Source organism: Arthrospira sp. PCC 9901, from assembly GCF_059013425.1.
In genome coordinates this window covers 5,493,603-5,551,273 of sequence record NZ_CP102296.1, presented here as the reverse complement: position 1 = coordinate 5,551,273, position 57,671 = coordinate 5,493,603, and the positions used below count along the sequence as shown (strand labels likewise).

General features: G+C 44.3%; 47 protein-coding genes, 1 tRNA gene and 2 pseudogenes (2 of these 50 cut by a window edge). 23 read left to right on the top strand and 27 right to left on the bottom strand.

Features of this window, described 5'->3' with window-relative positions; genetic code table 11:
• Window positions 1-173 carry the 5' end (the start) of a serine/threonine-protein kinase gene (locus NLZ44_RS24495; protein WP_228116360.1) on the bottom strand. The gene continues 928 nt to the left of window position 1, outside the view, so only the first 173 of its 1,101 coding nucleotides appear in the window; its start codon is at window positions 171-173; the stop codon falls past the left edge of the window.
• Window positions 174-202: 29 nt separating this feature from the next.
• Here NLZ44_RS24495 and NLZ44_RS24490 point away from each other — a divergent pair, with 29 nt between their 5' ends.
• The 3 genes from NLZ44_RS24490 to NLZ44_RS24480 all read left to right on the top strand — a co-directional run bounded on the left by NLZ44_RS24490 (window position 203) and on the right by NLZ44_RS24480 (window position 4,265).
• Window positions 203-790 carry a COP23 domain-containing protein gene (locus NLZ44_RS24490; RefSeq protein WP_493751470.1) on the top strand — a complete coding sequence of 196 codons (588 nt, stop codon included), beginning with the start codon at window positions 203-205 and terminating at the stop codon, window positions 788-790.
• A gap of 43 nt (window positions 791-833) precedes the next feature.
• Window positions 834-3,323: a WD40 domain-containing protein gene (locus NLZ44_RS24485; RefSeq protein WP_493751469.1), complete on the top strand. Its 2,490-nt coding sequence runs from the start codon at window positions 834-836 to the stop codon at window positions 3,321-3,323.
• A gap of 183 nt (window positions 3,324-3,506) precedes the next feature.
• On the top strand, window positions 3,507-4,265 hold the full coding sequence (locus NLZ44_RS24480) for a Uma2 family endonuclease (RefSeq protein ID WP_493751468.1): 759 nt from the start codon (window positions 3,507-3,509) through the stop codon (window positions 4,263-4,265).
• Here the strand turns inward: NLZ44_RS24480 and NLZ44_RS24475 are convergent.
• From NLZ44_RS24475 to NLZ44_RS24460, 4 genes are all read right to left on the bottom strand, one after another.
• Window positions 4,233-4,583, bottom strand: a complete 351-nt coding sequence (locus NLZ44_RS24475) for a hypothetical protein (protein WP_493751467.1) — start codon at window positions 4,581-4,583, stop codon at window positions 4,233-4,235. The two genes, NLZ44_RS24480 and NLZ44_RS24475, sit on opposite strands and share 33 nt — an antisense overlap.
• A 47-nt stretch (window positions 4,584-4,630) precedes the next feature.
• Window positions 4,631-4,960, bottom strand: coding sequence for a hypothetical protein (locus tag NLZ44_RS24470; RefSeq protein ID WP_493751466.1), 330 nt, complete (start codon window positions 4,958-4,960; stop codon window positions 4,631-4,633).
• 49 nt (window positions 4,961-5,009) lie between these two features.
• A complete protein-coding gene (locus NLZ44_RS24465) occupies window positions 5,010-5,177 on the bottom strand; it encodes a hypothetical protein (RefSeq protein ID WP_493751465.1) in 168 nt (55 codons plus the stop codon).
• A gap of 152 nt (window positions 5,178-5,329) precedes the next feature.
• The gene (locus NLZ44_RS24460) at window positions 5,330-6,184 is read right to left on the bottom strand and encodes a LysR family transcriptional regulator (protein WP_493751464.1); all 855 of its coding nucleotides are present in this window, start codon (window positions 6,182-6,184) and stop codon (window positions 5,330-5,332) included.
• A gap of 152 nt (window positions 6,185-6,336) precedes the next feature.
• Between NLZ44_RS24460 and NLZ44_RS24455 the strand changes: the two genes are divergently transcribed.
• Together NLZ44_RS24455 and NLZ44_RS24450 are read left to right on the top strand one after the other, a co-directional pair.
• Window positions 6,337-6,822: a hypothetical protein gene (locus tag NLZ44_RS24455; protein ID WP_006624821.1), complete on the top strand. Its 486-nt coding sequence runs from the start codon at window positions 6,337-6,339 to the stop codon at window positions 6,820-6,822.
• Between the two features lie 354 nt (window positions 6,823-7,176).
• Window positions 7,177-8,769: a hypothetical protein gene (locus NLZ44_RS24450; RefSeq protein ID WP_493751463.1), complete on the top strand. Its 1,593-nt coding sequence runs from the start codon at window positions 7,177-7,179 to the stop codon at window positions 8,767-8,769.
• Window positions 8,770-9,071: 302 nt separating this feature from the next.
• Here the strand turns inward: NLZ44_RS24450 and NLZ44_RS24445 are convergent, their stop codons facing one another.
• The 3 genes from NLZ44_RS24445 to NLZ44_RS24435 form a co-directional block, all read right to left on the bottom strand.
• Entirely contained in the window at window positions 9,072-10,607 is a 1,536-nt protein-coding gene (locus NLZ44_RS24445) for an alanine/glycine:cation symporter family protein (protein ID WP_493751462.1), read from the bottom strand.
• Window positions 10,608-10,698: 91 nt separating this feature from the next.
• Window positions 10,699-11,007, bottom strand: coding sequence for a DUF3593 domain-containing protein (locus tag NLZ44_RS24440; RefSeq protein WP_006668178.1), 309 nt, complete (start codon window positions 11,005-11,007; stop codon window positions 10,699-10,701).
• 12 nt (window positions 11,008-11,019) lie between these two features.
• Entirely contained in the window at window positions 11,020-11,325 is a 306-nt protein-coding gene (locus tag NLZ44_RS24435; RefSeq protein WP_006668179.1) for a DUF2499 domain-containing protein, read from the bottom strand.
• Between the two features lie 65 nt (window positions 11,326-11,390).
• On the opposite strand from NLZ44_RS24435, the gene NLZ44_RS24430 reads away from it, so the two are divergent.
• Window positions 11,391-16,514: an nSTAND1 domain-containing NTPase gene (locus NLZ44_RS24430; RefSeq protein ID WP_493751461.1), complete on the top strand. Its 5,124-nt coding sequence runs from the start codon at window positions 11,391-11,393 to the stop codon at window positions 16,512-16,514.
• Between the two features lie 247 nt (window positions 16,515-16,761).
• On the opposite strand, the gene NLZ44_RS24425 is transcribed toward NLZ44_RS24430, so the two are convergent.
• Both NLZ44_RS24425 and NLZ44_RS24420 read right to left on the bottom strand, forming a co-directional pair.
• Window positions 16,762-17,355 carry a 4Fe-4S single cluster domain-containing protein gene (locus NLZ44_RS24425; RefSeq protein WP_315640730.1) on the bottom strand — a complete coding sequence of 198 codons (594 nt, stop codon included), beginning with the start codon at window positions 17,353-17,355 and terminating at the stop codon, window positions 16,762-16,764.
• A complete protein-coding gene (locus NLZ44_RS24420) occupies window positions 17,352-18,365 on the bottom strand; it encodes a hypothetical protein (RefSeq protein ID WP_493751460.1) in 1,014 nt (337 codons plus the stop codon). The genes NLZ44_RS24425 and NLZ44_RS24420 overlap by 4 nt, the downstream gene beginning before the upstream one ends.
• Before the next feature lie 233 nt (window positions 18,366-18,598).
• Between NLZ44_RS24420 and NLZ44_RS24415 the strand changes: the two genes are divergently transcribed.
• The 3 genes from NLZ44_RS24415 (at window position 18,599) to NLZ44_RS24405 (ending at window position 23,477) form a co-directional block, all read left to right on the top strand.
• A complete protein-coding gene (locus NLZ44_RS24415; protein ID WP_493751459.1) occupies window positions 18,599-20,107 on the top strand; it encodes a hypothetical protein in 1,509 nt (502 codons plus the stop codon).
• A 73-nt stretch (window positions 20,108-20,180) separates the two neighbouring features.
• The gene (locus NLZ44_RS24410) at window positions 20,181-22,712 is read left to right on the top strand and encodes an AAA family ATPase (RefSeq protein ID WP_493751458.1); all 2,532 of its coding nucleotides are present in this window, start codon (window positions 20,181-20,183) and stop codon (window positions 22,710-22,712) included.
• Window positions 22,713-22,856: 144 nt separating this feature from the next.
• Complete coding sequence (locus tag NLZ44_RS24405) at window positions 22,857-23,477, top strand: Uma2 family endonuclease (RefSeq protein WP_493751457.1); 621 nt, start codon at window positions 22,857-22,859, stop codon at window positions 23,475-23,477.
• Window positions 23,478-23,491: 14 nt separating this feature from the next.
• Here the strand turns inward: NLZ44_RS24405 and NLZ44_RS24400 are convergent, their stop codons facing one another.
• Together NLZ44_RS24400 and NLZ44_RS24395 are read right to left on the bottom strand one after the other, a co-directional pair.
• A complete protein-coding gene (locus NLZ44_RS24400; RefSeq protein WP_008053753.1) occupies window positions 23,492-23,812 on the bottom strand; it encodes a XisI protein in 321 nt (106 codons plus the stop codon).
• The gene (locus tag NLZ44_RS24395) at window positions 23,800-24,246 is read right to left on the bottom strand and encodes a XisH family protein (RefSeq protein WP_008053751.1); all 447 of its coding nucleotides are present in this window, start codon (window positions 24,244-24,246) and stop codon (window positions 23,800-23,802) included. Before NLZ44_RS24395 ends, NLZ44_RS24400 begins: the two co-directional genes overlap by 13 nt.
• 265 nt (window positions 24,247-24,511) lie before the next feature.
• Here NLZ44_RS24395 and NLZ44_RS24390 point away from each other — a divergent pair, with 265 nt between their 5' ends.
• From NLZ44_RS24390 to NLZ44_RS24380, 3 genes are all read left to right on the top strand, one after another.
• Entirely contained in the window at window positions 24,512-24,703 is a 192-nt protein-coding gene (locus tag NLZ44_RS24390) for a hypothetical protein (RefSeq protein WP_008053242.1), read from the top strand.
• 9 nt (window positions 24,704-24,712) lie between these two features.
• Complete coding sequence (locus tag NLZ44_RS24385; protein ID WP_493751456.1) at window positions 24,713-25,618, top strand: GUN4 domain-containing protein; 906 nt, start codon at window positions 24,713-24,715, stop codon at window positions 25,616-25,618.
• A gap of 279 nt (window positions 25,619-25,897) precedes the next feature.
• Window positions 25,898-26,224: a hypothetical protein gene (locus tag NLZ44_RS24380; protein ID WP_493751085.1), complete on the top strand. Its 327-nt coding sequence runs from the start codon at window positions 25,898-25,900 to the stop codon at window positions 26,222-26,224.
• Here the strand turns inward: NLZ44_RS24380 and NLZ44_RS24375 are convergent.
• The 3 genes and pseudogenes from NLZ44_RS24375 to NLZ44_RS24365 all read right to left on the bottom strand — a co-directional run bounded on the left by NLZ44_RS24375 (window position 26,184) and on the right by NLZ44_RS24365 (window position 28,613).
• Window positions 26,184-27,334: pseudogene (locus tag NLZ44_RS24375) on the bottom strand (IS630 family transposase). The gene NLZ44_RS24380 and the pseudogene NLZ44_RS24375 overlap by 41 nt on opposite strands.
• Before the next feature lie 94 nt (window positions 27,335-27,428).
• Window positions 27,429-27,674 (bottom strand): hypothetical protein, encoded by a 246-nt coding sequence (locus NLZ44_RS24370; protein WP_493751455.1) that lies wholly within the window; start codon window positions 27,672-27,674, stop codon window positions 27,429-27,431.
• Between the two features lie 159 nt (window positions 27,675-27,833).
• Window positions 27,834-28,613 (bottom strand): hypothetical protein, encoded by a 780-nt coding sequence (locus tag NLZ44_RS24365; RefSeq protein WP_493751454.1) that lies wholly within the window; start codon window positions 28,611-28,613, stop codon window positions 27,834-27,836.
• A 321-nt stretch (window positions 28,614-28,934) separates the two neighbouring features.
• Here NLZ44_RS24365 and NLZ44_RS24360 point away from each other — a divergent pair, with 321 nt between their 5' ends.
• On the top strand, window positions 28,935-29,174 hold the full coding sequence (locus tag NLZ44_RS24360; protein WP_493751453.1) for a hypothetical protein: 240 nt from the start codon (window positions 28,935-28,937) through the stop codon (window positions 29,172-29,174).
• Window positions 29,175-29,884: 710 nt separating this feature from the next.
• Here NLZ44_RS24360 and NLZ44_RS24355 read toward each other — a convergent pair.
• A tRNA-Leu gene (locus NLZ44_RS24355) sits at window positions 29,885-29,965 on the bottom strand.
• A 171-nt stretch (window positions 29,966-30,136) separates the two neighbouring features.
• On the opposite strand from NLZ44_RS24355, the gene accC reads away from it, so the two are divergent.
• Window positions 30,137-31,498, top strand: coding sequence for an acetyl-CoA carboxylase biotin carboxylase subunit (accC, locus tag NLZ44_RS24350; protein WP_493751452.1), 1,362 nt, complete (start codon window positions 30,137-30,139; stop codon window positions 31,496-31,498).
• Here the strand turns inward: accC and NLZ44_RS24345 are convergent.
• Entirely contained in the window at window positions 31,495-31,779 is a 285-nt protein-coding gene (locus NLZ44_RS24345; protein ID WP_006624885.1) for a YggT family protein, read from the bottom strand. The genes accC and NLZ44_RS24345 overlap by 4 nt on opposite strands.
• Window positions 31,780-32,139: 360 nt before the next feature.
• Here NLZ44_RS24345 and psbX point away from each other — a divergent pair, with 360 nt between their 5' ends.
• Both psbX and NLZ44_RS24335 read left to right on the top strand, forming a co-directional pair.
• The gene (gene psbX, locus NLZ44_RS24340) at window positions 32,140-32,262 is read left to right on the top strand and encodes a photosystem II reaction center X protein (RefSeq protein WP_071829353.1); all 123 of its coding nucleotides are present in this window, start codon (window positions 32,140-32,142) and stop codon (window positions 32,260-32,262) included.
• Between the two features lie 274 nt (window positions 32,263-32,536).
• Window positions 32,537-32,928: pseudogene (locus NLZ44_RS24335) on the top strand (zinc ribbon domain-containing protein); the annotation flags it as partial.
• Between the two features lie 113 nt (window positions 32,929-33,041).
• Here the strand turns inward: NLZ44_RS24335 and NLZ44_RS24330 are convergent.
• Window positions 33,042-33,494 (bottom strand): hypothetical protein, encoded by a 453-nt coding sequence (locus NLZ44_RS24330; protein ID WP_493751451.1) that lies wholly within the window; start codon window positions 33,492-33,494, stop codon window positions 33,042-33,044.
• A 434-nt stretch (window positions 33,495-33,928) separates the two neighbouring features.
• Between NLZ44_RS24330 and NLZ44_RS24325 the strand changes: the two genes are divergently transcribed.
• Window positions 33,929-34,738, top strand: a complete 810-nt coding sequence (locus NLZ44_RS24325) for an SIMPL domain-containing protein (RefSeq protein WP_111894413.1) — start codon at window positions 33,929-33,931, stop codon at window positions 34,736-34,738.
• Window positions 34,739-34,754: 16 nt separating this feature from the next.
• Here NLZ44_RS24325 and NLZ44_RS24320 read toward each other — a convergent pair whose 3' ends face one another.
• The 6 genes from NLZ44_RS24320 to NLZ44_RS24295 all read right to left on the bottom strand — a co-directional run bounded on the left by NLZ44_RS24320 (window position 34,755) and on the right by NLZ44_RS24295 (window position 43,511).
• Window positions 34,755-35,423, bottom strand: coding sequence for an HAS-barrel domain-containing protein (locus tag NLZ44_RS24320; protein WP_493751450.1), 669 nt, complete (start codon window positions 35,421-35,423; stop codon window positions 34,755-34,757).
• Between the two features lie 206 nt (window positions 35,424-35,629).
• On the bottom strand, window positions 35,630-35,926 hold the full coding sequence (locus NLZ44_RS24315) for a DUF1830 domain-containing protein (RefSeq protein ID WP_493751449.1): 297 nt from the start codon (window positions 35,924-35,926) through the stop codon (window positions 35,630-35,632).
• A gap of 154 nt (window positions 35,927-36,080) precedes the next feature.
• Window positions 36,081-37,766, bottom strand: coding sequence for an iron uptake porin (locus NLZ44_RS24310; protein ID WP_493751448.1), 1,686 nt, complete (start codon window positions 37,764-37,766; stop codon window positions 36,081-36,083).
• A gap of 70 nt (window positions 37,767-37,836) precedes the next feature.
• A complete protein-coding gene (locus tag NLZ44_RS24305) occupies window positions 37,837-38,274 on the bottom strand; it encodes a DUF4079 domain-containing protein (protein ID WP_111894231.1) in 438 nt (145 codons plus the stop codon).
• Between the two features lie 13 nt (window positions 38,275-38,287).
• On the bottom strand, window positions 38,288-41,791 hold the full coding sequence (locus NLZ44_RS24300) for a WD40 domain-containing protein (protein WP_493751447.1): 3,504 nt from the start codon (window positions 41,789-41,791) through the stop codon (window positions 38,288-38,290).
• A 49-nt stretch (window positions 41,792-41,840) separates the two neighbouring features.
• Window positions 41,841-43,511, bottom strand: a complete 1,671-nt coding sequence (locus tag NLZ44_RS24295; protein ID WP_493751446.1) for an AAA-like domain-containing protein — start codon at window positions 43,509-43,511, stop codon at window positions 41,841-41,843.
• A 184-nt stretch (window positions 43,512-43,695) separates the two neighbouring features.
• Here NLZ44_RS24295 and NLZ44_RS24290 point away from each other — a divergent pair, with 184 nt between their 5' ends.
• From NLZ44_RS24290 to NLZ44_RS24280, 3 genes are all read left to right on the top strand, one after another.
• Window positions 43,696-47,712: a GAF domain-containing protein gene (locus tag NLZ44_RS24290; RefSeq protein WP_493751445.1), complete on the top strand. Its 4,017-nt coding sequence runs from the start codon at window positions 43,696-43,698 to the stop codon at window positions 47,710-47,712.
• Window positions 47,705-48,841 (top strand): sensor histidine kinase, encoded by a 1,137-nt coding sequence (locus NLZ44_RS24285; RefSeq protein ID WP_493751444.1) that lies wholly within the window; start codon window positions 47,705-47,707, stop codon window positions 48,839-48,841. The genes NLZ44_RS24290 and NLZ44_RS24285 overlap by 8 nt, the downstream gene beginning before the upstream one ends.
• A 530-nt stretch (window positions 48,842-49,371) precedes the next feature.
• Window positions 49,372-51,330 (top strand): diguanylate cyclase domain-containing protein, encoded by a 1,959-nt coding sequence (locus NLZ44_RS24280; RefSeq protein ID WP_493751443.1) that lies wholly within the window; start codon window positions 49,372-49,374, stop codon window positions 51,328-51,330.
• Here the strand turns inward: NLZ44_RS24280 and NLZ44_RS24275 are convergent.
• The 3 genes from NLZ44_RS24275 to NLZ44_RS24265 form a co-directional block, all read right to left on the bottom strand.
• Entirely contained in the window at window positions 51,311-52,405 is a 1,095-nt protein-coding gene (locus NLZ44_RS24275; RefSeq protein WP_493751442.1) for a tetratricopeptide repeat protein, read from the bottom strand. The two genes, NLZ44_RS24280 and NLZ44_RS24275, sit on opposite strands and share 20 nt — an antisense overlap.
• Before the next feature lie 78 nt (window positions 52,406-52,483).
• Entirely contained in the window at window positions 52,484-53,458 is a 975-nt protein-coding gene (locus NLZ44_RS24270) for a heme o synthase (RefSeq protein ID WP_006624865.1), read from the bottom strand.
• Window positions 53,459-53,544: 86 nt separating this feature from the next.
• A complete protein-coding gene (locus tag NLZ44_RS24265; RefSeq protein ID WP_006624864.1) occupies window positions 53,545-54,480 on the bottom strand; it encodes a COX15/CtaA family protein in 936 nt (311 codons plus the stop codon).
• A gap of 114 nt (window positions 54,481-54,594) precedes the next feature.
• Here NLZ44_RS24265 and NLZ44_RS24260 point away from each other — a divergent pair, with 114 nt between their 5' ends.
• The 3 genes from NLZ44_RS24260 to NLZ44_RS24250 form a co-directional block, all read left to right on the top strand.
• Window positions 54,595-55,632 (top strand): cytochrome c oxidase subunit II, encoded by a 1,038-nt coding sequence (locus tag NLZ44_RS24260; RefSeq protein WP_493751441.1) that lies wholly within the window; start codon window positions 54,595-54,597, stop codon window positions 55,630-55,632.
• A gap of 67 nt (window positions 55,633-55,699) precedes the next feature.
• Window positions 55,700-57,457 carry a cytochrome c oxidase subunit I gene (gene ctaD / locus NLZ44_RS24255; protein ID WP_493751440.1) on the top strand — a complete coding sequence of 586 codons (1,758 nt, stop codon included), beginning with the start codon at window positions 55,700-55,702 and terminating at the stop codon, window positions 57,455-57,457.
• A gap of 84 nt (window positions 57,458-57,541) precedes the next feature.
• Window positions 57,542-57,671, top strand: partial view of a cytochrome c oxidase subunit 3 gene (locus NLZ44_RS24250; protein WP_493751439.1) — the 5' portion only. It continues 497 nt past the right edge of the window; only the first 130 of its 627 coding nucleotides appear in the window; its start codon is at window positions 57,542-57,544; its stop codon lies beyond the right edge, outside the window.

Sequence of the window (57,671 nt, the reverse complement as noted above, 5' to 3'; positions counted from 1 at the left end):
GTTTCGCCAAAGCCACCTTTACCCAACGAAGATTCGATCTGGTAGCGTCCGCCAAGCAGTTGTCCGACTTGCATAATTTGGGGGATAATGTTTTTGGGGGAATGGGATTTTAATTGAATTTTGGTATAATGAAAGCAGGTAGAGGGTAGAAGGTTTAATTGCCTCTTAGTCAATATTCTACTCAACTTACAGGAGTCAGGATATGATCAAACTTCAATACTTCGTGCTAATGCTAGTCCTTGCCGTTTTGGCTGGGTTTGGTGTCGGGGCTATTTTTAATCCTGGGTCTTCCACTACTGCTGCTGATCCTACAACCAATCCGGCGATCGATGAACAAACCACATTCAAATGCGTTCACGGAAGCAGCGGTTGGTCAACCGTAGCCGAGAGAGGGAATGCCGTTTCTAAAACGCCCATGATTACTTGGAATAGTGAAGAATTTGGGGATAACTGGACTCCCCAAGATCGCTGTCACCAAGTTTCTGAGCGACTAACCCGGGCGGTGACCAATAATGGGGGGCAGTTATTGGGATTAGACTTAACCCATGGCAGAGTGAACCAGCTAACGGTGATTTGCGTAGTCAATTCCCGGCAGCAGACCTGCAGGGAGAATAATCTGCTGTTTACTCTCAGCCAGAAAAATGCCCCCACCCCCAGAGCTACAATAGCAAGGATAATCGACTTTAGCCAGGGGCAGGATGTGTCGCCCATAGATGAGTCCGATTATCCCCAGTATTTTACCCTGAAAAGTTGGGTAGATAGGCATTTACCCCATAGCAGTGGGTTTTAGGGTGGTTCACAAAGGGGGAGTGCTTAACCCAATGGAGATTATCATGCCCAAATTATCGCAGAAATCCGGTTTGTTGGTGGTGGCAGTGCTGGCGGTGGCTCTTGGTGTGGGGGGCTGTGGTCGGCTGTCGTCCGAGAATGTGGCGAAAAAAGCCCGGGAAGTCACGGTGATGGTCGATGGCTGTGCGGCGGGTTCGGGAATGATTTATCGCCGTCAGGGCAATACTTATTATGTGCTGATCGCTCATCATGTCGTCAGGAATGCTCAGGATACTTGTTTGATTATCACTCCTGACGGTATCCGCCATCGGGCTAATCGGGAAGTGACTGTCCCCCTGGCTGATGTGGATTTGGCGGTGTTGACTTTTACCAGCGAGAATGACTACAAGCTGGCGAGGTGGGGAAACTCTGACCGGGTGGTGGTAGGGCAAACGGTCTATGTAGCAGGCGCTCCGGTGGCTACTCAGGCGGTGCCTCGACGCACGGTGATTATCTCGGATGGGAAAATTATCGGGAAAGTCTCTCAGCCGAATGAGGGTTATAGCTTCATTTACAACAATAACACTCAACCAGGTATGAGCGGCGGGCCGGTATTCAATGACCGAGGACGAGTGATTGGGGTTCATGGTAGAGGCGAAAAAACTGGGCGGAATTTGGCGATTCCCATTGCCACATTTTTGGAGGGACCTCAATCGGCGATCGCACAAGGGGGGCAGATTGTTGAAAGTCCTCCTCAAATACAGGAGGCAGCAAACCTGCGCGGCGATTTCACCCTCCCCGCATTACAACAACAAGGAATGATCAAGCGACTGGGACAGGGAGGAGTAAGACAAGTAATTCCCCTCAACCAGGAGTTAATGGTGGTCATTGCAGGTGGTGGGGCAAGTTTATTTAATCTCGCCACTGGGGAAGCGGTCTGGGAAATTGATTGTCCGGCTTTGGGTGGGGCGGTCAGTGCAGATGGGCAGTTATTGGCATTGCGTAGCAACAAAGATATTTATCTATGGGATTTAAGCACTGGGCAGTTGTTGCGCCAACTCACCGGACATACAAGGGATGTGAGAAGCGTCAGCTTCAGTCCAGATGGTCAAACCCTGGCTTCTGGGAGTGGGGATAACACAGTGCGACTGTGGGATGTGGCTACCGGACGGGAACTGCGCCAACTCACCGGACATACAGACTGGGTGTGGAGCGTCAGCTTCAGTCCAGATGGTCAAACCCTGGCTTCTGGGAGTGGGGATAACACAGTGCGACTGTGGGATGTGGCTACCGGACGGGAACTGCGCCAACTCACCGGACATACAGAGAGTGTGTGGAGCGTCAGGTTGAGTCCAGATGGTCAAACCCTGGCTTCTGGGAGTTGGGATAAAACAGTGCGACTGTGGGATGTGGCTACCGGACGGGAACTGCGCCAACTCACCGGACATACAAACAGGGTGGAAAGCGTCAGCTTCAGTCCCGATGGTCAAACCCTCGCTTCTGGGAGTGATGATAACACAGTGCGACTGTGGGATGTGGCTACCGGACGGGAACTGCGCCAACTCACCGGACATACAAACAGGGTGGAAAGCGTCAGCTTCAGTCCCGATGGTCAAACCCTGGCTTCTGGGAGTGGGGATAACACAGTGCGACTGTGGGATGTGGCTACCGGACAGCCACTGCGCCAACTCACCGGACATACAAGCTGGGTGGAAAGCGTCAGCTTCAGTCCAGATGGTCAAACCCTGGCTTCTGGGAGTCATGATAACACAGTGCGACTGTGGGATGTGGCTACCGGACGGCCACTGCGCCAACTCACTGGACATACAGACTGGGTGTTAAGCGTCAGGTTCAGTCCAGATGGTCAAACCCTGGCTTCTGGGAGTTATGATAACACAGTGCGACTGTGGGATGTGGCTACCGGACAGCCACTGCGCCAACTCACCGGACATACAGACTGGGTGTTAAGCGTCAGGTTCAGTCCCGATGGTCAAACCTTGGCTTCTGGGAGTGATGATAACACAGTGCGACTGTGGGATGTGGCTACCGGACGGGAACTGCGCCAACTCACCGGACATACAAACAGTGTGAATAGCGTCAGGTTCAGTCCAGATGGTCAAACCCTGGCTTCTGGGAGTTGGGATAACACAGTGCGACTGTGGGATGTGGCTACCGGACGGGAACTGCGCCAACTCACCGGAGATACAAACTGGGTGAGAAGCGTCAGCTTCAGTCCAGATGGTCAAACCCTGGCTTCTGGGAGTTATGATAACATCGTGCGACTGTGGGATGTGGCTACCGGACGGGAACTGCGCCAACTCACCGGACATACAAGCAGTGTGAATAGCGTCAGCTTCAGTTCAGATGGTCAAACCCTGGCTTCTGGGAGTTGGGATAACACAGTGCGACTGTGGGATGTGGCTACCGGACGGGAACTGCGCCAACTCACCGGACATACAAGCACTGTGTATAGCGTCAGCTTCAGTCCTGATGGTCAAACCCTGGCTTCTGGGAGTGATGATGGGGTGGTGCGGTTGTGGAGGGTAGGGTTTTAGTGGAGTTGCTCGGGTTTCACCCAACATTTGTTGCTCGGGTTTCACCCAACAATGGTGGTGTTGGGTTCCGTACCTCCACCCAACCTACTTAACTATTGACGAAAAAATCAGCTAAAATGTGAGCCAACTATAGACACCGACTCAATGGTGTATTCCAGTTCAATAATTGAGAGGTCTAATTTTATGGTAACTACCCCTCAACCCACACAACCCACAAAGGTCATCTACCCTGATTCTGATGGAAATCCCATGGCTGAAAATACCCGCCAGTTTCGCTGGATTGTAGTCATTAAAGAGAATTTGGAGATTCTGTTTGATGATGATCCGAATGTGTTTATAGCGGGAGATTTGCTCTGGTATCCCATGGAAGGCAATAATAAACTGCGACAAGCACCTGATGCAATGGTGGTGTTCGGGCGACCAAAAGGCGATCGCGGTTCCTATAAACAATGGGAAGAAGGGAACATCCCTCCCCAAGTGGTGTTTGAAATTCTCTCCCCAGGAAATCGTCTCAAGGAGATGGTCAAAAAACAGCAGTTTTACGATCGCTATGGGGTGGAAGAATATTATATCTTTGACCCAGACCGTTTTGATTTTCATGGGTGGATACGCAATCAAACGGGTTCCCTGGAACTGATTGAGCAGGCGGAAAACTGGACGAGTCCCCGGTTAGGGATTCGCTTTGAACTGATTGAGGAGCAGTTCACCATCTATCGTCCTGATGGTCAGCGATTTCTCACCCCCACAGAGTTAGCCAAACTCGCCGAACAGCAGCGTCAGGAAGCCCAACAGCAGCGTCAGGAAGCCCAACAGCAGCGTCAGGAGGCTGAACAACAGCGTCAGGAAGCCGAACAACAGCGTCAGCGGGCGGAGTTAGCGGAAACGCGGCTGCGGGAATTGGAGGCTCGCTTACAGCAACTGGAAGGCGATCGCTCTTGGTAGGTTGGGTGAAACCCAACATTCGTAGGTTGGGTGAAACTCGGTGAAACCCAGCATAACCGAGAGATGGTGGTGTTGGGTTCCGTGACCTCCACCCAACCTACTTAAATAAGCGATCGCTCTTGGTAGCTCTTGGTAGGTTGGGTGAAACCCAACATTCGTAGGTTGGGTGAAACTCGGTGAAACCCAATATAACGGAGAGATGGTGGTGTTGGGTTCCGTACCTCCACCCAACCTACTTAACTGGAAGGCGATCGCTCTTGGTAGGTTGGGTGAAACCCAACATTCGTAGGTTGGGTGAAACTCGGTGAAACCCAGCATAACCGAGAGATGGTGGTGTTGGGTTCCGTGACCTCCACCCAACCTACTTAAATAAGCGATCGCTCTTGGTAGGTTGGGTGAAACCCAACATTCGTAGGTTGGGTGAAACTCGGTGAAACCCAATATAACGGAGAGATGGTGGTGTTGGGTTCCGTACCTCCACCCAACCTACTTAACTGGAAGGCGATCGCTCTTGGTAGGTTGGGTGAAACCCAACATTCGTAGGTTGGGTGAAACTCGGTGAAACCCAGCATAACCGAGAGATGGTGGTGTTGGGTTCCGTGACCTCCACCCAACCTACTTAAATAAGCGATCGCTCTTGGTAGGTTGGGTGAAACCCAACATTCGTAGGTTGGGTGAAACTCGGTGAAACCCAATATAACGGAGAGATGGTGGTGTTGGGTTCCGTACCTCCACCCAACCTACTTAACTGGAAGGCGATCGCTCTTGGTAGGTTGGGTGAAACCCAACATTCGTAGGTTGGGTGAAACTCGGTGAAACCCAATATAACGGAGAGATGGTGGTGTTGGGTTCCGTACCTCCACCCAACCTACTTAACTGGAAGGCGATCGCTCTTTGTTGCTCGGGTTTCACCCAACATTTGTAGGTGTGCTGAAACGAGGGTGAAACCCAACATAACTTAACTATGGTGGGGTTGTGTTTGGTTACCTCCACCCAACCTACTTAACTTAAGAGAGTGGTCAATCATTGGGGGGATACAGATCACCGACCAATTGAGCAGGTCTCTAACGTAATACATCGAGGAAGGCGAAAACCGCCGGAGGATGCAGACCATTACTAAGAATAGCCGCGCCGATCGCCCTTTCTAATGGTACTGGAAGCGATCGCACTTTCACCGACTTAGGAATAGGTAGCGCCGCCAACCGGGGCAGAATTGCGGCCCCTAAACCTTGAGCCACCATACTAACAATAGTAGAATCTTCCTTAATCTCATAGGCAATTTTTAGGGTCTGTCCCCACCTAGCCCAATGTTCTCGCACCGCCGAAGTACACTCAGCATAATTATACAATATAAAAGCATGAGACGACAACTCTTCCCAGGTTAAATTTTGGGGAATTGGTTGCTTAGAATTGGGCAATAACACCACATACTCATCTCGGGCAATTTCCCAAGTATCAAACTCTTCCGATCGCGGTAAAGGAACTAAACCAATATCCACCTGACCCGTCCGCAAAGCCTGTTCCACCCCCACCGGATCAGTCTCGGTAATTTTCACCTCTACATTAGGAAAACGACTGCGAAACTCAGCCACTTTCGACGGCAAAATATGGGTAGCCGCACTGCGAAAAGAAGCCACCCGCACCTTAGACCCCTGTAACCCCTTTTCCAAATTCACCTCGTGGTCGATAGTCTCCCGCAGTTCCAGGATTTTCTGGGCGTGACCTAGGACTTTTTCACCAATGGGGGTTAAATGCGCTCCAAAGCGCCCCCTACACAATAGGGGAATCCCTAACTCATTTTCTAAAGATGCGATCGCCCTACTCACCGAGGATTGGGAAATATTCAAATCCAGCGCCGCCTCAGAAAAGCTACCCTTGGCGACCACAGCAATTAACACCCGCACATGAAACAAATTCATAATAATTAACCGAACCTTGGGAAACCATCGCCATTAACAATCATCCATCCAGTTTACGCATGGAAATTATGCTTAATGAGTTTTGCATGATACCGAATCAGATCATTAAGCTATGGGAGAACTGAAAAATTTAATCGCTACTCTAATCATTTATGTTCGAGTTACTGCCCTTCCATAAGTTCCGTGATACCCCTAGCGTGCGTTTTTTTGATATCACCATCCCCAACTCTAATGCTAGGGATCTGGTTTTTCATGAAGGACCAGCCACCAGTCCCAACAACACGGAGGATGGCCACTGGCAGTTCTATCTACACCCCAACCAGGAAGATAACCTACTGGCTGTTTCCGGGGGTCGTACTTTCTATCTAGTTAATTTCGCTTGGGAATGTCCCTATCATATTGTCCGACTAGATGCTAATCGACACATTTTGCGGATTCCCCCAGGAACCTTCCATCGGTCAGTATCCGACCCCGAAGGTTCCCTAGTCTTGAATCAAGCTATCCGTACCCACAGGGCTACTGTCGAAAGCGAGTTCCGAGTATATAATAGCGCCGAAATTTCCCGCCTGTATAGAGTGACTTCTGATAAGGCTCGCCCACCCATCTTACACGGCTTTGAACGCCTCCGCGTCGCTTGATTAATCATCCATCATCTGGGGGAGAGTTCCCAACCATCCGGGACTCTCCCAGATTATGTTAACTTTTGTAACAAAAAGTTAAGAAATGTTACAAAAAATTTTTTTTGTGGGGGGTAGCTTGATTTTTGGATAAGTTTCTGCTACAATTTTAGATAATGGGAATAGTGAAAATTTTAGAAAAACTGGCTATAAACCAATTATATATTTTACTTACAGGATATCACAATTGAGCAGTGTTTGTCAACCCCCCAAAATATCCGGGGAGAGGGAGGCGTGATAGAATTAGTTATTGATTATTCATGATGGATTACTTCGAGTTAGAATGTGGTTTCATATTAATTCAGCCACCCCAAAGTGAGTAGAGATATATTTGCGATCGAAGCCCTAGGGCAAATTCCTAAAATTCTCACCTTGCTAGATCGGAACCCCCACAGTCCGACCTATGGATGTTTTGACCGAAACTTCTGGCATTATAAAATTATTGACTTCCCCAGTGGCATGGCCCAGGAGTTGGTCTGGCCCCTGGCTTTAGCCTACGAAGTCAATGTTCCCGATAATTCCTACTACCAACACCCCGCTATCAAGGAATGGGTACAAGCGGGGATAGCTTTTGCCGCCCGCAGCGCCCACGCAGACGGTTCTAGTGATGACTATTTCCCCTATGAAAGGGCGGCGGGGGCTTCTGCGTTCTCTTTGCTGGCTTGCGTGGAAAGTTATCGGCTATTGGGGTTAGTTGATTATGAGGCGCTGAGGTTTTTTGAACGACGGGCGAACTGGTTGGCTAACCACTACGAAAGTGGTCAACTGGCGAACCATGAAGCGTTAATTATCCTAGCCCTGGAAAGGTTGGGAAACCTGCTGCAAAGTTCTAAATGGCGGCGGATACAAGCGACGAGACTCGATCGCCTTTTAAGTTGGCAAACTGAAGAAGGATGGTTTCGGGAGTATGAGGGTTGCGACCCCGGATATCATACTCTCACCCTTTCCTGTTTGGCAGAATTTGACCGCCTTAAACCTGATGAACGGGTGAAAAATGCGATCGCCAAAGGTGTAGAATTAGCGTCCCATTTCATCCACCCTGATGGCACTTATGGCGGGGAATATGGCAGCCGCAACACTTATAATTTCTTTCCCCACGGTTTTGAGTTAGCGGGTAAATGGCTACCAGAAGCCCTGCGGATTAATGACCAGTTTTTACAGGGTCTAAAAAATGGCTTGATTCCCTGCTATGCTGATGATCATATTATTGGGCATCATGGCTGGAATTATTTGCTGGCTTGGCAAGATTTCGTGAGCGATCGACCTCAACCACTGCCCCGGGATGTCGCTAGTATTTGGTTACAAGAAGCCCAAATTTTAATCAAACGTCGTCCGGGAGTTGAGTTGTATATGGGATTAAATAAAGGCGGGGTTTTCAAGATATTTAGGAACAATAAATTAGTCATTTCAGACACTCAAATATCCTTGCAAATTCGCCAGGGCAAAAAGTTAAAAAATGCCGTCAGTCACCTAATCGGACCTTACCAGGTGACAGTGGGACAGGATGAAATCACTATCGAAGGACAGTTAGGATGGGCTAAACAAACCCAAATGTCACCCTTAAAATTAATCCTGTTGCGGGTAGTAATGTTAACTTTTGGGCGGTTTTTTCCCAACTTAATTCGGAAAATGCTGCAAAAAATGTTAATAACAGGCAAGCAGGATGCACCGTTTCACTTTCGGCGAAAATTACTCTGGCAAGATAATCAATGGCTGGTGACAGATGAAATTACCGCCTCTTCTTGGCAGGGTGTAATTAGTGCAGGAATTGGGGCTTCCCAAACCTCTATTTATGTGGTCATGAGTCGCACATTTCAACCGGGACAACTACAACCATGGTTAGATTTAACTGGGGAAATTAAGAAACTTACACCGGGTAAAACACTGAGGGTAGAACGCACTTTTTAGGGGGCTTTCTGTGATCAATTAATTATCGGGTGGGGCGGGTTTATTAATATTCGGGTGGGGATGGAGAATTGACGGCGGTGGGGCGGGTTTATTAATATTCGGGTGGGGATGGAGAATTGACGGCGGTGGGGCGGGTTTATTAATATTCGGGTGGGGATGGAGAATTGACGGCGGTGGGGCGGGTTTATTAATATTCGGGTGGGGATGGAGAATTGACGGCGGTGGGGCGGGTTTATTAATATTCGGGTGGGGATGGAGAATTGACGGCGGAACCCGCCCCTACAATTATTAATTATTAATTATTAATTATATCGTGCCATATAATCTTTTAAGTCTCTGGCGACTTGGGGACAGAGGAAATAAACCCCCAACAGGTTAGGGAATGCCATTCCCAATAACATTCCATCGCTAAAATCAATGACGGGACCAGGGGCGACTATGGCTCCCAGAAAAGTGGCCATTAGGAAGAGGATTTTATAGATAATTAAACCCTGCCCCCCGGTGAGATAATCCCAGCAGCGTTCACCATAATAACTCCAGGATATCATAGTAGAAAAAGCAAAGAAAAAAACAGCGATCGCCAAAATTATGGGGAACCAAGTAATGGAACTGCCAAAAGCGGCGGCGGTCAATTCTGCCCCGGCTCCGGTAGCGCGTAATTGCTCATATTCGGGATTATTATATACCCCAGTAATTACAATAACTAAAGCAGTCATATTACAAACTACAATAGTATCAATAAAAGGCTCTAAGAGGGCGACAATACCTTCTCGGATAGGTTCATCAGTGCGGGCGGCGGAATGAGCGATCGCGGCTGAACCTAACCCCGCTTCATTAGAAAAAGCCGACCGTCTAAACCCTTGAATAATCACGCCCAAAATACCGCCTTCAATCGCTTCTGGCTGAAAGGCTTGGGAAATAATTGTCCAAAAAGCACCAGGAATAGCGGTAAAATTGGTAAGTAAAATAAACAGAGATGCAGTTACATATAAAATACACATCAAAGGGACAATTGTACCAGCGACTTGACCAATGCGGCGGACTCCGCCAATAATGACCAAGCCGACTAATGTTGCTAAAACTGCTCCATATAACCAATTAGGTACAAAGGGAAACACCCGGGAAACCGCGCCAAAGGACTGGTTAGCTTGGAACATATTTGCACCACCCAAGGCGGCGAAAATACAGAAAAAGGAAAAAGCGATCGCCAAAACCCGTCCGAAAATCGGATAATTAATCCTTTTTAAACCTTCTGATAGATAGCGCATCGGGCCACCAGAAATAGTGCCATCTGGGTTAACGACGCGATATTTTTGACCGAGGGTACATTCAACAAACTTACTACTCATTCCCAAAAAGCCACCGACAGTCATCCAGAAGACCGCGCCGGGTCCTCCGACACTAACAGCAATAGCTACGCCGGCAATATTTCCTAAGCCGACAGTAGCGGACAGAGCAGTTGCTAAGGCTTGAAAATGGGAGACTTCCCCGGAATCATTAGGATCATCATATTTTCCCCGCACCACGTCTACAGCGTGTCGGAAGGCGCGGATATTGATAAATCCCATGCGGAAGGTAAAGAAAATTCCCCCAACAATTAGCCATAAAACAATTAGGGGAATTCCCATGTCAATCCCAAAGAGATATTTAAATAGATACCCGGTCCCTGCATCCCAGAATAGGACACCAAATATAACATTGTTGACAAACCAGGCGAAACCATCATTAATAGCCTCAAAGACTGTTTGGCTGCGGCTTTCATCCTGAGCCCAAGCGATGGTAGGAATCAACAAAAACAGTAGGGTATATAGCCAAACCCGTTTTTTAGTTATCCTCATAAATGGTAATGGTTCACAAGACTGGGATGGATACTGAGAGAGTTTTGGGAAGTGAGGGAACAGACCGGAGGGGACTCCTGGGTGGGAACTGTTAACTAGCTTGGGAGTCTTTATCTGAAATTTTGTTAGCGATCGCCTGTCCAAATCCTAATACAATCAGGATATTGGATAGAGTCAAAAACAACTCAGCCCCCCCATGTAGCCAATCAATATTAGCTAAAGATTCGCTGTAGGCGACCTGAGCATAAATAGCGGCGGGAATGGTGACCGCCACAAATACCAAAGTTCCGTAAAATCCGATCAGGGCTAGTAGTGGGGTTATTCCTGAACGGGTAAGGAACCAGAGGAAACCGAGATAAGGAAACAAAGACAGAACAAATAGAGTATCTTTAGAGAACATGGTTAGTAGTTTTTAAGTTTCAAGTGATTTGGAAGTTCGCCAAAGCCACCAGGCGGCAATACACAAGGTAAAATTACCTGTAACGGTCATAGCAGCTTGTAGGGTTACCAGCCATTCTAGGTTTGGGGAGTTATCAAAATAATGCCAGGTACAAGCACACATAGCACTGATCAAGGCTGGTAACATAGCATAAGATAAACCCCACCAGGCTCGATTTTCGGTAATTACGCCGTAACTCCAGATTAGCAAAATGGCAACTATCCATTCAATCACGCTAGAAATATGAATGAGCCAGGTGGGAATTGATAAAGCGTGCATAAGCAAATTGTAAATGAATTTCCCAAATTGTCGATAATCATCCTAAGTTTACAGGTAACAGAGAAATGAGTGTGCATCCGATTAAAGATACGATCGCTCTGAATGAGACCCAACTTAATACATTAAGCAGAACCCTGAGATTATCTGAGGGACAGTTTACTCTGTTGTTGGTGCGTTGTAACTATACCAATTTGCGATCGTCAATGGTACAACAACTGCGGCAGAAATTTCCTTTACCCATTCGCGAGTTATATCTTCAGCCATCAATACAGAACTTGTATGGTGCTATTCAAGGGGAATTAGGTCAGGGGGAAGAACCAGCGGCGCTTATGGTCTACGGCTTGGAGTCTGTGAACAGTCTTGATGAAGTCTTAGACGCGACCAATTTTGCGAGGGAGTCTTTTCGGAACTTGGAATTTCCCCTAGTGTTATGGGTTGATGACAAAACCTGGCAAAGAATGAACCGCCGCGCTCAGGATTTTACCAGTTGGGCGACTACTTATGAATTTGTCTTAGGAACTCAAGAGTTATTGGAATTTTTGGAGGCTAAAACCCAAAGGGTCTTTGGGGAAGTTCAGAAATTTGGGTCGCTGCAATTTGTCCCCAATACCAAGATTTTGGGGACGGGTTCTCGGTCAGAAATAGAGTTGGCTTATCAAGACTTAAAACAAAGATTAACTAAGTTACCCACCGAATTGGAAGGGAGTTTACAATTCTTATTTGCTCGTTATTGTTATGCAAAATATGACATAAATTTAGCTATCCAAAAGTATCAGAAAAGTCTGAATTTGTGGCGGAAAAGTTCCCATAAACCTCCTAATCTTCACCCTGATTTAACTCATTTGGAATGGCAAGGATTGATATTATTTCATATAGGATTATGCGAAATTTATCAAGCTGATCAAAATCGTTATGGTACAGGTAAAAAAGAATGGGAACGAGCCAAACAACATCTACAGCAATCTGTTCAAAGGTTTGAAATTGCTCAACGCCAGGATTTAGTGGCTAAGTTTATTAATAAATTAGGGGAGGTTCTCAGTCAATTAGAACAGTGGGATGAGTTATGGGAATTGGCGATCGCCTCTCGGAAACTCCATCAATCTCCTGGTGAATTCAATCAGATTTTATTGGCTCAGGATTATGGATTTTTAGCAGAAGTTTCTCTGCATCGTTCTCAGTGGAATTATAGTAAAGAATTGGCTGAGGTGGCTTTAGATGTATTGATGCGGGCTAATGTTTCGGAGGCGATCGACTCTTCAATTTGTAATCAGCATCAGGGTCGTTTTCTGTGGCTATTAGCTGAATCTTTAGAAAAATTGAGTCAGCCGACTGTGGCAATTCAAAAATTAGAATGGGCGAAAAAAGCGACGATCGCCCAATATAATCCCCGGTTATATCTGGCTATTTTAGAGACTTTAAAGAGGCTATATTTTGACCTGGGAAATTACCGAGAATCTTTTGAGATTAAGGGAGAATATCGCCGCAAATCTAGCACTTTTGGCTATACGGCATTTATTGGCGCTGGTCGCTTGCAGATTCGCGAACGAGCCATTAATCTTAGTTTAACAGATGCTGATTATGGCTATTGTGCGGATGAAATCCAGACTTCTGGACGGGAAAAAGATATCGAAAATCTCCTGGCTCGCATGGCGAGTCCTCAGCATAAACTCACGGTTATTTATGGGCAATCAGGAGTTGGTAAAAGTTCCTTATTACGAGCAGGTTTAGTTCCTTCTCTGCAAGTTAAGCCTATCGAAGCGCGTCAAGTAGTACCTGTGGTTATTCGCAACTATAAGGCTTATATCAGAGAACTAGATCGGCAACTATCTGGTCTTCAAGAATCAGAAATAGAACCAGAAACCGATGTTGGGTTTCACCCAACCTACCTGGCTGCAAAGGCTGTTAATAGCGGTTATCCTGAATTAACTAAAGCTGACGAAGGGGAGCAAAAATTTCTGATTAACCACATTTTAGAAACCTTGACACACCATTCAGTTAATCATCGGTTAACTGTGCTAATATTTGACCAATTTGAGGAGTTATTTTTTGTTTTAAATAAAAGCGATCGCCAGATATTTTTTCAATTATTACAGCAAGTTTTTAAAATCCCCTTTGTCAAAGTTATCTTATCCCTGCGAGAAGATTATCTGCATCATTTATTAGAGGCTTCTCGTCTGACTAACTTCGAGGAAATTGGCAACGATATTTTAAGTAAAGATATCCTATTTTATGTAGGCAACTTTAGCCGGGAAGAAGCATATAATGTGATTAAGAGTCTGACAGATAGTTCCCGGTTTTATTTAGAAGATGCTCTAATTAAAGCATTAGTCAATGATTTATCCACCGAATTAGAAGAAGTGCGACCCATTGAAATGCAAGTAGTGGGAGCGCAACTGCAAACCGAAAATATCACCACATTAGCAGAATATCAAAAACGCGGACCCATGCAAAAGCTGGTCGAACGTTTTTTGGAAGTGACCATAAAAGACTGTGGCGCGGAAAATGAGACGATCGCCAGACTAATGCTATACCTATTAACAGATGAAAATGACACCCGACCCCTAAGAACCCGTGCGGAACTTTCCGAAGAATTAAAAGACCGACTTAAATTATCATCAGTTACCGTTGAACTCGACTTGATTTTAGATATCTTTGAACAATCAGGCTTAGTGTTCCGAGTAGTAGAATATGATAGCGAATTTTATCAACTTGTCCATGATTATCTCGCGGGTTTTATTCGTCAACAACATCGCTTAGATCGCGATGCGGAGTTTGAACAACTCCAAGAAGAAAATGAGCAGATGCGACGGGAAAGAGAGTTAAATCAACGACTACAAGAAGCTCAAGCCAAACAACATGAAGCGGAGGAAAAATTAAAGCGACAACGCAGAAACTGGAGGATGATTGGCGCGGGGGTCTGTCTTTTTGTGTTGGCTATTGGCGTTTGGGAAGTGCAAAAATGGCAGCGCAATTCTGCCGATCGCCTCGCTGCGTTAAAATCCGTAGAACGCGCCTTGAGACTATCTGACCAAAACAATCAAATCGAAATTTTACTAACAACTTTAAGACTCAGTAAAGACATTGAAGAAACCAACCCCACCGAACAACAAAAACTTGAGGTAACATCTGGTTTACGGGAAGTTATATCTAATATTCAAGAAAAAAACCGCCTACAGGGACATACTAGCAGTGTTCTGGGGGTGGCGGTTAGTCCTGATGGGAATTTAATTGCTACAGCCAGTAATGATCATACGGCTAAGGTCTGGCGTATTGATGGTTTATGGTTACAGGACTTACCCCATCAAAATAGTGTCACCAGTATTAGCTTTAGTGAAGATAGTAAATTTCTGGGGACTACTACCGCCGATAATCAAGTCACAATTTGGGTCTGGGATGAACAACAAGAAAAATTCCAATATCTGCATAACTTAGTAGGTCATGAAGCCTTAGTTACCCGTGTTAAATTTAGTCCCCAAGGAGATTTAATCGCTACCTCTAGTAATGACAATACTATTCGCCTGTGGCGACCTGATGGGACGATGATTCGTGTCTTAGAAGGTCACACCGATAGAGTGTTAGATGTAGAGTTTAATTCCGATGGAGAAAAATTAGCTAGTGCGGGTAAAGATAAAACTGTCCGACTCTGGAACCGCGAAGGAGACCTCTTAGCCACTTTGACCGGACACTGTGAAGGTATTGCTTCGGACTCTTTTGATTACTGCAATATTCATGATGTCAGTTTTAACCCCAAAAATGATAACATTCTGGTTTCCGGTAGTAGCGATCGCACTCTCAAAATTTGGGATTTGGAACAACAACGGGAAATCCGCACCCTAAAAGGACATAATGAGGAAGTTTTGACAGTCTTATTTAGTCCAGACGGGGAAGTAATTGCTAGTGGAAGTCGTGATGATACGGTGAAAATTTGGGGGTTCCCAGATGGGAGTTTATTAAATACTTTAGTAGGTCATCAAAATGATGTCTGGTCTGTAGCATTTACCCCTGATAGTAAGACGATTGTTTCCGCTAGTGCAGATACTAGCGTTAAACTCTGGAGTCGCAGCTATACACCAGAGGCGAAAAGGGTAATTCCAGCCAGTGATGCAGCTATTTGGAGCCTCAGCTTTACTCCCGACAGCCTGGGAATAGCTACAGCGGGTAATGATAGCTTAGTCAAAATGTGGGATCTTAACCAAGATGATCAGACCGCTTTATCCTGGGAACTAGAAGGTTTAGGACAGCCTAGGGATCTCAATTGGGTTACTGTCAGTCCTCAAAAAGATCAGCCTCTGGTCGCCACGGGAGGCGCGGATAATACTATCAAATTATGGACTACCGATGGTGAAGCGATCGCCACTCTCACCGGTCACACTGAACCAGTCAACGCCATTGCATTTAATCCTAATCAAAATATCTTGGCTTCCGCTAGTTCTGATAAAAACGTGATGATCTGGGATGACGATGGTCAATTAATTCAAACTCTGAGAATTCCCGCTTTTCCTAATGATGGTATTGTCAGCGATATCAAGTTTAACGCTGATGGTACTATCTTGGCGGTAGCTATCGGTAATGAAATGGCTATCAGGGCAACCGATGAACTCTATGGGGTGGTATTATGGCGTAAACAAGGAGATAGTTGGATTTCCTATCCCAGTATCCCCTATAATGAAAGTGTTAATAGTATCGCTTTTTCTCCTGAATTGGGAACACTGGCGATCGCATCTGGTAAAAATGTTAAACTATGGTCTCGTAATGGTACTCCTAGACCTGATTCTTGTCCCATGACTGCTTTGGCTACGGTTCGCAGTCTCAGCTTTAGTCCTGATGGTCAAATTTTAGCTACCGCCAGTGATGATAAAAAAATCCGATTATGGGCGGTTAAACGCGATCGCGATAAACTCTGGCCTGCTGATGGTTGTCATGGCATTGACAGCGTAATTGAACCCATTACTACCATTAATCATAATGTCTTTGTTAACCGCATTGCTTTTAGTCCTGATGGTCAAACTTTAGCGATCGCCAAAGACAATGGTAAATTAATCTTATGGAGTATGGATAACCTCAGTCTTGATAGTTTGATTAGTCGCAGTTGCACCTGGTTACATAATTATCTACAAACTAATCAAAATGTGCTACCCTCCGATCAGAAACTCTGTAACTTGACTTACCCCCAAATTACCCGCCGCTAAACTACCTCAATCTGTATGTTAACTTTTGTAACAAAAAGTTAAGAAATGTAAAAATTTTTTTGAGAGGGGATTGCTTTTTTGCTTGACTTCGGTTACAATTTTATATAATGGGAATCTAGACATTTTTTTATTTTAAGACAAATTTCCATTATGAAACCATACATTAATATCTTAGCATTAGTTTCCGGTGCTTGTCAACCCTCAGACCCAGGGCGGGCCGCAAAAAATTTTTTTTGTTTAGGAAATCCTAGAGTTTTACAGCCTGTTTAAAATCCTCCCTAAACCCGTGAGGCGGAACCCCAACCATTAACGCAGAATCATTGCGGATATGGAGTTCAACGTCCCGTTTTCTAGTGGTAAATAATGCCGATTGTGGGAGGTGGCGGGGGGTGAGAAAGTGAATATTTTGGTTAGATGAACCACGCCAGCCTTGGTTATCATTGAGGGAGGCGATATATTGTCCGTCAATGATAACATCAATTAATTCTAGTAGGGGGATGATATCGGCTTTGGTGCGAATTTCGTCCAGGGTAAATCCTGTATAACATATAATCGAAATATCCCGATGGTTTCGCAGGTGTTGAAACAGTTTTGTTAAAGCGATCGCCTGTAGCATAGGTTCGCCGCCAGAAACAGTGATACCGTCTAAATTTGGCTGAGATAAAATCAGATTTCCCAGTTTTTCCGGGTCAATTAATGTCGCTTGAGTTTGGGGTATCCACTCCGGGGAAATGCAGCCGGGACAGTTAAAGCTGCAACCTTGTACCCAGATGACAAAGCGGTTGCCGGGGCCGAGGGTGCGGGTGTGGGGGCAAATTTCAGCAATGTTTAAGAGAGTCATGAGGAAAAGTTAAGGGTGAGTTTTTGGTGTTTTTCGGCGTGGTGTTTTTGCAGGGTCGCCAATTGGCGATCGAGGTCTTCCAGTTGGGTTTTTATTTGTGCTAAAATCGGGTCAATTTCTCTGTGGTTGACCGGGAAATATTGGCAAAGTTGACGATCGCGATCGTAATGGTGGCTGAGGTCGTCCCGAATAGTGACGGCTTGTTTTTGGTATTGGTTACAGTCAGCGATCGCTTTTTTCAGTTCACCTTGTAGGCGGTCAAATTCCGCTTTTTCTTGTTGCAATTCTGCCAGGGTATCTGATAAAATATGGTTGAGTTTATCCCGTTCCGTTTGGGTAAGTGTTATCAATTCCGTGGCGATTTCCTTCGTCTCGATTTCCCGTTGATTTTGGCATCCTCGCAGTCTTTGAATTTCCGCTTCTAGGCGGGTTTGCTGTGCCGTGAGTTGGTCCTGTTGCTGTTGGAGGGTTTCCAGTTCTTGATATTGGGGTTGGAGGGTTTGCGATCGCTTTTCGATGTCTTGGCGTAGTTGGTCTAGGTCGGTATTTTGTAGTTCGGTTTCTATATGGTTTAATTGAGTCGCGAGGCTGTTTAATCGTGCCAATTCTGCCGCCGCCTCTTTTAACTTATTTTCCTGACTAAAAAGCTGATTAGCTGCCGCCAACAGTTCCGAAGTTTCTCCAGATATTTCCGCTAATTTGTGGGAGTTATTTTCCAGCTTTTCCGTCAGCTTGGGGGGGATATTTAGGGTGGAAAAATGGGGCTTCCAGGTATCCAGCAGAGAGAGTTGTTGGCTGAGTGTTTGGGAGAGAGCGATCGCCCAAGCGTCCAGAGTATCCGGGTCCGAATTAGCCAGGTTTTCCAACACTTCTGGGGGGTAGAGATTTCCCCATAATTCTAGGGCGATTTGCACCAGTTTAAAAGGTAGTTCAATATGATCATAATCCAACACATCCTGATCCGGCAATCTCTGGGCAATTTTAATTAAGGCTGCGATTTGTTCTTCCATAGTCAAGCATTCTCATAACTTGGGCGGTAGGCGAGTCCAGAAACTGATCAATTTTGCCAACCATTACCCCAAAGGGGAGGGAGACTTAAATCTGGCTGGGGTGAGACTCAAACAACCCCGTTGGCGGACGACCATAAAGTTAAGTAATTTTACGGTGTTCTATTTCCCCGAAAACCATTATACTACACAATAGGAATTAAAATCAACCATTACTAACAAAATAGGAGCCATCAATGAGTGGTGAAAAACGACGGTATATTCAGGTTGAGGATCAGGAGTTGCGGCGACTGCGGGAACAGGAGTCCAGGCTGCGATCGCTACAACAGGATCTCCCGGAAAGGTTAAACGCCGTTCAACAGCAAGCCCAGCGGGAGTTTCAGCAACGTCTCGCCCCCCTGGAACAGCGAACCCAACGCCAGCAACAAGAAATTAGCGGACTGCGAACCGGAATTAAAGACTTGGAAACCCAGACCAACCTACGACTACAAAATCAGCGGCGGGAATTTCAGCAGAGTATCCGAGAGTCGGAGTATCGTCAACAACAGCAATTACAACAGGAAGTCGGACGGCTAGAGTCTTCTATGCGGGAGGGCTTTACTCAGCAGCGACGGGAATATTTAGGATTGTTAAATAGTCAACGCCAGGAGTATCTGAATTTATTTGAACAACAGGACCAAAAATTTAGTCACCTGATAGCTGAGGAGCGACAAGCCAGACAACAAGGACAACAAATCCTTCAGCAACAGATTAATCAAGTAGTTGATAATTTGGAGGCAGAAAGTCAGCGGAAACAACAGTTAGCAGTTGATTATTTTGCCGATGTTGACCAGGTTTGGAAACAGATTGATCGCGATTATCAACACCAACGTTTTGCACCGGGTAAATTAGCCGATTTACGTCGGGATTTAGACCTGGCAAATAGCAATATTCAAGCGGGGGTTTTTGAAGCAGCGATCGCCACCTGTCAGCAAACCTATCTCAAACTAGGAGACCTGCGGCTGGAACTGGAACAAAAACAGCAGGAATGGCTATTTTATTATCAGGCGAGTTTAACTGATTTACGCAGTTTAATTACCGAGGTACAAACTCACCGGGAATGTGAAGTAGAAGTCGGACAGGGAAGTGATGCGGAAACCTTCAAATGTGAGGTTGACTACTGGACAAATGGGCGATTAAGCGAGTATGAAAACCAACTCAATCAGTTAGAATCGCAACTGGTGGAAGGGGAAGCAACCCTCACCACCGAACAGATTAAAAATATCGGCGAAAATATTAATCAATTGCAGCCTATTTTAGGGGAAATTATCGAACAGGCGAAACTCTCGATTTTAGGCTCTCAATTGCGGGTAGAAATTGCCGATCGCATTATCGAAACTCTCGAGAATATCGGTTATAGCCTGATTGATGATACCTACGAGGGAGAAGACCAACGCAACGCCTTTGTAGTTAAGGTGAAAAATGTGGCTGGGGATGAGGTCGTCACCGTGATTAGTCCTGAGTCAGAATTTGGGGCTAATTCGGTTTCAATTAATAGTTTTAGTGCGACTTTAATCGACGAACAAGCTACCAGCCAAAATGCAGAAGCGATTTTTCATATCTTGAATGAAGCTGGGGTTCAAGGTGTGGGTGATATAGAATGTAAAGAACAGGCGAACAGTCAATATCAGGATATTGATGCAGTCAAAACGCGAGTCAAAAAGCCATCTGTTCAGTCACCCCAGCCGAAACCTTCTGTTTCTTAACTCTCCATTTCTGACCCCTTCTCTCAAGGGTGGGGAGGGGTTAGAATAGATGTCATAATAATAGTATCAAATTATGGTTGAACGAATTACCGAGCAATTGAATCTCCAAACAGGCGATCGCTTTCTGGTTTTGTACGGAACCAATAGCGGAGATGGCTTTTGTACTGACGATTTATTATTGTCAGATATCGAACAGGTTTTGCATCGCTATTTACTAACCCAAGGATTTAATCGTATCGTGTTCTATTCGGGAGTGAATAAGCTGTATTTTCTCGATTCTCAATCACTCCAAAACGCCAGGGAACAGCCGACAACCTCGCCGCCACCTTCCCCGTCCGAAATGCGACCAAAAAGCGGCGGTCCTTTGGGGAAACGCCGTGGCTTATTGAGACGAGAAACCCCTCCCGAACCGGAACCCCAACCCTCAGCAAATCGCCGTCCTGTGATGTCTGATATTCCATGTATCGGCTATTTTGAACACTTCATGAAAGATACCCGCTATCAAAGTGCGATTATCTTTTCTGACGTGGAGGATTTGCGGATGTTTGAAAACCCCCGAGAACTGTTTGGGCGGATGGTCACTTGGGGAAGACTCCCCCCGACCAACCGCAATTTATGTGTGTTTATTTCCCACCATCATAGTTTACAACAGTTTCAAGATTTTTGCAACCATACAGGCTTTACTTATTTGGGAAATTGGCTGCAAAACATGAGCGATCGCCAATTTAATTTAGTGCGGGTGTCTACCCCCACCGAACCCGAGTTAGAAAGTCTGTGGGATTATTTTAGACTGGTTCACCAAAAACCGATAAATTGGAGCGATCGCCGCCGTTTAATCTCCGCTATGGCTGCCGAAAATCAACCCCTAAAGACATGGTATCATCGCTTTAATTCTGTCGCGGAATTATCCTTAAAAGTCGCCAAACAAAACCAGTGGTTATCGGGGGATGTCAGCGATATACCCGCCTTAAAACGCTTACATAACTTGGTAGGTTTACAGAATGTTAAAACCGCCATCAACCAAAAAATCCTGTCATTATCCAAAGCTCAACAACGGCAACAACAAGGCATCAACACCGACCCCCCTAGACTGCATTTAGTATTCAAAGGAAACCCCGGAACCGGGAAAACCACCGTCGCGAGATTAATGGGGGAAATTTATCGAGATTTAGGGTTATTGCGGCGGGGTCATGTAGTAGAAATTGGCGGGCGAGATTTGGTGGCGGGATATGTGGGACACACCGCAATTTTAACTAATAAAACAGTTGATCGCGCTTTAAATGGGGTATTGTTTATTGATGAGGCTTATACCCTCACTGAAGGGGGCGAAAATGACTGGGCAAGGGAGGCGATTAATACCCTGTTAAAACGCATGGAAGATGAACGGGGAAGGCTGGCGGTAATTGTAGCCGGATACCCCGAACTTATGGATAATTTTATCACATCTAACCCAGGTTTACAAAGTCGTTTTGCCACAGAAATTATTTTCGATGATTATCAACCCTCGGAATTATTAACCATTTTCCGTCAACAGGTACAACGGGTTAAAAGTGCGATCGCTCCCGATTTAGAACCGCGTCTGGAGAACTTGTTCACCCAGATTTATGATAACCGAGACCGCAATTTTGGCAACGCCAGAGAGGTGGAAAAGTTATTTAATCAAATAGATGATTGTCACAGCGATCGCGTAATGAAACAGGGTTTAAATCCCCTGACCGAACCCTTAAAAGTGGAGGATTTACCGCCACCCTATCGGGAACTCTCCCAACGGGGAACCGCCGACGCAGAGAACCTAGAAAAACTCCTCGCCGAATTAGAAAACTTGACCGGGTTAGACTCCGTTAAACAGGATATCAAACAATTAATTAACACCCAAGCCGCCAATCAAAAATTAGCCAGTTTAGGGATGTTAGCCAGTAATGAAATCGAAACCCGTCATTTATTATTTACTGGAAATCCCGGCACCGGAAAAACCACCGTCGCTCGTTTAATTGGCAAAATTTATCGAGCCTTGGGACTGTTAAAAAAGGGTCAATTTGTGGAAGCAGACCGCACCAAATTAGTCGGACAATATGTCGGACATACCGCCGAAAAAACCGCCCAGGTGATTGAATCCGCCGTGGATGGGGTATTATTTATTGATGAAGCCTACTCGTTATCTCGTGGGGGAGATAGCCGAGATTTTGGACAGGAGGCGATCGATACTTTGGTTCCCATGATGGAAAATTATCGCGATCGCCTGGTGGTAATTTTAGCGGGATATTCGCGGGAAATGGCAGAGTTTCTCGACAGCAACTCCGGCTTAAAATCTCGCATTGCCAAAAAAATCGATTTTCCCGATTATAACGGTGCCGAAATGCACAGTATTTTTCTGGGAATGTGTCGGGAAAGCGGGCGAATTTGTCCCGATGATGTATCCACGCGGGTCAGGTCAATTATGGATTTTGCCTATCAAAATAGGGGTCCAAATTTTGGCAATGGTCGCGATGTCCGCAATTTTTATGAACGGATGGTCAACAACTTAAAAAATCGCATCGTCCGGGACAACTTAAACGGGGAGGATATGATCACATTTACCTGTGAGGATATCTCCAGTTGGGAGTAGCGTTAATGAAATGTCAACACCATTGACCTACGAAGGAGTAGGGTGCGTTAATGAAATGTAACGCACCGTTGACCATTACAATGTTAATGAAATGTCAACACCGTTTATGCTCTCAATTGGCTGGCTACGAAGGAGGAATATTATATGATAATAACATCATCCCCAAAATTGACATTTGCTGATTTTTTAGAACAGTATCCCGACGGTTCAGGGAGGTATGAATTAGTTAATGGAGAATTGGTGAAAGTGGAACCAACCCGCGCCCATAAAAATATCGCTCGGTTTTTGGTTCGTCGTTTTGACCGGGAAAGTGAACGGCTGAATTTAGACTATATTATCGATAAAGATATCATCGTCAAAACCGTGACCCAGGAGGGGGAAGAAAGGGGGCGAAATCCTGATGTGGCGGTAGTGAAAGCTGAGGTTTGGAATCGCCACGTGCGGACTTATGGAGCCTTGACCGAACCCATTGAATTAGCCGTCGAGGTAGTTTCCACCAACTGGGAGGATGATTATATTGACAAGCGGGAGGAGTATCAGCGGTTGGGAATTGCAGAATATTGGATTGTGGATTATTTAGCGATCGCATCTCGTGCATTTTTAGGCAATCCCAAGCAGCCGCAGATTTTGGTTTATCGGTTGGTTGAAGGCGAGTATCAACTCCGGTCATTTTCCCGGAGCGATCGCATTTTTTCCCCCACTTTCCCAGAGTTGGAATTAACCGTCGATGAAGTATTGACAGCGAGTGGCATTCGTGAGTTATAATATAGAAAATCATATCATACCCGCCCCGCATTAGATTCTTCCAAGAACCCCAAAATAATGCGGTTTTCAGGAATGCCTTTTTCAATCAAATCTTGAGTAATTCCCGCTTCCATCCCATCATATTCAATCACAACTTTTCCTTCACGCAAAACAATATAGATGAGATTTCCTCGGACTCGTCTACCTCGATCCCAACCCACTTGCATCAGTGCATAATGTTCTTGTTGATCATCAAATACCGTATCCAATCGAATCTCGCCATGAGATGGACGCAGTTGTGCATATTCACAGATAACTTGTTTGACAATTTCGCGATCGTGAGTTATGGTATCCATTGTTTAACCTCCGCTTTTGTCACATCAACTACTAAGAGATTTAAAGGCAGTTTCTTAATCACCAGTTTACCAATTGTTTCACTGAAGATTGTCTCATATATGAGATCCGTAACACCCAGATAAATATGCCGTTCCGGATCTACTTCATTCAGTAATAGCCTATATAAACTATACTGTCCGATCGCTTGTTCTAAATCGGCGATCGCCGATAGTCCTCTAAATTCTTTGATTTCAATGGCAATACGGGTGCGATCGCGTCTGGCACCAATAATAGATCCTTTTGGCTGGGTCGGAAAATGCGATCGCCTCACACCCAGATCTACAAATAAAAATCGCTCACCGTAGGAAATAACATAAGGATCATCTGTAATTTCCCAACCATCTTTGATTATAGCTTGTTTGATAATATTATGAGTTGTATCTCTTCGAGGCATAATACCCTAATAGCTTGATGAACAGTCAAGCCAGTTAATTTTCAGTTTGAGTTGCTGTCAATTATTATAGCACCAATCCAGTCTTTCCCGGAGCGATCGCATTTTTTCACCCACTTTCCCAGAGTTGGAATTAACGGTCGATGAAGTATTGACAGCGAGTGGCATTCGCGAGTTATAATAGATCGAATAATGCCACCCACTATAGCTATACTTGTGATGAGTGTCACCATTCCACGGTTTCTACGTCTTATCGGGGTTGAGAATCATGGCGAAATGTCCTGTTTGTGAAACGGAATATACACCAAATGAGGTGGAAACCTGTTCCGTGTGTGGTTATGACCTGACACCCTATCCCCCTGTGATTGGTGGGATACCCTCCGGGTTTTTGGAGAAGGAGAAAAAACGCATTGCGGCAGCCAAGCGGGTTTGGCAATTGTCTCAGTCTCAGGTAGAATAGGCACAGTTGATGGTCTCTCAGTTACAGTCTTACGGAGATGAAATGACTCAGCCAATTGACGGTTTGACCCAATCTCAATCACGCCTAGAATCCCAGAGAAAAACGATCGCATCTCAACTCCAATCCCAGAGAAAAGCGATCGCATCTCAACTCCAATCCCAGAGAAAAGCGATCGCATCTCAACTAGAATCGCAGGTCAAAGCGATCGCATCTCAACTAGAATCGCAGGTCAAAGCGATCGCATCTCAACTAGAATCCCAGAGAAAAGCGATCGCATCTCAACTAGAATCGCAGGTCAAAGCGATCGCATCTCAATCCCAATCACTATCAAGGATAGAATTGCAGATAGAAGCGATCGCATCTCAACTAGAATCCCAATCGTCACAGATAGCAGCGATCGCATCTCAACTCGAGTCGATAACTGAAGCCGTGGCAGATACTCCCATCCTGTCTTCTTCTGGTTTTGATTATACCGAACTCGACAGATTATTGAAATCAGGTGAGTGGAAAGCAGCCGACCAAGAAACGACTAAGATGATGTTAGCGGTGGCGGGACAAACCCAACGGGGATATTTAGACGACGATGATATCAAAAACTTTCCCTGCGAGGATTTGCGAATCATCGATGGTCTTTGGGTCAAACACAGTAACGGACGCTTCGGGTTTAGTGTCCAGAAGGAAATTTACATCAATTGTGAAGGTAAGCCTGATGGACGCATTCCAGGTGATACAACAATCAAGGAACAGTTTTATGACAAGATAGGCTGGCTTAGGGATGGTTCGGTGATATCGTGGATGAATTGCACGTTTTCCCTTGCCGCACCAAGGGGTCATCTCCCCCGTCTGGGTCATCTCCCCCGTCTTTTTGAAGTTCGTATATTATTCTTATCTCGCGCGGAGACTTGTAAGCTTTAGTCCCGTAGGGTGCGTTAATCAAATGTAACGCACCGTTGACCATTACAATGTTAATCAAATGTCAACACCACTCCTACTCTCCATTGGCGGTGGGTTACGCACTCAACCCACCCTACGAAGGAGTAGGGTGCGTTAATGAAATGTAACGCACCGTTGACCATTCAAATGTTAATCAAATGTCAACACCACTCCTACTCTCCACTGGCGGTGGGTTACGCACTCAACCCACCCTACTGGACCGTTTCGGCTAATTTGCTGCTTTAGTATGCTCCACAAACAGTGACGCTCAAAAACTATCAGGCGATCGCCGAAAACGGACAGCACAAAACAGGCGATCGCGTCAAAAGGACGACACCAAACGGGCGATCGCCGAAAACGGACAGCACAAAACAGGCGATCGCGTCAAAAGGACGACACCAAACGGGCGATCGCCGAAAACGGACAGCACAAAACAGGCGATCGCGTCAAAAGGACGACACCAAACGGGCGATCGCCGAAAACGGACAGCAAGAAACAGGCGATCGCTCCCAACTAACTCTCAGAAAGTGTGGGGGAATTCTGGAGGTCAAGCCATTTCAAAAACCGGATAAAGATGTTTTAATTTGAGGCGGGCATCGCCGGTGGCAAATTTCCAGATTACCCGAGATGCGGTCTGATTTCGCTCTTTTTGCCAGGCTTCTATCTCCCGGTGCAGCGCTTCTTTGGTGGCGATCCTTCGGGCCAAACATTGCTTGGATCAAATACTCAGTTCAATTTCGGCGACATTTAACCAACTGCCATTCCGGGGTGTATGATAAATTTCCAGCCGCCGGGCCAAACGATGGGCTTCGGGAGCCGGAAAAGCCTCATAAAGTGAGGCGATGTTATGGGTATTCAGATTGTCACACACCAGCTTGACTTTTCGAGCATGAGGATAGTCTTCATCTAAAAGTTGACGCACTTCCTCAGCCCAATCTACCCTCGTCCGAGAGTCTCGGTTGCTGACCCGTCGCCAGCCCCGATTGGGATCGAAAAACATGAACAAAGCTTGCACCCCTTCACGGGTATAGTGATAGTCCTCTTTTTTGTCATGTCCGGGTTTCATGGCGACCGCCTCATAGAGATGTCCTCGGAGTTGGATTGAGGCTTCATCCATATTGATTAAAGGCTCCTCTTCACTGTGGACGCTACTGTAGAGGTCGAGAACGACTTCCATTTGAGCCACAAATCTGGCTAAATCTCGTTCGGGAATACAGAATCGTTGGGTTTTCCAAGGTCGCAATTGGTTTTTTTTAGAGTCCGCCACACGGTCGTACAGGAAATTTCGGTGACAATTTGCCGTTTTTTGAGTTCGGATGTTAACAGTCTGAGCGTCCACTGAGCTCTCCCAGATGGGGGGTCCGAACAACACAGGGCAATAATTTGAGCCTCGGTGGCTCCATCTACTTTGGGTGGAGTCGGTGGAGTTTTTCTCGGTTGCCGATTGAGAGCCACTTGTTCCCCTTTTTGAAGGAATCTTTGGCGAATCCGCCCCACTGTATTCTGATGGACTTGTAAAGCTTCTGCTATTTGTTGGTCTGTCCATTTTCTCGGAGCCATTTCTCCTTCATCAGACATCAGCAAAATACGAGCGTGTAGGATTTTTTTGGCGGGTGCATGACCATTTCGACTGATTTGTTCCAGATTTTCTCTCTGTTCGACCGTTAGATAGACTTGATCTCGCCGACCTCTTCCCATAATTGCAGTCCTCCGTCCTCGGTATCTATTACCCTATTTTAGCCGAAACAGTCCAGTAGGTAGAGTGATGATATTAACACCTACCCAATATCTATTAATCAACAAATAACTCAGTCGCTACCACGTCAATAGAACCGTCTGTAGGGTCTAAAACATCATCACTAGGGATTGACATGGAGACACTGATAAGACCTGTAGCCATGTTACGCGTGTAGCTTGTGATAACGGTTGCACCATTGGGATTATTTGCTGCGATAGATTGCATACGCTGGGTTTGCTCGATAAGTTCAAGTAGTTGATTTTCCATCGTGGTAGCATTTAGCAATTTGGGAGCGGCCATAGTTTTATTTTTACTCAATTCAATATTTAGACTATAGCAGTATATTCGCTGATTGGGTGGCTTGTGTTTAATGAGTGAAATGCTACATCTATGTAGCTTCTTTTATCTTAAATACAACAGCACGTTACCAATACCAACATTACACCGAAAATCTGATAATTAGGTTGATATTGGGGGTTTGTTTCCTGTTTTTAACTCTAGTGACGTTCTAGTGGCTTTCTTTATAGCATCGTCAACCCAAGTCGGTTTTTTCTCAAAGTGTAGGGGTATTTTGGCTTGTGTTTTTCTGGGGTCCTGATACATTGCTAATACGCTACCTTCACCTAAATCAATTTTCGCTTGCTCAAATTTATCGATTAACTCCCAGTTAAGTATTTTAACCTCACTAATATACATTCTACTTTCCCTGATTCTTTTCACATTTTCCCTGCCACCAAAGCCTTTTCTTTCTTCAAATGTAATAGGGTAAACTATCTTAGCGTTAGTTAAATCAACTAATTGTTTACATAGAGCCTCAGCTTCGTTTTTACTTGATTCATTAACAAAAAATGAGAATTTTCTGCCATTGCTCATGGTGCAAGTAACTTTAATATTGCCTTTAGTAAATGCTGATTTACTGGGTTGGGTAAATATCTTTTGCAGTCTATCCCAAGTGATTTTACTCCTATCAACTGATGGTAATTCTATTTGAGTTTTTTGTAGTTTTGACCGCCTATCTTTAGTCCAATATGGCGGTTTTTTGTAGTTGTATAAAACCAAGGTTAATTGTATTTTAAGATTAGCTGATGTGCTAATTTCTTGGAAATCACCTGACCCCATAAATTGACCTATATCTCTATTTCCTAGTATTTCAGTTTGGGCTAATGTGGTTGCAATATTTTCCTGCAAATTCCTTAAAGATGATACGATTCTGAATCTCTCACCACCATTTTCTACCACAGCGTTAACTAATTGTTGCTGTCTATTTTCCTCTATTCTTTGCAGTGCAATATACTCATCTAAACCTTGAGCAACTAAGATGATAGATTCTTTGCAACTATCGCTAAATTCATCCCAGAATTCTTCGGAACTATCTTGATTCCAAATAGTGTTTATATTACCATCGTATTCTTCTGGTAATTTCTCTCTAGCTTCCCTTCTTTTTTTCCCGACACTCCATTCTTCACCTTTCTCATCACCCCCATATAGCAGTTTTTATGCGGTATTTGACCCGTTAGAACGGATAAAATGGTTCACTCTTTATTTTTGGATATTAACACAATGAATATAGTAATTATTGAATTAGCTTTAATAGTAGTTATAGTTATATTTTCGACTTATGCGATACTTAAAGAGGATAAGGTTATCGAGTCAAAACTTGACTATAACAGTGAATTGTTGCGTATTTTACTTGATTTTATGAAAAGTTCCTTTGATAGAATCATTTGTAAATCGAGTAACAATCATCAGAACCCTAACCGTAAAGATACCCCTAATGCTGATGATTGGCGCAAACCCTAGTAGCCTACCTAGCACCTAACCCATAACCCAATACCCTAAAATGGCCCCCTATGGTTTCTGACTGTAGGGGGTGTCTGCATATTTTCCCTTTACAGGCCTGTATTTACAGTCTTGAAAACGCTTTATATGAATGCTCACCCTATCATGTCCACATAATACCCATAACTAAATTACCCCCAATAGACGGCTAAGATTTTGGAGGTGAGCTGATTATGTGGGTATCGGTTGTTGCACGTGATGATTGCCAACATAGAATGGAGACTTGCTGAGGATTATGTTGGTATCGGTTCACATCTCGATAGTCTCCTCCAGCGGTAAATTTGTTTAGGGGTATCGGGTTAGTTCCGGTAGGAGATGATTCTGATTTTGAGAAACAATCCTCCCCCCAACCGGAACAGACACTATTGGGGAAGTGACCGATGTGATAGCAGTCAATGGTGACGTTAGGAACCGGTAGGCTTGCCCTTGACGGGTATCACAAGGGAGTTAACCTATCGCGTGTTTGGTTGGGGTGGTGATATAGATATTTGACAGATTAATTAAGTTGTGCTTATTGATTAACCCGTCAATAATTAAGCTTTGTTGCTAAGGGATATGCGCTAATTGTCCCGTATGTTAAGACTAGATAGAGTGTATTAAGAGTGTAGTAATGCGACTATCGGGTTGAGTGTTTCCCGACAATCGCAGTTAGGATAGGGGTTTAAGAGCAATGCGGATGGCGAGACTCGAACTCGCAAGGCAAAGCCACACGCCCCTCAAACGTGCGCGTATACCAATTCCGCCACATCCGCAGAAGACAACCGAGGACTAGGAATGATTTTTCCCATCGGTGTGCTAATTTACCATAGTAGCACCAAACTCCAAAATTGCCAAACTTTTTTTGCCAACAAATTTGGGTAGTCTCTTCCACAAAGTCCCAAAATAACATATCCTAACTGATTATTGCCCGAATACCACCGAAAATGCGGTTTTCAAAGATCCTGATTGCCAATCGTGGGGAAATTGCCCTACGGATTCTCCGAAGTTGTGAAGAAATGGGGATTGCCACAGTGGCCGTCCACTCCACTGTAGATCGCCATGCCTTGCACGTCCAGTTAGCCGACGAAGCTGTTTGCATAGGCGAACCCAGTAGCAGCAAAAGTTATCTAAACATCCCCAACATCATCTCCGCCGCCCTAACCCGGAACGCCACCGCCATTCATCCTGGCTATGGTTTTTTAGCGGAAAATGCCAGATTTGCGGAAATTTGCGCTGACCACGACATCGCCTTTATCGGTCCAACCCCCGAGGCGATTAGGTCAATGGGAGATAAGTCCACAGCCAAAGAAACCATGCAGCGTTTCGGTGTTCCCACCATTCCCGGTAGTGAAGGCTTAGTCACCAATGACAAAGCCGCCCAAAAAATAGCCCAAAAAATTGGCTATCCAGTAATTATCAAAGCCACCGCCGGGGGAGGAGGTCGGGGAATGCGACTGGTCCGAAGCGCCGAGGAACTGCCGAAACTATTTTCCGCCGCCCAAGGAGAAGCAGAAGCGGCCTTTGGAAACCCAGGCTTATATATCGAGAAATTTATCGAGTGTCCCCGCCATATTGAATTTCAGATTTTAGCCGATGGATTTGGGAATGTGATTCACCTAGGGGAAAGGGACTGTTCAATTCAGCGACGACATCAAAAGCTACTGGAAGAAGCGCCCAGTCCGGCTTTAAATCCTGAACTCCGGCGAAAAATGGGAGAGGCGGCGGTGAAAGCAGCCGCATCAATTAACTATACCGGGGCGGGAACAGTAGAATTTTTACTCGATCGCCATGGGAAGTTCTACTTTATGGAAATGAACACTCGTATCCAAGTAGAACACCCGGTAACAGAAATGATAACGGGGCTAGATTTAATCGCCCAACAGATCCGCATCGCCCAAGGAGAAAAATTGCATCTGACCCAAGATAAAATTCAGCTTAGGGGTCATGCGATCGAATGTCGGATTAATGCGGAAGATCCAGATCGCAACTTTAGACCACACCCCGGACGCATCAGCGGCTATCTCCCACCGGGGGGTAATGGGGTCAGGATTGATTCCCATGTGTACACCGATTATGAGATTCCCCCCTATTACGATTCTCTCATTGGTAAGCTAATTGTCTGGGCTCCTGACCGGGCGGCGGCTATAGTAAGGATGAAACGCGCTTTGCGGGAATTTGCTATTACCGGAGTTCCCACAACCATCAGTTTTCATCAGAAAATTATGGAAACGCCGGAATTTCTCAAGGGTGAGGTTTACACCAATTTTGTGGAACAGTGGATGAACAAAAATTCACCTTCTAGTTAAACAATCATTCTCAGGATTCCCTGTTGTCCCAGTAATAATTCCCGCAGGAGGCTAAAAATGCCTACCCAAATCACCGGGGTAATATCCACGCCTCCCAAAGGGGGAATCACTTTGCGGGTGATGGCTAGAAATGGTTCCGTTGGCCAGAAAATCAGATTAAACGGAAACTGATTTAACTCGGCTTGGGGATACCAGGTCAAAACAATGCGGAAAATAAATAATAGGGTCATTCCGGCTAGGAACAAGCCCAGAGTCCAGTCTAAGATGGTAAAAGTTGTCATCGCCTTGAGTTGAAGTTTGTTAACCTTTTCCCATTTTAGGGGTTAGCCAGCACCCTAAATTGGCAGTGGTTGCCAAGTTAACTAAAAGGGAGTTTGATGGGCTAATTGACATATTCATGGTTGATGGTATGATAGATGCACATGACATTACATGACATGGCAAATAGCGATAACCATGTTGATGACCTGTGGAACGCGGGGCAAAGCCGATCGCCAAACCGTAAGATCCAATAGTAGAGAAAAAACTGCTATAGGCGGTTTGGTAGGTAGGAAGCCCGGGCTGTAATCTTCGATTCAGCGTCGGGTAGTTTACAATAATAAAAATATAATCTGCACTTGCACTCTAAGGATCTGATTAAGATGACACCTTCATTGATGAATTTCTTCTATAGCTTGCTGGCTGGTCTCCTGATCGTTGTCGTCCCCGCAACTGTTGGGTTAATCTTTATTAGCCAGAAGGATAAAATCATCCGTCGTTCTTAGAAACTTGACAGGAGCCGATTTTTAGCTAAATTGGGGTTTATGGGGGCTAGGGGCGATCGCTATTCCCCCTCCCCCCCCAACCGTCGAGAAGCCCGGTTTCTAGGAGAGCATGATTTAATCTCAAATTAGGTTAACATTTTACGGCAATACGGTACAATACCAAGTATGGTGCGAGACCTTCGGGTATGAAATAGAGCTGAAATGGGCGAAATAACTACCCGGTGAGGACTTCAACCCCTTGGTTGATTGGGTCGCATCCCTAACCATCCCATAACACAGCCGGATTTTTTTGCCCACCTTCGAGACTTCCAATATGGTTGCCAAGGTGAAGCGTCTAATCAGGTCTAAGACTGCCCGCGCCATGCTGACATGGGCGCATTATCGATTCAAACTAACCCTGAGACATCAAGGGGAAATAACTGAACAGTTGTAGATGTGACCGAAGAATACACCAGCAAAACCTGTACTCACTGTGGTCATGTCCATTCCCAGCTAGGTGGCTCAAAAGTGTTCCGATGTCCTGAGTGCGGGTTCACTCTACCACGGGACTGGAACGGTGCTTTGGGAATCTTTCTAAAAGCTTTGCGGGATACCGCCTCTGTTACCTTAACGGGTAATAGTGCTATCGTTGCATTGTCCGGGAACAACCGGAAAAATGTCGCGTAAATGTATCAGTTTCCCTTCCCCAGTGGAGGGTTACTTAGAAACTGGGTTTCTTTTGTCCCCACCCCTGACCCCTCTCCCCAAGAAAGAGAGGGGTTTTAAGTGTCTACCTGTCATTATTCCCTAATCTGAGGAAAGTTAAAGTTGCAATTAAGGATGTTGTCCTGTTTCATGCAGGACTTAATCTGGTATGATGAGACGGGGATAAATTCACCATCTAAGACAAAATCATCGGCATTGATTACCACCCCCAAAATTTCCTGAGTTTCCCGGAGACGGATGACTGTATCGTTGGCAAATCCATCATTGTTAAAATCAATGAGTAATTGATAATCTAAGTCCTCTTCTGTTAAGCCACCAGTCAAACCAATTTTATCCCCATGAAACCAATCAAAATCAGTGATAATCGGTGCTTCATTGATATTATTAGTAGCATTTTCGACGCTAATAATAAAGACATTTTGGGGATTTGCTCTAATGTAATCTGCCCAGGCTGGCTTAGAAGCAATTAAACTCAAGGGAGGTAAAACAGTTAGCATAGCTAGGCTGACTAATTGTGAGATAAGCATCACTGGAATTTGACTCTACAATTAGAATCTACGAGGGTGATTATGTGATTTCTGAATCCTGGGTGATACTATCCCAACTTAGACAGGATTAATAAGATTGGCGGTCTCCTAGAAGTGAAGCCCTATAATCCTTATTCAGCTAGAGTTACAGGAGATAAAAGACTGATTTTTTTATAGGGATGTAAGAGTAGACGGTTAATAAACTGGTTGATGACATTTGGGTTTTCTCTCATCCGATCGCATAATAGTTGATGAGATCCGTTGTCCAATTTTGGCGGCTGGGGTTTCACTGGTGATGTGGTGCTACCTAGTGGGCTATGGAAAAGCCATGATCAGGGAAATCCCATGTTTATTGATATGTCCTGAATCAAGAACTGATAAGATGAAACAGATAGACGGTTGCTGAATATCTTGGCTATAGCAGCCTGGAAGTTCTGCGATTTTTGGGGTTAGCAAACTTTGACAAATTTATCAAGCCTATAATTCAGGGGAGAAATTCCATCATGAATACAACCCGCTTATCTCGTAATTCTATCAACCCCTGGGGGGCGATCGCTGCTTTATCCTTGGGTTTGGGGTTGATCAGTCTTCCTTTTGTCCCTCCGGTGGTCGCCCAGGAACAAATGGCGAGAACATTAACGGTCAGTGGTGAAGGTATCGTGACTATTCCCACGACGTTAACTCAGGTACAGCTTGGGGTGGAAGTTCAAGGGAGAACAGCCCAAGAGGTTCAGCAAGAAGCGGCTAGACGTACATCAGCGGTGGTAGAATTACTGCAATCGCGCAATGTTGAAAAGTTGGAAACGGCGGGAATTCGCCTCAACCCCAACTATAACCATCGCAATAACCAACGAGAGTTAATCGGCTATACTGCGACCAATAGCGTGACGTTTCGCCTCAAAACGGAGGAGGTTGGGAACTTACTTGATCAGGCGGTAAATGCTGGCGCTACTCGCATTGATGGTATTAGTTTTGTGGCTGCTGATGCTGATCTGACCGCCGCCCACAAACAAGCCCTACAGTTGGCGACTCAACAAGCCCAGCAACAGGCTGATACTGTGTTAGATACATTGAACTTGAACCGCCGGGAAATTGTCAATATTCAGATCAATCATATCAGCAGCCCTGTTCCTAGACCGATGATGCGATCGGACGCTTTGGCCAGCGCCCCAGAGGCTTCAACCCCTGTTATTGGAGGGGAACAAGAGGTTAGGGCTTCGGTGACATTACAAATTCGATATTAAATTAATTCTCATACTATTAGGGGTGAATTTGTTTTAAAATCATTCGCAGGCGATCGTAATCATCTTTGAGCAGGACACTAATAGACCGTCCGGCTTCAATTAACCAACTGCGATCGCAATTTCGCATTTGATATATTTCCCGGATAGTTGCTGCCACTAAAGAGTCTACCGGGGCATTCATCACTTGTAGTAAGCTGGCTAAAAAATCCAGGCTTTCGCTAAAATAAACTATGTCCTCCGACTCACACCGATACACAGCTTGATGAATTTGGGGAGGTCGGGGGGGGATATATTGGTAAATCTGTCCCCGTTGTGGTGTGGAACCATTTAGCCCCCCGGAGGTTTTCTCAAAGCCGACAATAGCAGCCTTAAATTCTGTTTTCAACATGGCGAAAATTTGGGGCTGCTGTTCCCGCAATTCTTCCAGGGATAAGCCTAAAGCCCTGGCTCTATGTACGGAGTCAATGGGGCTGGTGGTGGCGTGGTAAACTACGCCATAGACGCGATTATTGGACTCCTCATCAATTGCTGTTACCCAACTACCAAAGGGGGGCATTACTGGAAAACTGAGGTCTTCTGGTTCTAAACACTGGGCTAAAAACTCGGAGGTTGATGTTTCGATCACCTCGGCAAAGTGGTTATGGTGACGGTTGTTGATCTCAAACTGAGGAAAGGGAAGACGCATATTTAATAATTAATAATTAATAATTAATAATTAATAGTTGGTTAGAAACCCGGATACAATTAATAATTAATAATTAATAATTGGTTGGAAACCGGGTTTCTTGAACTTTGGGGGAGAGAGGGCGGGTTTGGTAATAATGTGACTAACTGCGGAGGCGCGCCCCTACGTTGCGATCGCACCCGTAAACACTGCTGGCTTATGGATTATTAACCGCAGCCAAGGACTAAATGGGGTTCTGCTATTTGATTTTCTTTGGTGGCTAAATTTATACAGGGGACTACTTGTGCGAGGTTTGGCTTTACGCGATCGCCTCGATAAATCTCAAGTTGAGCTTCGGTAACTGCTTCAAAAAGTAAGCGTTCTCCGGGAAAGACAATGTGTTCAAAGTACCATCCAGGGATATTAGAAATTCGGATAATTTCTAATTTAGTGGTGGCATTTTGATAGTAGCACAAAATGATGTCGGAATAGGTTGGAGGTATGGTATCAAAAATTGGGGACATTGGATAAACCTAGTGTAATTGAGAGACAAAAAGGCGACTTACGATTATGCTAGGTGGTAAGTGTTAAGATATTGTGAATTTTCCCATAATTGATAAAATTGATCAAGGCAGTTTTAGATGTGAGGCAGTGGTTAAGGGGTCTAGCGGATGGGTACTAGAATGTAAAGGTAGTTCTGATGGTACCAATTACGAGGTCTTGATGTCGATCGCTTTGATTAGGATTAGTAATCCAAATGATACCTGGAGTAATGGAAAGATAATCATTTAACTGATAACGATAAAACCCCTCAAAATGCCAGGATGAGTCATTGGGAAGGGTACGCCCCAACCTTCCTGAAGCATCAAGATTAGCCAGATATGGTTCCCGACCAATGATCACACCGCCTAAACTGCCTTCATGGAATAAATCAGGTAATGCCACAGTGATAGCATAGTTCCAAATTTGCCCATCAGCGACACCTATAGCCCTAGCGGCGGTATATCCTCCCCAACCTCCGAGGATAACTTGAGGGTGAACACGCCAAGATAATTGTAAGCCATAAGAATGACTAGAAACGCCTGTGGCGACCCCTAGGGGGTTAAGTCCGTTGGTTAATCCCAGCAGGGAATTAGCTATGCCAGTACCAGTGTAGCCGTTAAAGGCATTGCGGTTAACTTCTCCGGTGGTGCGATTAAAAACGGGGCCATTGTTCTGACCATTATCAAAGCCAAAGTTTCCGGGGGTAAAGTAACTATGGTTATAAGTTAGGGCAAATTGTAGGTTATCTGTGGGGGTAACAGTCAATTGTGCCAAAATGGAAAAATCGCCGTTAAATAAGCCTTGTGATGGTTGTGAATTGGTGGCGGTGGGGGTGAGATATCCGACAGATAGGGATGTGGGACCGAAGATGCTGGTTAAACTGTGATCGCGAAATTCATAATTGATACCAATTCCAGCGCCTCCCCCGAGTCGGTAGATGGGGTTACGTTGACCAAAGGCGCTTAAACTGCCTTTTCCGCCGTCGTAGTCATCAATATAGGGGTTGAGGGTAGGAACAAAATCATCCCAGGTAACTCCTTTGGCGGCGAGGATGAAATAAAGACGATCGCTGACGGGAAATTGATAGAATAGGCGTTCTAGCTGAACTTGATTTTCTGTATCACCGACAATGTTAAAGGTTTGGGTTCCCTCCCCGATAACTCCTCGGTTAAAGCTGGAGGCGTTACCACTTTGTAGGCGGGTCAATAGCAAATCTCGTCCGGTAAAACTGGTGTTAAAGTCGAGACGAATGCGATTTTGGAATACGGTTTGATCGGTTCCGGTGTCTTCTCCAAAAGCATCAGTTAGGGCGAAAATTGCCTCCCCTCGCAGTTGAGTAGTGAGGGAAAACTGATTATTCTCGATTTGGTCGAGATAGGTGTCTATGCGGCGAATGTCCTGTCGTAGTAGGCTTAATTCGGCGGCAAATTCTTCCTGGAGACGTTTAACGGCGAGTAATTCTCCTTGGGTCATACGATCGCTAGTTTCGGCGGCGATGATTTCTGAAATGCGATCGAGACAAGTATTGACTCCGGCCGCAAATTCATAGCGACTTAGGGCCCTATTTCCGCGAAAGGTTCCGTCGGGATAACCTGCTATACAGCCAAATCTTTCTACTAGAGATTGTAAGGCTTGAAAAGCCCAGTCTGTGGGTTGAACGTCGCTAAGTTGGGAAACGGAGGTAACTTGAGATTGTTGGGGCTTTTTTTTGCCTTCCTGGCTGTAACGTTGGAGTTGTTCCCAGGTGTCTGAGGTGGGGAGGTCTGGGTTGGCGATCGCTGTTGATGGTAATATTGTCGCCATGATCTGGAGAACCATCATAGAAAACCACAGGTGTTTAAAGCTGTTGCCGTTCATGATTAAGTCAGATTAAGTTTTCGGGCAGGTTAAATTAGGGCAGATATTTTTGAACGACGACCCAACCGCTGAGGGAGACGATCGCAAAACTCAAGAATAGAATAACATTGGTGGTAATGTGAAGCGATCGCGCCCAAGATTTTTCTGGGTTAATTTGGTGGGCACTCCAGGCGGAAAGCAAGACTAAAGCCACGACGGTCAAACCAGCCGGAAGATGTACAGAGTGTCCTAGGTTCCCATAGTGACCAATAGTTCCGATGATGCCCACAGCTAACAATAATAGAACTAAAACCACCATAATCATGCCGATCGCATAATGAAGGGGTCGCAACCACAGAGGACGGGAAGCGTTTTGCTGGCTACAGGTGAACATCCAACCCCCTGTCATTGCTAAGATCAGATAAGCGGTGATGGAAAGACCCATAGACCAGGCGGCGATTTTCCATAACCACAAAAAGGAAGGCAGATCCATAGTTATTGTTTCCCTAAAATTCACAAAGACGGCGATCGCTTTTTTCTAACTTCTTGTTGGTGCGTAAATAATCCCCTATCCAACCACAGGCATATTCTAGGGTATTGAGACCTAAGATCTTGTCAATTTGCCATAATGTGATGGTGCCATTACCCCCCCCATTAGCCAGAATTTGGTCATCGGGGCTAAATTCTACGGTTCTGACCATGCCACAGTTTCCCCCCAAATGAACTAAGCTATCACCATAGCGACTCCAGACTCTGACGGTTTGATCGTCACTAGCAGAAGCCAGATATTGTCCATTATTGCTAAAGGTTACTTGAATGACTGTACCCTGATGACCGGATAGGGTCTGGTAAAGGTTATAGGTTTGTGTGGTGGGGTTCCACAGCCATAATTTGACGGTGCGATCGCGACTTCCAGAGGCGATCAAATCACCATCAGGGCTAAACAACACAGACCAGACGCCATCTTGATGGCTATTTAGCCGAGAATGGGATCTACCATCTAAACTCCAGAGTTTGAGGCTATTATCATGGGAACTAGACACCATCATCTCACCATCGGAGCGAATATCAACCCCCCAAACCGCCCCGATATGTCCGGTGAAAACCTGGGAAATATTGCCATATTCGTCCCACATTTTTAGGGTATTATCCCAACTCGCTGTCACCAGTTTTTGGCTATCTGGGGTAAATTGCAGCCCCCAAACACTGGCTTGATGGTCGGTGAGGGTACGGTGGACTGAATTTGATGCCAAGCTCCATAGTTTCACAGTACCATCATGGGAACTCGAGGCTAACCATTTACCATTGGGACTAAAGGCGAGTTGGTTGACTCTGGTGATATGACCTGTCAAGGTGGCTAGGGGGTTTCCCATGAAGTCCCATAACTTGATGGTTTGGTCACTAGAAGCAGAAGCCATGACCCCAGAGGTGGCATTAAACACAATATCCCAAATTTCTCCCTCATGAGCCTGAAAGTTTGTCATCAGGGGATGATCGATTTTCCACAGTCGTAAAGTCCGATCCCAAGACCCAGAAACTAGGGTTTGGCTATCGGGACTAAAGGAGACAGCATCAACTTCGCCTTCGTGACCGCGAAATACTTCCCGGGGATAGTAAAGTTGATCTATGGGGCTTTTTTTCCACAATCGCACGGTTTGGTCACGACTCCCAGAGGCGATCAATTTGCCGTCTGGACTAAAGGCAATATCCCAAACTTCATCATCATGGCTTTCGATGCTTTGCCGGATTTCTCCCTGGGTATTGGTGATTTTTATGGTGCGATCGCGACTAGCTGAAACTAGGTGATCAGAGTCGGGACTAAAGGCGATCGCCATCACTTCCCCTTGATGATTTGGCAGGGTTTTTAAGAGGGAACCATCGGAGTTAAAAAGTTCGATAATTCCTGATTCTCCACCAACGGCGATAATTTCACCATTAGGACTATAGGCGATCGCCCGCCGTGGGATTCCATCATTGCTAAGGGTGGTGAGTAATTCTCCGTTGATTTTCCACAGTTTGGCACTACCATCAAGACTAACTGAGGCGATAATTTCACCATCAGGACTAAAGACGACCGACATCACGGGTTGTTCATGTGCATTCCAGGAATATTCGAGGGTGGGGGGAGTTTGCTTAACATTCCAAACTTGCACATTTCCATCCCGGACACCAACCGCTATTAGGTGATTATCCGGGCTGAAATTAATGGCGATCGTTTCATCTTCAAAGCTGCTTATATTAGCCAAAAGTTCACCATCTGGCTGCCACAGTTTCACCGTTTTATCCTGACCCACAGAAGCAATTAATCTGCCATCCGGACTGAAACTAATATTATAAATGGAACCCCTATGTCCTGAAAAGCGGTTAAACTCTTGAATACTATAAGCCGTTTGTGATAGCACAGACTCAACTTTTGCCTGGATTTCTGCATTAGACCACCACAGCTTATTCAGAGATTTTTTGGCTTTAATTGCTTGTAAAAGTGCCTCTAAAGGACGGTTGAGGGCGAGGAAGGCTTCCGAGGATTGCGTGAGGGCTTGAATTTCGCTAAGTTTCGCTTGTCGATATTGCCAAAATGTCGCCAAACCTAGAATTAATGTAATCGCAAAACCTGCACTAACTGCCCCTAACAGTAATCTTTGCAGTCGGGAGGTTTTTTGCTGGGATACCAGTTGCAATTCGATGGTTTTGGCGCGCTCGGCTTCTAGGGCTTTTTTGATTTCTAAAGCATCTAATTCTGTGGAAGCTGACAAAAATTGGTAGTCGTCATCACTGAGGCTTTTATGATGAGACCAATGTTGGGCTTCCTGTAAAGCCTGACCTCTTAATAAACGAGAAACATCGGTTTTTTCTGATTTTATCCACGCTTCCAACGCTTGAGAATAGGGCCTTAACACCATTAATTGCTCTCGCACCCATTCACGATTAAAGATAGCTTGATATATGCGGTTTTTGACTCGGATATTGCCCTGTTCTTCTAGGACTAATCCTGATAACAATAGTTCTATTTGTTCTCGACTATCATCAGCCTTGATATGATGATTATCTAATACCTGTTGATAGATACTCAGTAAGCGTCCGACAAATCGCTGATTATAGAGGATACGATTACGAATAGTTCGCAGGTGTTCCGGTTCGTCTTGAGATTCCCAACGGTCGATAATGTACCGATAGACAATAGACTCGACCCAAAATCCCTCTAATCCTTTTAAGATGTCCTGGGCTTCGTTTTGGGGGACTATATTCATCATTAATTTACATATTTTTTGGGTGAGAAATGGTTGTCCGTCTGTCCATTTTATAATTTCTCTAATTAGGGTTTTTCCACAACCAAATTTAGCCTCTAAACCTTGGGCTAAGGGTTCGGCTTCTTCTGGGGTAAATCCTGACAGTTTTATGGCTGTACCAATATTAAAAGGGGTGCGAGTGCGATCGCGAATTAAATCCCCCGGAGTTGCTACTCCTAACAAGGCAAATGTCAGGCGATTGTATTCGGGGTTAGTCGCCCTTTGATTATAGCAAAAGCGAATAAACGCAAAGAAATCATCCGTGGGAAAATTCAGGCTCAATAAATTGTCGATTTCATCAATAAAAATCACTATTTTGTGACAGGAAATATTCGCTAAAACTCCCTGATCAATAAACTGTTCTAGGCGCTGAACTAACGATAAATCATCATGGTCTTTCCACCATTGTTTATAATCAAATTGATTTCTTAATTTTAAACTCAGCCACAGGTTGACAATAACTCCCTTATACCATTGTTGAGGGTTGATAATTTCCCCTCCTACTTGAGTCATATCTAGGCTGATACAGATAATTTCATCTTGTTGTAAGCGGTGCATAGTCCGCACCATTAAAGATGATTTACCCATCTGGCGCGCATTGAAAATATAACAAAATTCCCCCCCTTTTAAAGCCTGATAAAGTTGATAATCTGAATCTCGCTCTACATAACTAATATGATGTGTGGGTAAACTTCCACCAACTTGATAAATAGATGTATTCATACTACAAAGCCAGGAAGAACCTGGAAAGTCTGGTTATCGGGAATGGTGACTAAAGGGTGATAGTTAGATCCTGAGCAGTTATGCGATCGCGTCCTTGATTTTTGGATTGATATAATGCTTCATCAGCCGCTTGCATTAAGTAAAAGTGGTTGATGTGGGCTTGGGGAATTATACTAGCTACTCCCATACTCAGGGTAATAATTTTATCCGCACATAAGGAATTTTTATGCACTATCTTCAAGAGTTTAATATTTTGGCGAATGGTTTTTGCTAAATTTACAGCCTGCTTTGAGGTGGTTTCTGGTAAAATAATCGCTAATTCTTCCCCCCCATAACGCGCTACTATATCCGTGGCACGATGAAGACTAGATTGGAGAACTTTCGCGACTTTTTGTAAGCAATGATCCCCGGCAATATGTCCATAAGTATCATTATACAGCTTAAAGCAGTCAATATCACACAAAATCATCGAAATTACTTCCCCTGTATAACTATGTTTTTGCCATTGTTTTTCTAAATAGGAAAACAGAAAACGACGATTGGGGACTTGGGTTAAATCATCTATATTGGCGAGTTTCTCAAGTTCCTGATTCATGGCTTCTAGTTGATGCAGGCGAGAATATTCATTAAAGATTCCTTGTTCATACAAGTATTTAAAATACTGGCGATAGAGTTGACAACTGGCGATCGCTTGATTTTCTTCTAGCCTGACTAACCCCAAACTCTCCAATTTATAAGCCGCAATGGGTTCGACTATGATCCCGTCATTAGACATCACAATCAACTGTAAAATTTGTAATAGTTCTGGTTGGTCTTTAAGAATCGCTAATTGTTCGCACAAATGTTGATTATAAATCCCCCCTTGAGTATAGGCTTCGCTGATAATTTTGTGGAGGCGATCGCTTATGCTTTTATTATCATTATCTGGGGTGACTACCAGATGATATAAAGCTAACCTAACTAAGTAGGGATGACCTCCCACCATATCCATTAATGCCGTGACTAAATTGCCATCATTATCCTCGATCCCATGACGTTTAGCTAAATCTTTCACCTGTTCTGGTGTGAAAAATGGCAGTCGGATCGGGAGTCCTACATTAAAGGGAGATTGATTTAATTTTAGGGGAATATAAACCTCCGTTGAATGTACCATAACTAATCGCAATTTTTGCATTTCTTCCGATTGTCTGGCTTCCTCATGCCAGGAGCGCAACATCGGCAAAAACTCCCCCGCTACTTGGGGATACTCAAACAGATAGTTAACTTCATTAATGGTTATGATCAGAGGTGCATCGATTAAATTTAGCAAGTATTTGAGATAAATTGTACAGCTCACTTTACTGCCGATATCTTCATCCCAATAGTCATCTAACCTCGATGGTAAATTTAGGCAATGACCTACAATGGCACAAAACCACCGCAGAAAACGATTCAGATCTGATAAAATTGAGGATTCAGTTTGTCTTAAATCTAAGTTGACTATATGATAATTTTTCTGTTTACCATAAGCCTGGATTCTTTGCAATAGAGAACTTTTGCCCATTTTTCTAGGGGCACGAATACGGATCACACTTCCCGGTTGCTGTATTTCTCGGTAGGCTAGTTGTTCAATGGGGGGGCGATCAATATAAAAGGGTGAATTGAGGGGCACAGGATCGTTAGGATACTCAAATTCCATATCTAAAATAGGTAAGGCTTCGCCGTTCATAGTAATTATCATAATATATACTAGGGTGTTGATTGTGTATCAATAGTTGTATCCCCCCCCCAAAAAAACCTGGTTGCATCAGAAACCATTTATTGGTATCAATACTGGTACAATGGTAACTATCAGTAACTCCGGGGTAAGTTTGGGTTCCCAGATTTTTCCTGTTAACTATTACTCAAGAGAAGCTGAGAATGTTATGAACTACCGACCCTTTAATATTCTCCTGGTAACAAATGATCCTGTTTACGAAGGCCAACTACGACAGTTGCTAAAATTTATGCGATCGCTTTCTGTTAAATTAGAGCGATACTCCCCCGCCTTGGAGTCCTTAGAGCATAATTTCCCTGAATATCATCTTTATATTATCGATTATACTACATATTCCCTCCCAGATTGGATTCATCGGGTACTACCTATCCCAGTTATTGCCTTAGTTGACAACTCAGAGGCGGGTCTAGCTGCTTTGAATATGGGTGCTACAGATTATCTGCCCAAAAATCGACTTATTCTTGAGGAAATAGAGCGATCGCTTCGATTAAGTTTAGCTTTAGGGAAAGCCCAGAATCCCCAGATTGACTGCTCCGAAGAAAAATGTAATATTACCCAGTTATATCACAACCAAAAATTCATCGAAACCATAATTAATAGTTTCCCAAAACTGATATATATTTATGATGCCAAAAACTTGAGAAATGTTTATGTAAATCAACAAGTAATTAAGATACTTGGTTTTACTCCAGAAGATTTACAAAATTTGGGTGATCGCTTTTATTGGGAGCAGATCCACCCCGATGATTTACCTATATTAGAAACCATATTAGAGCAAGTTTCAGCCTTATCAGAGGGTGAAGTTTTAGATATTGAATACCGCCTACGCCATAAAAATGGCTCCTATCGCTGGCTGCGATCGCAAGAAGTGCCATTTACCAAAGATGCTAATGGTCTGGCTGTACAAGTCTTAGGAACCGCCCAAGATATTACTTCCCACAAACTCATAGAATCCCAACTGCAAGAAAGCGAGGCTCGTTTACAAGTAATTTTTAATAGTATTTCCGATAGTATTTTAATGGTAGATTGTCAGGGAATAATTCATGCTGTTAATCCCGCCGGATTAAATTTATTTGGGCGTGCTTCATCAGAGTTAATTAACCATGAATTGGGATTGCCAATAACTGTGGGAGATGTAGCACAATTAGGAATTATTAACCCCAAACGGGGACTGGTCATGGTAGAAATGACTGTGGCTGAAACTGAGTGGTTACAACGACCGTTTTATGTAGTTTGCTTTCGGGATATTACAGAGCGCTGTAAAACCCAAGAAGCTCTACAGGAAAGTGAAGAGAGATTTAGCCAAGTAGTTAATCATATTCAAGATGTTTTCTGGCTGACCAGTCCTAGGGGAGACAAGTTGTTTTATATCAGTCCAGCCTACGAAAAAATTTGGGGCCATAGTTGTCAGAGTGTTTATGATGATCCTGGCTCCTGGTTAGAAGCAGTACATCCTGATGATTTACAGTCGGTAATCGTCAATTTTTCCTACCAAGAATATGCTCAATCTAGCTTTATAGAATATCGCATATTTAGACCTAATGGTGATGTTTTGTGGATTTGCGATCGGGCTTTCCCTATTAAGAATGAGCGCGGTGATGTGGTTAGAGTTGCTCGCATTGCTGAAGATATTACTAACCGGAAAAAAACCGAAGAACACCTACGCCAACAGGCGGAAAGAGAGCATCTTCTTTATCAACTAACCCTCCATATTAGTCAATCTCTCAATCTTGATGATATTCTGCAAAATACAGTTAATGAGTTGCGTCACTTACTTAACTTAGATCGGGTGTTGATTCTCCGCTGTCATGACCAAAACTTAGCCACTGTTACCCATGAATCAATTGTGCCAGGAATTGAGACAATTCTGGGCTGTAAATATCAGGATTATTTGTATAATCATGGTCAACAAGATAGCCAAAAAGAACCATTAATTATCTATGATGATGATGCTAATCTGAGAGCCTTTTCTCCGCAGCATTATTCCTTTAATCTGCAAGCAAAATCTCGGATTTCTGTACCAATTTATCAGGGAGATAATTTATGGGGTCTGTTAATTGTCCATCATGTAGCACGTCTGCGAAACTGGGAAAATTGGGAAATTCAGCTTCTTAAACAATTGGCAACCCAATTGGCGATCGCTATTTACCAAGCCGAACTTTATCATCAGTTACAAGTAGAATTAAATGACCGAACTCAAGCCGAGGAAGCCTTGCGAGAAAGCCTAGTCAGGGAAATGGCAATTACCCAACTCATTCAACAGATTAGTCAAACCTTAGAACTAGATCGGATTTTTGACAATACTACCAAAGACGTACAACAAATTTTAGAATGTGATAGCGTCGTGATTCATAAATTCAATAACCCTGACAATTACTACCACCATTTATTATTACCAGATTTGCGAATTATATCCGCGAAAAAGAACCAAGAAACTCCCCATATTAAACTGGTGGTTAAGCATCTTAAATCCGGTCAAGTAGTCATCGCTGATAGTCACCAAGATAGCAGCATTTCAGCCAGTCAGATTAAACTATTAAAAACTCTCAATATTCACGCCTATTTAGGAGTTCCTGTCTATGTAGGCGACACCCTATGGGGTATGTTAGCTACTTACCAAAAACAACCCCGTAAATGGCTCCACCATGAAGTAAAATTACTCACCCAAATTGCTCGACAGTTAGGAGTTGCTATCTACCAAGCCGAACTATTTACCCAACTTCAACAAGCCAAAGAAGCCGCCGACACCGCCAACCGCGCCAAAAGCGAATTTTTAGCTAATATGAGTCATGAACTGCGTACTCCTCTCAATGCTATTCTGGGTTTTACCCAACTTTTGGGGCAAAATTCTGGTCTGACTTCCCAACAACAAGACTATCTACAAATTATCCAACAATCAGGAAAATATCTATTATCCCTAATTAATGAAGTCCTGGATTTATCCAAAATAGAAGCGGGAACAGTAACCTTAAATCCCACCAATTTTAACCTGAGAACTTTGCTAGAACGGATTAATACCATGCTCCAAATTAAGGCAAGTTCTAAGAATTTAGTTCTGGATATACAGTTAGAGCAAGATATTCCTGATTATGTCAAAACTGATGAATCAAAACTTAGGCAAGTTTTGGTCAATTTACTAGATAATGCTATCAAGTTTACCGATGCTGGTTATGTCACCCTGCGCGGATCATTTGTTAGCTCTGTTAGCCAACTTTATTTTGAGGTAGAAGATACCGGACCTGGTATTACTCCCGACGAACAAGAACGCTTATTTAAACCATTTGTACAAACCGATGTGGGTCGCAGACATCAACAAGGTACTGGTTTGGGTTTAGCAATTTCTCAGCAATATGTTAGTTTAATGGGTGGAAAAATTACCATTGTTAGTGTGGTAGATGGTGGGGCAAAATTTATGTTTAATATCCCCGTTGAAGTGATTAACTCCGAAAATATTGACCTCGAATATCTCCCAGAAGAAGAATTAACTATCGATGATATTAGCTGCATTAATCTCGCTCCTAATCAACCCAATTATCGGATTTTATTGGTAGAAGATAATTTTAACCATCGCCAACTATTAGTTAATATTTTAACTCCCTTGGGTTTTCAAATACAAGAAGCAGAAAATGGTCAACAGGCTTTGGATTTATGGCAACTGTGGCATCCACACCTAATTTTAATGGATATGAGAATGCCAGTGATGGACGGTTATCAAGCTACCCAACAGATTAGACAAACTCCACAGGGTCAGTCTACCATCATTATTGCCATTACCGCTCATGCTTTTGAGTCAGAGCGATCGTCAATTCTGGCGACAGGCTGTAATGACTTAATTCATAAACCTTTTAATATTAAAACCCTTCTTGATTGCATTAGTGTCAATCTTGGGGTAAACTATATTTATGCAAAATCTGTCTCTAACTCTCGTTCCTCAACCCAGTTAGGGCCTCCTCGCTTAACTACAAAGGATATTGCTATTTTAGACCATCAATGGATTCAACAGTTCTATCGAGCAGCTATGGCAGCTAGGGAGTCTCAACTTAGGGATTTAATTGCTGAAATTCCTCCAGATAATACGGTAATTATTCAAGCTTTAACTTGGTATGTTAATCATCTTTACTTTGACCAAATTATTGATTTAATGGAGCCATATACCCATGAATAATGTAGCAGTTAATCAAAATAAAGGAGATATTTTAATTGTCGATGATAAACCCGAAAATTTACAGTTTTTATTTACCATGTTAACTGAGAATGGTTATGATGTTCGGCGGGTTATTAACGGGAAACAAGCAATAAATGTAGCTTTATTTGACCCCCCAGATTTGATTTTACTGGATATCATGATGCCTAATTTAAACGGCTATGAGGTTTGTAAAATCCTTAAAGAAAAACCCGAAACTAAGGATATTCCTATCATCTTTTTAAGTGCGCTTAAAGATGTATCAGAAAAGGTGAAAGGCTTTAATGTGGGAGGGGTTGATTATATTTCTAAGCCTTTTGAATTACTGGAAATTTTGGCTAGGGTTGAAAATCAACTTACTATTGTGCGCCAAAAGCGACAACTAGCCGAACAAAATGCACGCCTAGAACAACTAAATCAACAACTACTCAGATCTAATCAGGAACTTGAACAATTTGCCTCTGTGGTTTCCCATGACCTACAACAACCCCTCACCAGCTTAAAGGCTTTTGCTCAGTTACTACAAATTGAATGTTCTGATCAATTGAAAGAAAAACCGAGAGAATATGTGAGTCATATTATTAGTGCGTCAATTCGGATGCAAAGGATGATTCAGGATTTATTGATTTATTGTGGTTGTGATACACATTCTCCAGCTTTGGAATTAATTGATTGTAACCAAGTATTAGCGCAAATATTGATAGATTTAAGGATAGAAATAGAAAAAAATCGCGCAACTATTAAATATGGCATTTTGCCTCACATAAAAGCCAATAATATTCATCTAACAGAAGTATTTCAAAATCTCATTAGTAATGCCATTAAATATCGTTCTGATGATTTAGCACCATCAATCAATATCTCCTGTCAAGAAACTGACACTAACTGGATATTTTGCTGTGCTGATAATGGTATTGGTATTGAATCGAAAGATTTTGAGAATATCTTTAAAATTTTTACCCGCCTACATACCTTCAAAAAGTATCCCGGTACTGGTATAGGTTTATCTATCTGCAAAAAAATAATTGAAAGCTATGGGGGCAAAATTTGGCTAGAGTCCAACCCCGGACTCGGAACACAGTTTTACTTTACTTTCCCCAAATATAAATAAATAGTTGCATTTTGTTAAGACAATTGGGTGATTGCAACTACCCTATTGACAGCCCCACCCAGCCTATGCCAGTATTGAAATATTAAATGACTTCGGTTTAATAGCCACCAAAAACAATCTAAAATCTTTATTAAGAAATTCGGTTTTTCTAACATTTTTTGCTAAGAAAAATTGCCTAATACTTGATAGCGCTACAAGGAATGTGCCGCAAGTGGGCCGAATCTCTGACAGCTTTTTCGAGCAATATCTGTATCTAGCTGTCCTCTCGGTCTTACTTACTTATCTATTTTTCAAATTCTGGGATGTGACACTGTAATAATGCTATCGATTTTGGGAATACTATATATATTATGGATTGTCAAATTTATCAAAAGCCAAAGGTGTTTGTTTGAAACCAATTTCTTTTGTGTTGAGTAAACTGCCAACAATTTGACCAAAAATCTGGGTTGATGGACATCGCCATTTAAGTTTTTCCGCGATACTCAAAATCTGGATTTTGGCTAATTATTAGATTTTGAGTAGGGTGCCTTATGAATCAGTTAATGGAAGACCGAAGTAAAATCCTATGGATTGCCGGAAATGTGGGAAATGATGATCGTAGTTTACCACAAAATATATTGCAAAATAATGGATATGAAGTTCATCTGGTTATAGGATTAAAACCAGCTTATAATGCCATTCAATCATGGCCATTAAATTTAATTCTGTTAGACAGTAAATTACATGATGGAGATAGTTATGAGTTATGTAATTGGCTAAAATCGAAAGCAAAATTTCAAAAAATACCAGTTATTATCATGGAAAGCAGGGGTGATTTGTTGAATAAGCATACGGTTTTTGATGTGGGTGCGGCGGATTATCTCACCCAACCTTTCCATGAACAAGAAATGCTTAAACGCATAGGATATCAAATTACTCTACAGCGACAGCAACACCAAATCAAAGAACAGGATTTAGGTTTAACTTTTGCAAGTCATAAATCGGAAATAGCGAAGTTAGCTTTAGAAAAACAAAGGGCTTTACTAAGGATGGTAATTGATGCCAACCCGAATCTAATTTTTATTAAAGATTGGGAAGGAAGGTTTACTTTGGCTAATCGTGCCATGGCGAATTTATATGAAACTACTGTAGATAATATGATGGGAAAAACCCATTCAGACTTGAATCATAAGCAGTATAAAAATGATTATATTTTGGCAAGCGATCGCGAAATTATGACTTCTGGTAAACCGCGACTAATTGCCGCGGAACCCGTGAGGTTAAATAATGGAGAAGTTCGTTGGTTTCAGACCAACAAAATACCGTTAATTGGTAATGATGGTCAAACCCCATATTTATTGGTAGTTTCCACAGATATCACGGAACGTCAGGAAGCAGAACAAGAACTATGGAGTCATGCGGAACGGGAAAGAATGTTAAGGGCAATTGTCCAAAGCCTTCATGAATGTATAGATTTAGAACAAGTTTTAGAATGTACTGTTAATCAAATTCGGGAATTTCTAGTGAGCGATCGCGCTTTAATTTATCGTCTAGAAAATGATGGCAATTATCGGGTAGTTATGGAGTCAGTATCCCCCCCTTGGAAACCCTTGTTAGGGACGACAATTAACTACTCTGGGTTATCGGAAGTTATCACGGAGATGGCTGCTGCTAATTATCTGAAAATCTGGTCTATATCTAATGTTGATAAAGCCAATATTCCCATTAATTTACGGAATGAATTAGACGAGTTGCAAGTGAAGTCTAAGCTAATTTTACCGATTATTCATCGCCACCCAGATTTGCGGTCACAGGAAACTGAATACCCCAATTGTTTATGGGGTTTACTGGTCATTCATCAGTGCGATAATACCCGAGGTTGGCAACCGGAGGAAATCGAAGCGTTGCGGTCTATTGCTACTCCCATTGCTGTAGCTATTCAACAGGGAGAATTACACGCGAAATTGCAAACAGTTAATCAAGAATTGGAACGCCTAGCCAGCCTAGACGGATTAACCGGAGTGGCGAATCGGCGACAGTTCGATCTGCACTTAAAAAGGGAATGGCAAAGGTTATTAAGGGAAACTGCACCCATATCTGTGATTATGTGTGATGTAGACTTTTTTAAAGCCTATAATGACACCTACGGCCACCAGATGGGGGATGAATGCCTTAAACAAATTGCGAAAATCTTAGAAAATTGTGCCCAACGTTCTACGGATCTTGCTAGTCGCTATGGCGGGGAAGAATTTGTGATAGTATTACCTAATACTGGGATTAAGGGAGCATTACAGGTAGCTGATAAAATTCAACATCAGATCAGAGCCCTAGAAATTGAACATCAGAAATCGGAGGTTTCCGGCTATGTGACTCTCTCGTTGGGGGTTGCTTGTCAAGTCCCCAATCACGATCGCAGTCCAGAATCATTAATTAAACTAGCTGATGCTGCGCTTTATGAAGCGAAAAGTCAAGGCCGTAATTGCATAATTGCTAATGCTGAGACCATTTAAGAAAAACCAAGCCACTATAAAGCTGAAAGGCGGGGTCCCAGGGAGTCTCGGACTGTCGTTCTAAATCGATATAAGATTTAATCCTACTGAGAAGTTGTGTATAATCCAAGACGGTTTCAGCAAAAGCGGTAAATTCTGACGAGACTGGTATATTGTCGAGGTTTTGATTAAACCGATCTAATAAACTATTCCACTGAAGACGTGAAGTTTGTTGATTTTCGACTTTTGCCAACTGAATACCCTGATTAAAATCTAATGTGACATCACAAAACCTGATAATGGAATGACGACCTGGTAAATGCAGATCATAGATTTTGGCATAGTCCTGGGTAACTTCCTTGTGGCGAAAGCGATCGCCTCTACTGCGGCGAGGATCATAATCCATAGTTTCGGCAAATAAAGGTAATAAACCTTCGACACGGTGGCTAACTTCGGACCAATTCAAATTTAACATTCCCAGGCGATCGCTTTCATCCAAACAAACCACCCCCAATTGTGGATACAGAGATTGCACATAACAGACCCGAAAAACGTGCAATTTTTCCAGGTCAGTTAAAGACACCCAAAACACGGGAATATTAGCCGATCGCATTTCTTGACCATACACCCCCAACTCTCCCATTTCTCCAGTCTTATAAAGTCGCCATCCCCTACTTTGTAACTGCATCCGAGCGCTATAGGCATCAGTTTGGAGAATCCGTGCCAAAGTTTTGGCAGCCTCTGGCTTATATTCTGGCGCAATAGGTTCTAATATCAAAACTCCCGGTTCACAATTGCGGGGATTAGTCTTAGCATCTGCGATCGCATTTTGGCGGCGTTGTTGTTCAATAGCTTCTAACCGCTTGACCCCCTGACGCGCCTGGTCAATAACTTTAGGATTGGTGGTAGTTTTCAGTAATTTTCGATAAACCTTTTCAGCGGACGCTAATTTATCGGTCGCCTCATACCAGCGTCCGATATAAAACTGTACCCAGGGATTTTGGGGCGATTCCTTTTGTAATTTTTTAAGTAATTTCGCCGCCTCTCGATAGTCTTGACTCTCCAAGGCGGCGACGACTTGATCAATTTCTTTCATATCAGGACAAAAACCCCTACCCCCGGTCAGGTCGGGAATAGGGGAATGAATCAATTGTCAACGGTCAACGGTGAACTGTCAACTATTAACTCCCATCCAAGTTTGCCAAGTGTGCGCGACAGCCATAGTCATCTCATGGGTAGCAGGGAGACTATCAACCACCATACCCGCACAGAGTAGCATCAGATACAGAATAGAATACTTGAATAGCGATCGCGCCACATCACGGTTGTGGGGAGTTTGGAGTAATTCCCAGGCTTTCTGGAGAAAAACTGCCCCCAACCCCAAAGCGATCGCCCCATAAACCCAGCCACTGGTATGGAGGGGATAAACCAATAACAGACTGGTAGGAATCAAAACCAGACTATAAATCCAAATTTGTTGGGCTGTGAGTTCATCTCCCTCAATAACTGGAAGCATAGGGACACCGACATCCTGGTATTCATCGCGGATCATAATAGCCAAGGCCCAAAAATGGGGAGGAGTCCATAAAAAGATAATCACAAACAGCAACCAGGCGGCCCAACTCAAATCTCCGGTAACTGCTGCCCATCCTACCAGGGGAGGGATAGCCCCGGCTGCGCCGCCAATGACAATATTTTGGGTACTGTGGCGCTTCAGCCAGTGGGTGTAAATTGCCACATAGAAGACAATACCGGACATAGCCAATAAAGCAGCCAGGAGGTTAGCAAAAACAGTTAGGAGGGTAAAAGAAGCAATAGCTAAAGCGATCGCAAAAATCATGGCATCGCGAGGCTTAACCCGTCCCGAAGGAATAGGCCGCCAGCGGGTACGTTCCATAATATAGTCAATATCACTGTCGTAAAGACAGTTAATGGTATTAGCAGCCCCAGAAGCTAAGGTTCCCCCCACCATAGTCACCAACAGCAGCAGAGGATCAACTTCCCCTTCTGCGGCCAACCACATTCCCGCCGCCGTTGTAATCAGCAATAACAAAATAATTCGAGGTTTAGTAAGTTGATAGTAGCTTTTCAGCACTTGTAGCGGGTTATTGTGGTGTCGAGATGAGTTAGTCTGAATAATCTCTTGCATGGATCAATTGGTTATGAGTAGTTAATCAGAACACCGAGCCCATATTTCCGGGATAATGGCCCTAGTCCTTGGTCAATTAAATCGAGTTAGATCCCCAAAAATCGGCGATTTTCCTGGGGAGACACTTGGCGATCGCGGCATCCCAAAACAGTGAGAGCGACTAAAATGCCTAATAGTATAGCTCCCATGCCCTGATGGGCGATCGTGAGAGGTTCAACCTGTAAATGTAGCTTAAAGGTTGCCACACCTAACAAAATTTGTGCAATCACACAAAGACCCGCCCCTAATGCCAATCGTCGTATCATCGGATTAAGGGCAGAAGTACGCCTAGCTAAAGTCACCACAAAAAGAGTCATCAAAGTAGGCGGGACTACTCCCAGGATATGACCATTCATCACCCCGCACAGTTGAGAAGCACCAAAACACTGATGCAAAGCCCACTGTGAAGCGACCAAGCCACCTAAGAGGCTTTGGAGATATACCAGGACAGCAGCAGCCAGACTCACCCAGGGCAAATATCCAGCATTACCAGTTCCCTGATAAGGCATCAGAGTAAAAGCGATCGCCATTAGGGTCGAGAAAAATAATAACGCAGTTCCCAGATGAGCCGTAACGATATCAAACCGCAATAGTTCAGTCACAGTCAAACCACCGAGAACCCCCTGAAACACCACCAGAAACAGGGCGAAAGTAGAAGCCCAAGGCATCCAACCCGGAAGATGTTGTCGATGCCACCAGGATAAACCCACCAAGTAGGTTGTACCCAAACCAATTAAGCCGGCATCGAGTCGGTGAAACCATTCTAAGAAAACTTGCAAATTCATCTGAGCCGTAGGAACCAGTTGACCATAACACAAAGGCCAATCCGGGCAAGCCAATCCGGCATTCATCACCCTAGTAGCACTACCAACAGCCATCAGTAGCCAAGTAGCGATACATAGCTTCCACACCAGGCGGCGAATTTTTTCTTGAGGAAGTTGTTGTGTTGAGATTTGGTCAGTCTGATAGACAGTATTGGTCATGAGTCTCACACCTAGTCAATGGCATAATTTTGACTTATCTGCCCCAACTGTGCAACTTTCACTCTCCGCCGCCCTGGGTCATCTGTGCAGTTTGGGCAATTGCTGTAAGATAGGATGGCGATAGAACTTTTACAGCAGGGGGTTTTCGTGAACATTCCTAGCTCAATCTGGACTTTGTTAGTCGGGATTGCCATTACTCTGATTAGCCTCTGGTATGGTCAGAACCATGACTTATTACCTGTAGCAGCTTCTCCCGAAGCAGCAGAGGTCGATCAACTTTTTGATTTGATGATCACCATTGCCTTTGGTTTGGTGCTATTAGTTGAGGGGGCTTTAGTCGTCTCCTTAATTCGGTTCCGTCGCCGTCCCGGAGACCATACCGACGGCCCCCCCATTCATGGCAATATTCCCCTAGAAATTGTGTGGACGGCAATTCCAGCAGTTATCGTTTTGGGGATCGGAATTTATAGTTTCGACATATATAACCAAATGGGGGGACTAGACCCTATGGCATCGGGTTCCCATTCCATGGCGGATCACGCTAAGATGTCGGGAGCAGCGATCGCCGCTTCTTTATCTGATGCAGAAGATATCACCCCAGGAGGTCAGCAAATCTCCCTAGGGATTGGTGCATCTCCCTCACGAATAGGCTCACCTGCCGATATAACTATTGATGTTAATGGTCTTCAATATGCCTGGATCTTTAACTATCAAAATCAAGGCGTAATTTCCGGCGAACTTCATGTAGCCGTTGGTCAGGAAGTGCAATTAAACATCAGCGCCCAAGATGTGATTCACGCCTTATGGGTTCCTGAACTCCGCCTTAAACAAGACGCTATCCCCGGACGCACGACTGAACTCAGGTTTACAGCCAACCAAGTCGGAACCTATAATGTAGTTTGTGCCGAACTCTGTGGCGGTTATCACGGAGCCATGCGGACAGCAATGGTAGTTCATACCCCCGAAGAATTTGAAGCCTGGGTAGCGGAAAATAGCTTTGCTAACAACCCAGACCAACAACCCACCGTAGCCACTAATCCCAGGGATATGTCCGAGGGTGAATTTCTCGCCCCTTATGTGGCACAAATGGGGATTGAGCAGCATAATGCGATCGCACAGTTGCGACATCACCATGGGGTTGTCGGACTTTAGCGCCCAAATCTCATCATTTCCTGAACACATAGCCCCAACTCAGGTTAACCCTTTCACTGTTTGATATATGGCTCAAGCACAAATAAACATCACAGGCGACTCAGCCATGAGTAACCAAGAGGGAGAACGCCGCCCTCTGGACTTTTTCGGCTTCAGCACCGACCATAAAGTGATCGGGATTCAATATCTGGTCACCTCCTTTATCTTTTATCTAATTGGCGGGTTTATGGCTGGTATAGTCCGCACCGAACTAGCCACCCCCGACCCGGATCTGGTCGATCCAGAAATGTATAACAGTCTATTCACCGTCCACGGAACGATCATGATCTTCCTGTGGATCGTCCCGGCGGGGGCAGGATTTGCCAATTATCTAATTCCGCTGATGATTGGAGCCAGGGATATGGCTTTTCCGAAACTTAACGCCGTCGCCTTCTGGCTAATTCCCCCCGGCGGACTGCTATTATTAGCCAGTTTCCTCATCGAAGCGCCCCAAGCGGGTTGGACCTCCTATCCTCCCCTCAGTTTAGTGACAGGTAAAGTCGGCGAAGAAATTTGGATTCTCAGTATTTTGCTATTGGGAACCTCATCAATTTTAGGAGCCGTCAACTTCTCCGTCACCATCTTTAAAATGCGTATACCCACCATGGGGCTAAATGATATGCCCCTTATGTGTTGGGCAATGATAGCAGCTTCCGCCCTGATTTTACTCTCCACCCCCGTCCTCGCCGCCGCCTTGATTTTGCTCTCCTTTGACCTATTGGCGGGAACCAATTTCTTTAACCCCACCGGAGGCGGCGACCCAGTAGTTTACCAGCACTTATTTTGGTTTTACTCACACCCGGCGGTTTACATCATGATTCTGCCCTTTTTTGGGCTGATCTCCGATATTCTCCCCGTTCATGCGCGTAAGCCGATTTTTGGTTATCAGGCGATCGCCTATTCTAGTCTCGCCATTAGTTTCCTCGGCTTAATTGTCTGGGCGCACCATATGTTCACCAGCGGGACTCCCGGTTGGCTGCGGATGTTCTTTATGATCACCACCATGATCATCGCCGTTCCCACCGGAATTAAAGTCTTTGGTTGGCTGGCCACCATTTGGGGAGGCAAACTCCGCCTCAATAGCGCCATGTTGTTCGCCATGGGTTTTATTGCTACCTTTGTCATTGGTGGCGTAACAGGAATCATGGTCGCTTCCGTACCCTTTGATATCCACGTCCACGACACCTACTTTATCGTTGCCCACTTTCACTATGTGTTATTTGGTGGCGCAGTATTTGGTATTTTTGCCGGAATTTACCACTGGTTCCCCAAAATGACCGGGCGCATGATGAATGAAAATTGGGGTATTGTTCACTTTGTGCTGACCTTAATTGGCGCTAACATGACCTTTATGCCCATGCACATTTTGGGACTGCAAGGAATGCCCCGTCGGGTTGCCATGTATGACCCCCGATTTACAGAACTCAATGTGGTTTGTACCATTGGTACTTACATTCTGGCGGTTTCTACTTTTCCCTTTATCATCAATGCCGTTTGGAGTTGGCTAAAAGGTCCCAAAGCACCCGGAAACCCCTGGGATGCTTTAACCCTGGAATGGATGACCTCTTCTCCTCCCCCCATTGAGAATTTCCACACCACCCCAGTATTGAGAACTGGACCCTACGACTATGGTATGAAGAAAACCTTGGCAATTCGTGCGCGCCTCAAAGAAATGGCTAGTGGTGTACCCCCCCGCAATAAAGAAATCGGGGTTCCCGTTTCCGAGGCGCAGTCTTCATCATTACTAGGAGATATCCAGGATTCTGATTCTGACAATAATCCCTAGAAATTCCTAATTTAAGCGGTCGGACTTCCTCTCAAGTTCGGCCGTGATTAGCAGTTTGTATTACACAACTTGGATTAGAATTTCATGCAATTTACATCAGTTGACCAGTCCCAAACTACTACCAACTTAGCTACAGAGGCGATCGCTTCTTCAGGGCAGCACCATGAGGAACACCCAGATCATCGTATTCTAGGGGTCGTCGTTTTCCTCGTCG

What these genes read in the sequence shown, in the direction of transcription:
- NLZ44_RS24330 (WP_493751451.1), bottom strand. Translation starts at nt 33,494, where the DNA reads ATGCTTATCTCACAATTAGTCAGCCTAGCTATGCTAACTGTTTTACCT.
- NLZ44_RS24285 (WP_493751444.1), top strand. Translation starts at nt 47,705, where the DNA reads ATGAATAATGTAGCAGTTAATCAAAATAAAGGAGATATTTTAATTGTC.
- NLZ44_RS24290 (WP_493751445.1), top strand. Translation starts at nt 43,696, where the DNA reads ATGAACTACCGACCCTTTAATATTCTCCTGGTAACAAATGATCCTGTT.
- NLZ44_RS24260 (WP_493751441.1), top strand. Translation starts at nt 54,595, where the DNA reads ATGGCGATAGAACTTTTACAGCAGGGGGTTTTCGTGAACATTCCTAGC.
- NLZ44_RS24305 (WP_111894231.1), bottom strand. Translation starts at nt 38,274, where the DNA reads ATGGATCTGCCTTCCTTTTTGTGGTTATGGAAAATCGCCGCCTGGTCT.
- NLZ44_RS24490 (WP_493751470.1), top strand. Translation starts at nt 203, where the DNA reads ATGATCAAACTTCAATACTTCGTGCTAATGCTAGTCCTTGCCGTTTTG.
- accC (WP_493751452.1), top strand. Translation starts at nt 30,137, where the DNA reads ATGCGGTTTTCAAAGATCCTGATTGCCAATCGTGGGGAAATTGCCCTA.
- NLZ44_RS24370 (WP_493751455.1), bottom strand. Translation starts at nt 27,674, where the DNA reads ATGGCCGCTCCCAAATTGCTAAATGCTACCACGATGGAAAATCAACTA.
- NLZ44_RS24430 (WP_493751461.1), top strand. Translation starts at nt 11,391, where the DNA reads ATGAGTGTGCATCCGATTAAAGATACGATCGCTCTGAATGAGACCCAA.
- NLZ44_RS24445 (WP_493751462.1), bottom strand. Translation starts at nt 10,607, where the DNA reads ATGAGGATAACTAAAAAACGGGTTTGGCTATATACCCTACTGTTTTTG.
- NLZ44_RS24400 (WP_008053753.1), bottom strand. Translation starts at nt 23,812, where the DNA reads ATGGATACCATAACTCACGATCGCGAAATTGTCAAACAAGTTATCTGT.
- NLZ44_RS24320 (WP_493751450.1), bottom strand. Translation starts at nt 35,423, where the DNA reads ATGCGTCTTCCCTTTCCTCAGTTTGAGATCAACAACCGTCACCATAAC.
- NLZ44_RS24410 (WP_493751458.1), top strand. Translation starts at nt 20,181, where the DNA reads ATGGTTGAACGAATTACCGAGCAATTGAATCTCCAAACAGGCGATCGC.
- NLZ44_RS24480 (WP_493751468.1), top strand. Translation starts at nt 3,507, where the DNA reads ATGGTAACTACCCCTCAACCCACACAACCCACAAAGGTCATCTACCCT.
- NLZ44_RS24385 (WP_493751456.1), top strand. Translation starts at nt 24,713, where the DNA reads ATGGTCTCTCAGTTACAGTCTTACGGAGATGAAATGACTCAGCCAATT.
- NLZ44_RS24460 (WP_493751464.1), bottom strand. Translation starts at nt 6,184, where the DNA reads ATGAATTTGTTTCATGTGCGGGTGTTAATTGCTGTGGTCGCCAAGGGT.
- NLZ44_RS24265 (WP_006624864.1), bottom strand. Translation starts at nt 54,480, where the DNA reads ATGACCAATACTGTCTATCAGACTGACCAAATCTCAACACAACAACTT.
- NLZ44_RS24310 (WP_493751448.1), bottom strand. Translation starts at nt 37,766, where the DNA reads ATGATGGTTCTCCAGATCATGGCGACAATATTACCATCAACAGCGATC.
- NLZ44_RS24485 (WP_493751469.1), top strand. Translation starts at nt 834, where the DNA reads ATGCCCAAATTATCGCAGAAATCCGGTTTGTTGGTGGTGGCAGTGCTG.
- NLZ44_RS24405 (WP_493751457.1), top strand. Translation starts at nt 22,857, where the DNA reads ATGATAATAACATCATCCCCAAAATTGACATTTGCTGATTTTTTAGAA.
- NLZ44_RS24360 (WP_493751453.1), top strand. Translation starts at nt 28,935, where the DNA reads ATGAATATAGTAATTATTGAATTAGCTTTAATAGTAGTTATAGTTATA.
- NLZ44_RS24435 (WP_006668179.1), bottom strand. Translation starts at nt 11,325, where the DNA reads ATGCACGCTTTATCAATTCCCACCTGGCTCATTCATATTTCTAGCGTG.
- NLZ44_RS24315 (WP_493751449.1), bottom strand. Translation starts at nt 35,926, where the DNA reads ATGTCCCCAATTTTTGATACCATACCTCCAACCTATTCCGACATCATT.
- NLZ44_RS24395 (WP_008053751.1), bottom strand. Translation starts at nt 24,246, where the DNA reads ATGCCTCGAAGAGATACAACTCATAATATTATCAAACAAGCTATAATC.
- NLZ44_RS24475 (WP_493751467.1), bottom strand. Translation starts at nt 4,583, where the DNA reads ATGCTGGGTTTCACCGAGTTTCACCCAACCTACGAATGTTGGGTTTCA.
- NLZ44_RS24420 (WP_493751460.1), bottom strand. Translation starts at nt 18,365, where the DNA reads ATGGAAGAACAAATCGCAGCCTTAATTAAAATTGCCCAGAGATTGCCG.
- ctaD (WP_493751440.1), top strand. Translation starts at nt 55,700, where the DNA reads ATGGCTCAAGCACAAATAAACATCACAGGCGACTCAGCCATGAGTAAC.
- NLZ44_RS24280 (WP_493751443.1), top strand. Translation starts at nt 49,372, where the DNA reads ATGAATCAGTTAATGGAAGACCGAAGTAAAATCCTATGGATTGCCGGA.
- psbX (WP_071829353.1), top strand. Translation starts at nt 32,140, where the DNA reads ATGACACCTTCATTGATGAATTTCTTCTATAGCTTGCTGGCTGGTCTC.
- NLZ44_RS24425 (WP_315640730.1), bottom strand. Translation starts at nt 17,355, where the DNA reads ATGACTCTCTTAAACATTGCTGAAATTTGCCCCCACACCCGCACCCTC.
- NLZ44_RS24275 (WP_493751442.1), bottom strand. Translation starts at nt 52,405, where the DNA reads ATGAAAGAAATTGATCAAGTCGTCGCCGCCTTGGAGAGTCAAGACTAT.
- NLZ44_RS24440 (WP_006668178.1), bottom strand. Translation starts at nt 11,007, where the DNA reads ATGTTCTCTAAAGATACTCTATTTGTTCTGTCTTTGTTTCCTTATCTC.
- NLZ44_RS24345 (WP_006624885.1), bottom strand. Translation starts at nt 31,779, where the DNA reads ATGACAACTTTTACCATCTTAGACTGGACTCTGGGCTTGTTCCTAGCC.
- NLZ44_RS24270 (WP_006624865.1), bottom strand. Translation starts at nt 53,458, where the DNA reads ATGCAAGAGATTATTCAGACTAACTCATCTCGACACCACAATAACCCG.
- NLZ44_RS24415 (WP_493751459.1), top strand. Translation starts at nt 18,599, where the DNA reads ATGAGTGGTGAAAAACGACGGTATATTCAGGTTGAGGATCAGGAGTTG.
- NLZ44_RS24295 (WP_493751446.1), bottom strand. Translation starts at nt 43,511, where the DNA reads ATGATAATTACTATGAACGGCGAAGCCTTACCTATTTTAGATATGGAA.
- NLZ44_RS24455 (WP_006624821.1), top strand. Translation starts at nt 6,337, where the DNA reads ATGTTCGAGTTACTGCCCTTCCATAAGTTCCGTGATACCCCTAGCGTG.
- NLZ44_RS24390 (WP_008053242.1), top strand. Translation starts at nt 24,512, where the DNA reads ATGGCGAAATGTCCTGTTTGTGAAACGGAATATACACCAAATGAGGTG.
- NLZ44_RS24300 (WP_493751447.1), bottom strand. Translation starts at nt 41,791, where the DNA reads ATGAATACATCTATTTATCAAGTTGGTGGAAGTTTACCCACACATCAT.